This is a genomic window from Longimicrobium sp. (genome assembly GCA_036377595.1).
Taxonomy (GTDB): Bacteria; Gemmatimonadota; Gemmatimonadetes; order Longimicrobiales; family Longimicrobiaceae; genus Longimicrobium.
The window spans coordinates 1-55001 of record DASUYB010000113.1; the positions used below are offsets into that span (position 1 = coordinate 1).

Annotated in this window: 57 protein-coding genes, 1 tRNA gene and 2 riboswitches (1 of these 60 running past the window's edge); of the genes, 17 read left to right on the forward strand and 41 right to left on the reverse strand. The window is 71.3% G+C overall.

Annotation, left to right across the window (positions count from 1 at the left end; translation table 11 throughout):
- Positions 1–166: 166 nt before the first annotated feature.
- Positions 167–1009, reverse strand: coding sequence for a M48 family metalloprotease (locus VF092_20145; GenBank protein ID HEX6749614.1), 843 nt, complete (start codon positions 1007–1009; stop codon positions 167–169).
- The gene (locus tag VF092_20150; GenBank protein ID HEX6749615.1) at positions 1006–1842 is read right to left on the reverse strand and encodes a M48 family metallopeptidase; all 837 of its coding nucleotides are present in this window, start codon (positions 1840–1842) and stop codon (positions 1006–1008) included. Before VF092_20150 ends, VF092_20145 begins: the two co-directional genes overlap by 4 nt.
- 63 nt (positions 1843–1905) lie before the next feature.
- Here VF092_20150 and VF092_20155 point away from each other — a divergent pair, with 63 nt between their 5' ends.
- Together VF092_20155 and VF092_20160 are read left to right on the forward strand one after the other, a co-directional pair.
- Positions 1906–2685, forward strand: a complete 780-nt coding sequence (locus VF092_20155) for an RNA methyltransferase (protein HEX6749616.1) — start codon at positions 1906–1908, stop codon at positions 2683–2685.
- Positions 2686–2693: 8 nt separating this feature from the next.
- The gene (locus VF092_20160; GenBank protein HEX6749617.1) at positions 2694–3464 is read left to right on the forward strand and encodes a prepilin peptidase; all 771 of its coding nucleotides are present in this window, start codon (positions 2694–2696) and stop codon (positions 3462–3464) included.
- A gap of 108 nt (positions 3465–3572) precedes the next feature.
- Here VF092_20160 and VF092_20165 read toward each other — a convergent pair whose 3' ends face one another.
- The 4 genes from VF092_20165 to VF092_20180 all read right to left on the reverse strand — a co-directional run bounded on the left by VF092_20165 (position 3573) and on the right by VF092_20180 (position 8315).
- Positions 3573–4172, reverse strand: coding sequence for a hypothetical protein (locus tag VF092_20165; protein HEX6749618.1), 600 nt, complete (start codon positions 4170–4172; stop codon positions 3573–3575).
- Between the two features lie 357 nt (positions 4173–4529).
- Entirely contained in the window at positions 4530–6128 is a 1599-nt protein-coding gene (gene serA, locus VF092_20170) for a phosphoglycerate dehydrogenase (protein ID HEX6749619.1), read from the reverse strand.
- Complete coding sequence (locus tag VF092_20175; protein ID HEX6749620.1) at positions 6125–7222, reverse strand: aminotransferase class V-fold PLP-dependent enzyme; 1098 nt, start codon at positions 7220–7222, stop codon at positions 6125–6127. Before VF092_20175 ends, serA begins: the two co-directional genes overlap by 4 nt.
- A 352-nt stretch (positions 7223–7574) precedes the next feature.
- Positions 7575–8315 (reverse strand): HAD-IB family phosphatase, encoded by a 741-nt coding sequence (locus VF092_20180; protein HEX6749621.1) that lies wholly within the window; start codon positions 8313–8315, stop codon positions 7575–7577.
- 168 nt (positions 8316–8483) lie between these two features.
- On the opposite strand from VF092_20180, the gene VF092_20185 reads away from it, so the two are divergent.
- The gene (locus tag VF092_20185; GenBank protein ID HEX6749622.1) at positions 8484–8840 is read left to right on the forward strand and encodes a hypothetical protein; all 357 of its coding nucleotides are present in this window, start codon (positions 8484–8486) and stop codon (positions 8838–8840) included.
- Between the two features lie 84 nt (positions 8841–8924).
- On the opposite strand, the gene VF092_20190 is transcribed toward VF092_20185, so the two are convergent.
- Entirely contained in the window at positions 8925–10286 is a 1362-nt protein-coding gene (locus VF092_20190) for a GAF domain-containing sensor histidine kinase (protein ID HEX6749623.1), read from the reverse strand.
- 105 nt (positions 10287–10391) lie between these two features.
- Here VF092_20190 and VF092_20195 point away from each other — a divergent pair, with 105 nt between their 5' ends.
- The 6 genes from VF092_20195 to VF092_20220 all read left to right on the forward strand — a co-directional run bounded on the left by VF092_20195 (position 10392) and on the right by VF092_20220 (position 14957).
- The gene (locus tag VF092_20195) at positions 10392–10685 is read left to right on the forward strand and encodes an HU family DNA-binding protein (protein HEX6749624.1); all 294 of its coding nucleotides are present in this window, start codon (positions 10392–10394) and stop codon (positions 10683–10685) included.
- Between the two features lie 65 nt (positions 10686–10750).
- Positions 10751–11212, forward strand: a complete 462-nt coding sequence (locus tag VF092_20200; protein ID HEX6749625.1) for a Smr/MutS family protein — start codon at positions 10751–10753, stop codon at positions 11210–11212.
- 236 nt (positions 11213–11448) lie between these two features.
- Positions 11449–12288 (forward strand): pentapeptide repeat-containing protein, encoded by an 840-nt coding sequence (locus tag VF092_20205; protein ID HEX6749626.1) that lies wholly within the window; start codon positions 11449–11451, stop codon positions 12286–12288.
- 293 nt (positions 12289–12581) lie between these two features.
- Positions 12582–12980 (forward strand): BlaI/MecI/CopY family transcriptional regulator, encoded by a 399-nt coding sequence (locus VF092_20210; protein ID HEX6749627.1) that lies wholly within the window; start codon positions 12582–12584, stop codon positions 12978–12980.
- On the forward strand, positions 12973–14466 hold the full coding sequence (locus tag VF092_20215) for a M56 family metallopeptidase (protein ID HEX6749628.1): 1494 nt from the start codon (positions 12973–12975) through the stop codon (positions 14464–14466). The genes VF092_20210 and VF092_20215 overlap by 8 nt, the downstream gene beginning before the upstream one ends.
- Entirely contained in the window at positions 14463–14957 is a 495-nt protein-coding gene (locus tag VF092_20220; GenBank protein ID HEX6749629.1) for a hypothetical protein, read from the forward strand. Before VF092_20215 ends, VF092_20220 begins: the two co-directional genes overlap by 4 nt.
- A gap of 231 nt (positions 14958–15188) precedes the next feature.
- Here the strand turns inward: VF092_20220 and VF092_20225 are convergent, their stop codons facing one another.
- The 5 genes from VF092_20225 to VF092_20245 form a co-directional block, all read right to left on the reverse strand.
- Positions 15189–16901 carry a methyl-accepting chemotaxis protein gene (locus tag VF092_20225; GenBank protein HEX6749630.1) on the reverse strand — a complete coding sequence of 571 codons (1713 nt, stop codon included), beginning with the start codon at positions 16899–16901 and terminating at the stop codon, positions 15189–15191.
- On the reverse strand, positions 16898–17983 hold the full coding sequence (locus VF092_20230) for a branched-chain amino acid ABC transporter substrate-binding protein (protein ID HEX6749631.1): 1086 nt from the start codon (positions 17981–17983) through the stop codon (positions 16898–16900). The genes VF092_20225 and VF092_20230 overlap by 4 nt, the downstream gene beginning before the upstream one ends.
- A 748-nt stretch (positions 17984–18731) precedes the next feature.
- Positions 18732–18917, reverse strand: a complete 186-nt coding sequence (locus VF092_20235) for a hypothetical protein (protein HEX6749632.1) — start codon at positions 18915–18917, stop codon at positions 18732–18734.
- 44 nt (positions 18918–18961) lie between these two features.
- Entirely contained in the window at positions 18962–20575 is a 1614-nt protein-coding gene (locus tag VF092_20240; GenBank protein HEX6749633.1) for a hypothetical protein, read from the reverse strand.
- Positions 20576–20625: 50 nt separating this feature from the next.
- Positions 20626–20702: riboswitch (cyclic di-GMP riboswitch) on the reverse strand.
- A 348-nt stretch (positions 20703–21050) separates the two neighbouring features.
- A complete protein-coding gene (locus VF092_20245) occupies positions 21051–22328 on the reverse strand; it encodes a hypothetical protein (protein ID HEX6749634.1) in 1278 nt (425 codons plus the stop codon).
- A gap of 49 nt (positions 22329–22377) precedes the next feature.
- A riboswitch (cyclic di-GMP riboswitch) is annotated at positions 22378–22452 on the reverse strand.
- 631 nt (positions 22453–23083) lie between these two features.
- On the opposite strand from VF092_20245, the gene tilS reads away from it, so the two are divergent.
- From tilS to cdaA, 6 genes are all read left to right on the forward strand, one after another.
- A complete protein-coding gene (gene tilS / locus VF092_20250; protein ID HEX6749635.1) occupies positions 23084–24442 on the forward strand; it encodes a tRNA lysidine(34) synthetase TilS in 1359 nt (452 codons plus the stop codon).
- Positions 24435–24989, forward strand: coding sequence for a hypoxanthine phosphoribosyltransferase (gene hpt, locus VF092_20255; protein HEX6749636.1), 555 nt, complete (start codon positions 24435–24437; stop codon positions 24987–24989). Before tilS ends, hpt begins: the two co-directional genes overlap by 8 nt.
- Positions 24990–25052: 63 nt before the next feature.
- A complete protein-coding gene (gene ftsH / locus VF092_20260) occupies positions 25053–27041 on the forward strand; it encodes an ATP-dependent zinc metalloprotease FtsH (GenBank protein HEX6749637.1) in 1989 nt (662 codons plus the stop codon).
- 122 nt (positions 27042–27163) lie between these two features.
- Entirely contained in the window at positions 27164–29014 is a 1851-nt protein-coding gene (locus VF092_20265; GenBank protein HEX6749638.1) for a hypothetical protein, read from the forward strand.
- Positions 29015–29126: 112 nt separating this feature from the next.
- Positions 29127–30002: a dihydropteroate synthase gene (gene folP / locus VF092_20270; protein ID HEX6749639.1), complete on the forward strand. Its 876-nt coding sequence runs from the start codon at positions 29127–29129 to the stop codon at positions 30000–30002.
- Positions 29990–30814, forward strand: a complete 825-nt coding sequence (gene cdaA, locus VF092_20275; protein HEX6749640.1) for a diadenylate cyclase CdaA — start codon at positions 29990–29992, stop codon at positions 30812–30814. The genes folP and cdaA overlap by 13 nt, the downstream gene beginning before the upstream one ends.
- A gap of 103 nt (positions 30815–30917) precedes the next feature.
- On the opposite strand, the gene VF092_20280 is transcribed toward cdaA, so the two are convergent.
- From VF092_20280 to VF092_20315, 8 genes are all read right to left on the reverse strand, one after another.
- The gene (locus VF092_20280) at positions 30918–31118 is read right to left on the reverse strand and encodes a hypothetical protein (protein ID HEX6749641.1); all 201 of its coding nucleotides are present in this window, start codon (positions 31116–31118) and stop codon (positions 30918–30920) included.
- Between the two features lie 99 nt (positions 31119–31217).
- Positions 31218–31400, reverse strand: a complete 183-nt coding sequence (locus VF092_20285; GenBank protein HEX6749642.1) for a hypothetical protein — start codon at positions 31398–31400, stop codon at positions 31218–31220.
- Positions 31401–31932: 532 nt separating this feature from the next.
- Positions 31933–32160 carry an addiction module protein gene (locus VF092_20290; protein HEX6749643.1) on the reverse strand — a complete coding sequence of 76 codons (228 nt, stop codon included), beginning with the start codon at positions 32158–32160 and terminating at the stop codon, positions 31933–31935.
- Positions 32161–32292: 132 nt separating this feature from the next.
- Positions 32293–32367: transfer RNA gene (locus tag VF092_20295), tRNA-Val, on the reverse strand.
- Positions 32368–32372: 5 nt separating this feature from the next.
- A complete protein-coding gene (locus tag VF092_20300) occupies positions 32373–32597 on the reverse strand; it encodes a hypothetical protein (protein ID HEX6749644.1) in 225 nt (74 codons plus the stop codon).
- A gap of 102 nt (positions 32598–32699) precedes the next feature.
- Positions 32700–33128, reverse strand: a complete 429-nt coding sequence (locus tag VF092_20305; GenBank protein HEX6749645.1) for a globin family protein — start codon at positions 33126–33128, stop codon at positions 32700–32702.
- 148 nt (positions 33129–33276) lie between these two features.
- Positions 33277–33732: a hypothetical protein gene (locus tag VF092_20310; protein HEX6749646.1), complete on the reverse strand. Its 456-nt coding sequence runs from the start codon at positions 33730–33732 to the stop codon at positions 33277–33279.
- A gap of 454 nt (positions 33733–34186) precedes the next feature.
- Positions 34187–35020 (reverse strand): hypothetical protein, encoded by an 834-nt coding sequence (locus tag VF092_20315; GenBank protein HEX6749647.1) that lies wholly within the window; start codon positions 35018–35020, stop codon positions 34187–34189.
- 256 nt (positions 35021–35276) lie between these two features.
- On the opposite strand from VF092_20315, the gene VF092_20320 reads away from it, so the two are divergent.
- Positions 35277–35519: a ribbon-helix-helix domain-containing protein gene (locus tag VF092_20320; GenBank protein HEX6749648.1), complete on the forward strand. Its 243-nt coding sequence runs from the start codon at positions 35277–35279 to the stop codon at positions 35517–35519.
- A gap of 2 nt (positions 35520–35521) precedes the next feature.
- Positions 35522–35857, forward strand: coding sequence for a type II toxin-antitoxin system PemK/MazF family toxin (locus VF092_20325; GenBank protein ID HEX6749649.1), 336 nt, complete (start codon positions 35522–35524; stop codon positions 35855–35857).
- An 88-nt stretch (positions 35858–35945) separates the two neighbouring features.
- Here VF092_20325 and VF092_20330 read toward each other — a convergent pair whose 3' ends face one another.
- From VF092_20330 to VF092_20430, 21 genes are all read right to left on the reverse strand, one after another.
- Positions 35946–36815, reverse strand: a complete 870-nt coding sequence (locus VF092_20330; protein HEX6749650.1) for a tetratricopeptide repeat protein — start codon at positions 36813–36815, stop codon at positions 35946–35948.
- Entirely contained in the window at positions 36812–37360 is a 549-nt protein-coding gene (locus VF092_20335; GenBank protein ID HEX6749651.1) for a chemotaxis protein CheW, read from the reverse strand. The genes VF092_20330 and VF092_20335 overlap by 4 nt, the downstream gene beginning before the upstream one ends.
- A gap of 452 nt (positions 37361–37812) precedes the next feature.
- Positions 37813–38286: a chemotaxis protein CheW gene (locus tag VF092_20340; GenBank protein ID HEX6749652.1), complete on the reverse strand. Its 474-nt coding sequence runs from the start codon at positions 38284–38286 to the stop codon at positions 37813–37815.
- Entirely contained in the window at positions 38283–39494 is a 1212-nt protein-coding gene (locus tag VF092_20345) for a chemotaxis response regulator protein-glutamate methylesterase (GenBank protein ID HEX6749653.1), read from the reverse strand. Before VF092_20345 ends, VF092_20340 begins: the two co-directional genes overlap by 4 nt.
- Positions 39481–39969 (reverse strand): chemotaxis protein CheD, encoded by a 489-nt coding sequence (locus VF092_20350; GenBank protein HEX6749654.1) that lies wholly within the window; start codon positions 39967–39969, stop codon positions 39481–39483. The genes VF092_20345 and VF092_20350 overlap by 14 nt, the downstream gene beginning before the upstream one ends.
- On the reverse strand, positions 39966–40814 hold the full coding sequence (locus VF092_20355) for a protein-glutamate O-methyltransferase CheR (GenBank protein HEX6749655.1): 849 nt from the start codon (positions 40812–40814) through the stop codon (positions 39966–39968). Before VF092_20355 ends, VF092_20350 begins: the two co-directional genes overlap by 4 nt.
- Positions 40811–42427 (reverse strand): DUF4388 domain-containing protein, encoded by a 1617-nt coding sequence (locus VF092_20360; protein HEX6749656.1) that lies wholly within the window; start codon positions 42425–42427, stop codon positions 40811–40813. Before VF092_20360 ends, VF092_20355 begins: the two co-directional genes overlap by 4 nt.
- A 1-nt stretch (position 42428) precedes the next feature.
- Positions 42429–43604, reverse strand: coding sequence for a DnaA/Hda family protein (locus VF092_20365; GenBank protein HEX6749657.1), 1176 nt, complete (start codon positions 43602–43604; stop codon positions 42429–42431).
- 114 nt (positions 43605–43718) lie between these two features.
- Positions 43719–44360, reverse strand: a complete 642-nt coding sequence (locus VF092_20370; GenBank protein ID HEX6749658.1) for a hypothetical protein — start codon at positions 44358–44360, stop codon at positions 43719–43721.
- Entirely contained in the window at positions 44357–44536 is a 180-nt protein-coding gene (locus tag VF092_20375; protein HEX6749659.1) for a hypothetical protein, read from the reverse strand. The genes VF092_20370 and VF092_20375 overlap by 4 nt, the downstream gene beginning before the upstream one ends.
- Before the next feature lie 64 nt (positions 44537–44600).
- On the reverse strand, positions 44601–45503 hold the full coding sequence (locus tag VF092_20380; protein HEX6749660.1) for a hypothetical protein: 903 nt from the start codon (positions 45501–45503) through the stop codon (positions 44601–44603).
- Positions 45500–46420, reverse strand: coding sequence for a hypothetical protein (locus VF092_20385; protein HEX6749661.1), 921 nt, complete (start codon positions 46418–46420; stop codon positions 45500–45502). The genes VF092_20380 and VF092_20385 overlap by 4 nt, the downstream gene beginning before the upstream one ends.
- A gap of 346 nt (positions 46421–46766) precedes the next feature.
- Positions 46767–47318, reverse strand: coding sequence for a hypothetical protein (locus tag VF092_20390; protein HEX6749662.1), 552 nt, complete (start codon positions 47316–47318; stop codon positions 46767–46769).
- A gap of 53 nt (positions 47319–47371) precedes the next feature.
- Complete coding sequence (locus tag VF092_20395; protein HEX6749663.1) at positions 47372–47983, reverse strand: GTPase domain-containing protein; 612 nt, start codon at positions 47981–47983, stop codon at positions 47372–47374.
- A gap of 55 nt (positions 47984–48038) precedes the next feature.
- Positions 48039–48548 carry a roadblock/LC7 domain-containing protein gene (locus VF092_20400; protein HEX6749664.1) on the reverse strand — a complete coding sequence of 170 codons (510 nt, stop codon included), beginning with the start codon at positions 48546–48548 and terminating at the stop codon, positions 48039–48041.
- Complete coding sequence (locus tag VF092_20405; protein HEX6749665.1) at positions 48545–48898, reverse strand: roadblock/LC7 domain-containing protein; 354 nt, start codon at positions 48896–48898, stop codon at positions 48545–48547. Before VF092_20405 ends, VF092_20400 begins: the two co-directional genes overlap by 4 nt.
- On the reverse strand, positions 48895–49836 hold the full coding sequence (locus VF092_20410; protein ID HEX6749666.1) for a tetratricopeptide repeat protein: 942 nt from the start codon (positions 49834–49836) through the stop codon (positions 48895–48897). The genes VF092_20405 and VF092_20410 overlap by 4 nt, the downstream gene beginning before the upstream one ends.
- Complete coding sequence (locus VF092_20415; GenBank protein HEX6749667.1) at positions 49833–50972, reverse strand: DUF4388 domain-containing protein; 1140 nt, start codon at positions 50970–50972, stop codon at positions 49833–49835. The genes VF092_20410 and VF092_20415 overlap by 4 nt, the downstream gene beginning before the upstream one ends.
- Positions 50973–50984: 12 nt before the next feature.
- The gene (locus tag VF092_20420; GenBank protein ID HEX6749668.1) at positions 50985–53753 is read right to left on the reverse strand and encodes a tetratricopeptide repeat protein; all 2769 of its coding nucleotides are present in this window, start codon (positions 53751–53753) and stop codon (positions 50985–50987) included.
- A complete protein-coding gene (locus tag VF092_20425; protein HEX6749669.1) occupies positions 53746–54366 on the reverse strand; it encodes a chemotaxis protein CheC in 621 nt (206 codons plus the stop codon). Before VF092_20425 ends, VF092_20420 begins: the two co-directional genes overlap by 8 nt.
- A 317-nt stretch (positions 54367–54683) precedes the next feature.
- A protein-coding gene (locus VF092_20430) for a chemotaxis protein CheA (protein ID HEX6749670.1) crosses the window boundary here: on the reverse strand, positions 54684–55001 show its end. The gene runs 1632 nt beyond the window's last position; the window shows 318 of its 1950 coding nt (coding positions 1633–1950); its start codon lies off the right edge, out of view; its stop codon occupies positions 54684–54686.

The following is a 55001-nucleotide window of genomic DNA, read 5'->3' on the forward strand; positions in this document are numbered from 1 at the left end:
CCTGTGTAAGCACTTGCCTCGATTCAGACCCCGCCGGACGCGTTGTACACGCGTCCGACGGGGTCTTGTTGTATCTTGTTGCTGTTCAACCTCTTATGGCCAACGTGTAAAACGGTGCTGTCGAACGCCTGCTGCGTGAGATTTTCTTTTCTGCTGACGCCGCGCCTCAGTGCACGGGCTGCATCGGGATCATCGGCGGCGACGGGGGGAGCATGGCCATCCGCGCCAGGAAGAGCGGATACGACGCGTTGTTGATGGCCAGCCGCGGCGCCGGCCTGGGCATCATCCGCGCGATGACGGCCTCGGTGGCCACCAGCCGCCGCTGGGTGTTGGGATGCGTGTCGAACCACTCCACCGTTTCGATATGCGGGTCCTGCCGCTCCTCCACCATCAACCCCTGGAAGAGGGAGAGCATCCCCCGCGGGTCCACCCCGGCGGCCAGCATGTACCGCACCGCCTCGCTGTCGGCCGCGGCCTCGTCGGCACGCGAGTGCCCGGCGCTCCAGAGCTGGTTCCCCAGCTGCAGCGCCTGCTGGTCGAGCAGCGGGTCGCGCCCCAGGATCGTCCGGTACAGCACCGTCGACATCGAGCTGGTGCGCATTTGCCGCTGCAGGTTCTTGGCGCCGTGCCTGAGCGCCACGTGCGCGATCTCGTGCGACAGAACGCCGGCCAGCTCGCTGACGTTGCGCGTGCGCGCGATCAGCCCGCGGTCGACGTAGACGTAGCCGCCGGGAAGCGCGAACGCGTTCACCGCGTCGGTGTCGACGATGTAGAAGTGGTAGCGCAGGTTGGGCCGCTCGCTGTGGCGCGCCAGCAGCTGGCCCAGGTCGTTGACGTACAGGTTGAGCGGAACGTCCTGCACCAGCGGCACGCGGGCGTTGATGTTGGCCGCGATCTGCGCGCCCAGCTGCTGCTCGCGCTGCTCGTTCACGCATCCCGCCAGCGCGGGAAGGGAGAGCAGCGCGAGCGCCGCCAGGCGGGCCCGCGTGCCGCCGGCGCGGGCACTCACCGCCGGTCCTGCGGGGCCGGGGTCAGCGAGCGCACGCGGGCGCGGAAGTTCTGGAACTCGCGGGTGTCCGTCACCAGCCGCGGGTTGTTGGCGCCCGGCGTCTGCGCGATCTCGGCGCGCGTGGCCGTCACCCGCTCCTGGCTGCCGGGGTGCGTGGCGAACCAGCTCTCGATCTTGCTGGGCTGGCTGCGCTCCAGCGACATCAGCTTCTCGAAGAAGAGGGGAAGCTGGTTGGGATTGTACCCGGCGCGCGTCATGAAGATGATGGCGTCGTGGTCGGCCTCGCGCTCGGCGTCGCGGCTGTAGCCGGCGAACACCGCGCCGCCGCCCACCTGGATCCCCGCCTGCTCCACGCCGCTGGGGTTGCGCCGCAGCAGCACGCCGTAGAGCACCGACAGCAGCGTGTTGGCGTTCTGCGCGCGCTGCATCTGGGTGATGGAGTGGCGCTCCACCACGTGCGCGATCTCGTGTCCCAGCACCCCCGCCAGCTGCGACACGTTGTCGGCCCGCTCGATCAGCCCGCGGTTCACGTACACGTAGCCGCCGGGGATGGAAAAGGCGTTGACAACGTCGGAGTTCACCACGTAAAACGTGTACGGGATCCCCCGCGGGTCGGCCTGCGCGGCGATCTGGCGGCCGAGCTGGTTGATGTACTGGTTGGTGTACGAGTCGCGCAGCAGCGGCAGCTGCTGGTTGACCTGCTGCGAGTACTGCGCGCCGATCTGCTGCTCCTGCTGCGTCGTTACCGCCGGGGCGCATCCGCCGGCCGTCGCGGCGCCGCCCAGCGCCAGCGCGAACGCGCCGGCCCTGAGGCTTGTAAGTCGAAGACTCATAACGCTCTCCATGGGCTGGGGGTTGTCCGTTCGGGGGGAAGGGAAAGGCAAGTTGCGGACCAGATGCCGACCACGCTGAGCCGCCGCGAGGAACGCCTGCTGCGCTCGCTGGCGGAGCGCAGGCACCGCGACGCCGAGGGGCTCTTCGTGGCCGAGGGCGTCCGCGCGGTCGAGGACCTGGCCGCGTCGCCGCTGCCGGTCCGCTTCGCCGTGGCCTCGTCCTCGCTGGAGGACACCCCCCGCGGCGCCGCGCTGCGCCGCATGCTGGCGGCGCAGGGCGTCGCGCTACGCGACACCGGCGACCGCGAGCTGCGCGCCCTGGCCGGCACCGAGCACCCGCAGGGGATCGTGGCCGTCGCCGAGATCCCGCGCTTTGGACTGGACGCGCTGCGGATGGGTGCCGAGCCCGCCGTGGTGCTGATGATGGACGCCGTGCAGGATCCCGGCAACTTCGGCACCCTCGTCCGCACCGCCGAGGCGCTCGGCGCCGTGGGGGTCATCGCCCTGCCGGGGACGGTGGACGCGTGGAACCCCAAGTCCGTGCGCGCCGCGATGGGCTCGTCCTTCCGCCTTCCCGTCGTCCCCGCCGGGTGGGACGAAGCGGTGCCGTGGCTCGCCGCGAAAGGGGTGACCGTGATCGCCTCCGTCGTCGGCGCGCCCCCGCTCCCCTCTCCCCCGCCCGCGCGCGCGGCGCTGGTGCTGGGGAACGAGGGCGCAGGGGTCGGAGACGCGACCCTGGCGCACGCGGATCTCCAGGCGGGGATCCCGCTCCGCGGGCGCGCGGAGTCGCTGAACGTGGGTGCGGCGGGGGCCATCCTCCTCCACGAATTGCTCAGGACCTGACCCGATAGATGCCGGACATCCTGCTGTGGGCCTACGCGGCCTTGCTGGGGGCGTGCGTGGGCTCGTTCCTCAACGTGTGCGTGTACCGCTGGCCCGCCGGCGAGTCGGTCGTCCGTCCGCGCTCGCGCTGCCCGGCGTGCGGGACGCCCATCCGCTGGCACGACAACCTGCCGGTCGTCGGCTGGCTTCTCCTGCGGGGAAAGTGCCGCGCGTGCGGCGAGCGCATCTCCATCCAGTACCCGCTGATCGAGCTCACGACGGCGTCGCTCTGGGTGGCGGCCGTCCTCCGCCACGGCTTCACCTGGCAGGCGCTGTCGTCGGCGCTCTTCTTCACGCTGCTGCTGGGGATCGCGCTGACCGACGCGCGCACCTACATCATCCCCGACCAGTTCACGCTCGGTGGGCTGGCGATCGGGCTGGCGCTCTCCTTCGCGCCGGGGGGGATCGACCCGCTGCAGTCGTTCCTGGGCGCGCTGCTCGGCTTCGTGCTGCTGTGGATCGTTATGGTGCTTGGTGAAGCCATCTTTCGGCAACCCGCGATGGGCGGCGGAGACGTCAAAATGATGGCAATGGTAGGCGCTTTCCTGGGTCCGCCCGGCGTGTTGCTGACGATCTTTTTGGGTGCGTTGTCCGGCAGTATTGTCTTCGGCCCAATCAGCCTGAAGACGAAGAAGCGCGTACCGTTTGGAATCTTTCTAGCGATCGGAGCTGGGATCTGTGAGCCTTGGGGACGTGCAATCATTGACTGGTATCTAACACATTTCGTCTACGTAAGATGAGCATTGAGGATTGATCGACGCCGGGATGCCAGTCACGCCACCTATAAGAAATACGAAGCGCCCGCCGGGATCGTCACCGACGGGCGCTTTTCATCTCCTGGTACGATTCTACCCCAGCGCGGGGGTGATGGCCGGGTCGACGGTGACGACCGGCGCGGCCGCCGCCGTGGGGACGGGCACGCCCGGCGTCACCAGCTCGCCGAGCGACTCGCGGCGCAGGTCGTCGACGTCCTCGGGCGACCAAGCCTTCAGCCGCGACACCTCCGAGCGGATCTCGGGGAAGGGCGAGTGCTCCACCTCCCAGCGCCGCTCGCGCGCGGCGAAGGCCACGCCCTTGGCCTCGTCCCACCGCTTCTGCTCGACGAACGCCAGGATCAGCGCCTCGTAGGCCAGCGGGTGCGGGTATTTGCGCAGTAGGTACTGCAGCCGCGGGATGGCCGCGCGGCGCGCCTCCGGGCTGCCGATGCCGATGCGCATCAGCTCGGCGGCCACGTCCTGGCGCCGGCGCAGCACGTTGGCCAGCTGGCCCGGATACGTCTCGGCGGTGAACTCGCCCAGCGCGTGCGCCGCCTCCTCGTCCTTCCCCAGCACGGAGTACACGAGCGACGCGACGGGCGGCGAGTCGCCCTCGTCGTCCACCGTGTCGGCCATCCGCTTCCGGATCCACTCCCGGAGTCCCATGTCGCCCTCGCGTGACAGGCGTTTCAACAGATGTTCTGCGGGAGCGAGAGGTAGCAAGGAGCGGGCCGGACGGGAGTGCTGGGTTCTGAGTGCTGAGTGCTGAGTGTCGGCTTTGGGTGGCGGTTGAAACCGCGGCAACAACCACACGAAGTCCGCCTTCGCGGACTACCGGCGACGGCTCGGTCGAGGGCTCGGCGCGCGCGACGGGCTTCCAACGAACAACCCTCCCCCGAGTCGGTTTTGGGGGGAGGGTCGCGCGAAGCGCGGGGTGGGGGGCGCGATGCCGCGGCCGCACGCTAGCCAGTCCCGCGGCTCGACGTCTCGTCCGCGAACGCACTCACGCACTCACGCACTTTCGCACTTTCGCACTTTCGCACTCACGCACTATTCCATGTCCACCTGCCGCACGTCCAGGATCTCGGGGAGGGCGGACAGCTGGTCGCAGACATCCTTCGGCATCGGGCCGTCGACGGTGATGGCGGCCAGCGCCTCGCCACCCACCTGCAGGCGCGCCTGGTGGTACTCGGCGATGTTCACCCCCGCCTCGCCCAGCAGCGTGCCCACGCGCCCGATCACACCGGGGACGTCGCGGTTGCGCAGCACCACCATGTTCCCGCGCGGCGCCACGTCCACGCGGAAGGCGCCGATGCGCACGATGCGGCCCTGCACGTCGCCCAGCATCGCGCCGCCCACGCGGATGCTGCGGTCGCCGCCCTCCAGCCGCAGCTCCACCTCCTCACCCACCTCGCCGGGGCCGTCCACCCGCGTGAACGCCGTCTCGATCCCCCGCTCGCTCGCCACATGATGGACGTTGACCAGGTTCACGTTGCGGTCGACGACGTCGCGCATCGCCCCCATCAGCGCGGCCAGGAGGAGCGGGCGCGGCGCCTGGTCGCGCTTCCCCGCGTAGCGCAGCTCCAGGCTGCTGAGCGGGCCGGGGAGGAGCGCGCGTCCCAGTCTCCCCAGGCGGTCCGCGAGGTTGAGGAGCGGGCGGAGATCGGCCCAGGCGGCGCCGCCCACGCCGGCCGCGTTGATGGCCGCGGACAGGTCGCCCGTGACCAGCGCGTCGCGGACGGCGGCGCACGCCTCGATGGCCACGCTGCGCTGCGCGTCGGACGTCGACGCGCCCAGGTGCGGGGTGAGGACGACGTTCTCCAGCCTGCGCAGCGGGCTGTCCGCGGCCAGCGGCTCGCCGGCGTAAACGTCCAGCGCGGCGCCGCCGATGCGGCCGGACTGCAGCGCCTCGACCAGCGCGTCCTCGGCTACGATCCCCCCGCGCGCCAGGTTCAGCACGAACGCGCCGCGCGGCAGCCGGGCCAGCTCCGCCGCGCCGATCATCCCCTTCGTCTCGGGCGTCAGCGGGGTGTGGACGGTGAGCACGTCGGCGCGCTCCACCAGGTCGCCCAGCCGCTCGGCGCGCTCCACGCCCAGCTCCTCGAAGCGCGCGTTCCCCACGTACGGGTCGTACGCCACCAGGTTCATCCCGAACGCGCGGCCGCGGCGCGCCACCTCGCTGCCGATCCGCCCCAGCCCCACGATCCCCAGCGTGCGCCCGCGGATCTCGATCCCCCCCAGCTTCGAGCGGTCCCACCGCCCCTCGCGCATCGACCGGTCGGCGTTGGTGATGTGACGCGCCAGGGAGATGACCACGCCGTAGAAGAGCTCGGCCACGGAGACGGTGTTCCCCCCCGGCGCGTTGATCACCGCGATCCCCAGCTGCGTGGCGGTGGGGATGTCGATGTTGTCCACGCCCACGCCGGCGCGGCCGATCACCTTCAGCCGCGTGCCGCGGCGCAGCAGGTCGCCGGTGACGCGGGTGGCGCTGCGGCCGATGAAGCCGTCGTACTCGCCGATCTCCTCCAGCACCTCGGCCAGCGGGCGCGTCGGCCTTTCGACGACCTCGATGCGCGGATCGCCGCGGAGGACGGCCAGCCCCTCGGGGTCCACCTCGTCGGTGACGAGCACGCGGAAGCGGTCCGTCATCCCAGCACCTCCTCGATCGCGCGCAGCAGCGCGTCCAGCTCGTCCACCGTGTGGTCTCCCATGTGCCCGATGCGGATCGTCCGTTCCTTCAGCGGCCCGTAGCCGCCACCGATCGTCCATCCTCCAGCCTTCAGCCGCGCCACGATCTCCGGCGCCGGCACGGGCCCGTCCACGCCGATGCAGGTGACCGTCGGCGAGCGGCACCCCTCCGGCGCGAAGAGCGAGAGCCCCCACGCGGGGCCGCGCTCCGCCACCCATTCCCAGGTGCGGCGCGCCATCCGCCAGTGCCGCTCCGCGCGCGCGTCCACCCCCTCGTCGCGGATGCGGCGGCACTGCTCGGCCAGCGCGTAGATGAGGGAGATGGCGGGCGTGTTCGGCGTCTGGTGCTTCTTCCAGAACTCGTCGAACTCGATCAGGTCGAAGTACTGCCCGCGCCCCGTCAGCGTCGCCGCCCGCGCCATCATCCGCGCCGACGCGGTGCCGAACGCGAGCCCCGGCGGCAGCGCCATCGCCTTCTGGCTGCCGGTGAGGACGAAATCCAGCCCCCACGCCTCCGACTCGACCACCGCGCCGCCGACGCTGGTGACGCCGTCGGCCAGGACGAGGATCTCCTCGCCGGTCTCGCGCTCCGCCCGCCGCACCGCCTCGGCGATCTCGAAGAGCGGGTCGAGCACGCCGGTCGCGGTCTCGGAGTGGACGACGGTGACCGCGTCGAAGCCGCCGGCGCGGAGACGCTCGAACACCTGGTCGGGGTCGTGGCAGCGCCCCATCGGCACCTCGTACGTCTCCACCTGGCGCCCGCAGTCGGCCACGAGGTCGCGGTAGCGGCGGGAGAACGCGCCGTTGACCAGGGAGAGCGCCTTCGCGCGCACGCCGTTGCGCACCGAGCCCTCCATCAGCCCGGTGGCGGAGGAGGAGGCGACGTAGACCGGGCGCGAGGTACGGAAGAGGTCGCGCAGCACGGGGTCGCATTCGGCCAGGATGCGCGACATCTCGCTGCCGCGGTGCCCGATCACCGGCCGCGTCATGGCCTGCAGCACCTCGGGGCGGACCTCGGTGGGTCCCGGGAGGAAGAATCGGCCGAAGTCGGTCATTCGAGAATCAAAGTGCCCAGTGCCCAGTGCCGAGTGCCCAGTGCCCAGTGCCCAGTAAGCTGTTCGGCTGTTCGGCTTGTGGCCGACATCCGCTCCGCGTGCGACGTCATCCTGAGGCCGGCCAGACCGAACCCGCGTCCGCGCCGTAAGTCGCAGGCCGAAGGATCTATCGCCAGTCGCCGCACGAACATCGCCGTCCCGCACCGTCGCCCGAACAGCGGTGGGGGGACGAAGATGAAGCCGCGGACCCGACATTCTGGCGCGGCGGCGGGGCGCGCGAAACCCGTATGACGGGCAGTCCGCCCCTACCCGAATTTCCGGGCGGGGCGGACCGGGATGCGTGGCCGACAGTCTACCGCGTGGCGTCCGCCACGGCGAGGGCCGCGTCGCCGCGCGCGAGCAGGTCCGCCCACTCGCTCGCCGCCAGCCGCGCGCGATCGGCCGCCGTGGCCGCGAGCGACAGCACCGGCGCCAGGCTCTCGCCGCGCAGCACGAAGTCCGCGCCGTCGACCGCCGCGGGACGGTGCACGACGGCGGTGTAGGCGGCGAACGCGTCGACGGCGGGGCGCGCCTCGCGGTCCGTCACCCCGTCGCCCACCAGCAGCGAGGGGCGGGGGAGATGCCACCCGCGGATGACCTCCGTCTTCCCCCCGCTCCGCGCCAGCGGCGACGCGGTGTCGAACCCCGCGTACGTGCCGTCGTCCGCGAACTCCATCCCCACGGCGGTGACGGCCTCGGCGGGGAGGCCGAGGGCGCGCGCGGCCGCCTCCACCGCCGGGCGCAGGCCGCCGGAGAGGATGCGCACCGTCTTCCCCAGCCACATGAGCGCGGCCACCACCTCGCGCGCGTCGGGCATCAGCGCGTCCACGTACGCCCGGCCGACCGCCTCCACCTGCGCGCGCGTGGGCCGGATGATCTCCAGCCGCCGCCCGTAGACGTCCTCGAGCGGCACCGCGCCCTGCATGGCCGCGTCCGTCAGCGCGGCGATCCGGTCGCGGAACGGCCCGGCCAGCTGGTCGATCCCCTCGATCCGCGCCAGCGTCGAGTCGCAGTCGAAGACGACGGAGGCGAAGCCGTGAGAAGCGATGGTCACGGCCTATTCCCGTGCCCGGACGGCGCGGTGACGAAGCGCGTCCCCGCCCGCGGGCAGGGACGAGTCCGGCCCTCTACGTCTCCGTTGCGCGACGCTGGGCCGCGGACTATTGATGCGCGGGGATCCGCACGACTTCGATGGCGATCACTTTCGACCGGAGCAGACACAATGTACACCATGACGATGGCCCAATGGAGCAAGTACACGGACTATCTGAAGGATGCGGGGATGGCGTACGACGGCAACCCCCTGAAGAACGACGTCTTCATCTACAAGCGAGGGGCGGAAGGAGGACGGGAGAACTTTCACGTTCACGAATTCAGCGAGCTCAATGGTAACGACATGAGGTTCACCAGCCTGCTTCCCAAGAGCGGGTCCTTCCGGTCCGGCGAGCAGGTCAACCTGGCCAACCACACGCTCGATACCTGGGGCGCCAAGGTAGCGGACATGGACACGAAGACGAAGGAGGCCGTCGCGGCGATGGCAGCCTGCTTCCAACGCGTGGGGGCGACGTACTCCGCCTAGGGCGCGACGCGGGCGCGCGGGGGACCGGCGCCGATCCGATCCCCTGCGCGCGCGGCGCCCGGGCGGGGGTGTCCGCTCGGACCGTCACCCCTCTCCCTCGATCCTCCCGCGCCCCGCCGGCAGCGCCAGCACGAAGCGCGAGCCCTTCCCCGGCTCCGAGCGCACGGTGATGTCGCCCCCCAGGCGCCGCGCCAGCTGACGGCTGAGCGCGAGCCCGATCCCCACCCCGCCGAAGCGCCGCGTGGCCGAGCCGTCGGCCTGGCGGAACTCGTCGAAGATCCGCTCCATTTCCTCCTCGGCCATCCCGATCCCCGTATCCTCCACCTCCCAGACGACGAGATGCCGCGCGTCGCCCGTGCGGCGCGCCTCGTCGCTCCACGGCGAGCCGCTGGCCATCCGCACCCGCAGCGTCACCGTCCCCTCGCGCGTGAACTTGCAGGCGTTGGAGACGAGATGGCGGAGGATGCGCAGCACGTGGCTGGGGTCCGTGCGCACGGGGACCGTCGCGTCCGGCGCCACCACGCGCACCTCCAGGTGCGGCGGCGGGGTGATGCCCGAGGTCGCCGCGCGCAGCAGGGCGACGGCGTCGCAGGTCTCGGGCTGCGGCTCCATCCGCCCCAGCTGCAGCGAGTTGAGGTCGAGCAGGTCTTCGATCAGCCGCAGCAGCTGCGTTCCCGCCTCCTCGATCCGCCCCACCTGCGCCGCCTGGTCGGGCGTCAGCCCGCCGCCGTCGCGCAGGAGGAAGGCGTAGCCCAGGATGGCGGTGAGCGGGGTGCGCAGCTCGTGCGAGACGTTGGCCAGCAGCTCGCCGCGCAGCCGCTTCGCCTCTTCCGCCTCGCGGAAGCGCGCCTCCAGCTCCACGTTCTGCAGCCGCAGCAGCGCATTGGCCCGCTGCAGGTCCTCGATCAGGTGCGCCTTCTCCGCCGTCGCGCTGAGCTGGTCGGCGACCAGGCGGAGGAGATGGCGGTCGTGCGGACGCGGCGCGCCGGCGTCGCGGAAGTAGAAGGTGATCGCCCCTTCCGGCCGGCCGTCCAGCTCCAGGGGGAGGGAGACGGACGCGGCGAAGCCCAGCTCGCGCGCCACCTCCCACCAGTCCTCCAGCGCCGGATCGGCGAACACGTCGTGCACTTCCACCACGCGGTCCTCGGCGACGGCTACTCCGGTGGGCCCGGCGCCCAGGCGCACGCGCATGTCGCCGAGGAAGGCGGCGTACTCGGGCGGCCAGTTCCAGGCGGCCTCCAGGCGCAGCATCGACCCCTCCTCGCGCAGGTACACCGACCCGAACGCGGCGCCCACCAGCGGCGAAACGCGTTCCAGCGCAAGACGATACACTTCGGTCGGGGAGGCGGCGGTCAGGAAGGCGTGCGCGATCTCGCGCGCAGCCTGCACCTCGCGCAGCAGGGTGTCGGCCGCGGGAAGCGGCGCCGCGACTGAATTTTCGGCCACTGGGCGTCTCTTGACGGGAGGGGAGGCGGCTCCTACTGTAGGTGCGAACGGCGTAGCCGTTTGTGGGATTTCGCCGATTTCCACCCTCTCTACAGGAGCTCCGCGGTGAACAAGTCCGAACTAGTCCAGGCCCTGGCGAGCCGTGCCGACCTGAGCCGCGCCGAGGCGTCTCGCGCCATCGATGCGCTGTTCTCGGTCGACAACGGCATCATCGCCTCGGAACTGCGCGGCGGCAGCAAGGTGCAGATCACCGGGTTTGGCAGCTTCGAGGCCAAGAAGCGCGAGGCTCGCAAGGGGCGCAACCCCCGCACGGGCAAGGAGATCAACATCGCCGCGTCGACCAGCCCCGTGTTCCGCGGCGGCAAGAGCCTGAAGGACTCGTTCGGGAGCGGGAGCTGATCCCCTCTCTCCCGGCAGCCCGGAGAGCCACGGCCACGGCCGTGGCTCTCTTCGCATCCGCACCCATGGCGCGCCGCAAGCGACCTCGCGAGCCCCACGCACGGGGGACGATCCACCCCCTCCTCGACCTGCACGGCCACACCGGTGGCGAGGCGCGGGTGCGGGCCGAGTCGTGGCTGCGCGCCCGCGCCGCCGCCGGCGACCGCACCGTGATCCTGGTCACCGGCCGCGGCAACCGCTCGCCCGGCCTCCCCGTCGTCCGCGGCGAGGTGGAGGATCTCCTCGCGTCCCTCGTCGGCGGGATCGTCGCCCGCTGGGAAGGGGTGGACGGCGGCGGGGGATTCCGCGTCGAGCTCCGCCCCGCCCCCGCCGCCTCGTCGCCGTCCGCCGACGCGGCGCTCCTGCGCGGTATGGCGCCCGACCTCCGCCGCCGGGCCGAGGAGGCGCTGATCGAGCTGGGGATCACCCCCACGCCCGCGCTGGTCCGCGCCGAGGCCCGCCGCATCGAGGAGGCGGAAGAGGGCTGAGCGTTTCGTCTTCCGGAACCGGCCGCGAAGCTAGCCCGCCCGTCGCCTCCCGCGCAAGCCGAAAATCGCCCCCGCGCGCCGCCGTCGCGCGTTTCTTGCGGCAGGCTGGCGGCGTACCCGCATCCTTCCAAAAACCTTGTCAGGGGGATGCCGGTGCGTAGCTTGGATGCCGCGTCCCTTCACATCGTCGGCCGCCCGGAGCCGCGGGGCTTCCGCGCCCACAACGGAGGTTCGTCATGGGGATCCTCGATCGTGCGATCTCGGTGTTCCGCCCCGACCCCTCTCCTCCCATCGCCGCCCCGCGCGGGCTGGCGCGCGATGAGGTGGAGCGCCGTCTGGCGGGCGAAGACCGCTCGCTGGCCGGGCTGGACCTGACCGGCGCCGACCTGTCGGGGATGGACCTGGAGGGCGCCAACCTGAGCGGCGCCAAGCTCCGCGACGCGAACCTGACGAAGGCGAACCTGACCGGGGCGAACCTGACCGGGGCGCTCCTCTGCAACGCCGACCTCACCGGCGCCACGCTCGAGAACGCCACGCTGCGCGACGCCAACTGCGTGCGCACGGGCGCCTTCAGCCCGCCCACGCTGGCCGAGGCGAACCTGTCCGGCGCCGACCTCACCGGCGCCGAGTTGACGCGCGCGAACCTGCACCGCGCCACGCTCACGGGCGCCATCCTCGACGAGGCGGGGCTGAACCATGCCGACCTGCGCGGCGTGCACGCGGGCGGGGCGCGCTTCCGCGGCGCCAACCTGCGCCACGCGCAGCTCGACGAGGCCACGCTCTCCGGCGCCAACCTCGACGAGGCCGACCTGGTGCGCGCCGCCTGCCGCGGCGCCAACTTCAGCGGGGCGTCGCTGGTGCGCGCGAACCTGGCCGGGGCGGTGCTCGAAGGCGCCGACCTCTCCAGCGCCGTCCTCCGCGACGCGCAGCTGGACGGCGTGGTGGTGCGCGGCGCCTCCCTGCGCGGCGCCTCGTTCGCCGGCGCGGACCTGGACGGCATCTCGCTCGACGGCGCCGATGTCGAGGGCGCCGACTTCACCGGCAGCTACAACTACCGCGCGCCGGCCGTGACCTGACGCCGGGCTCCGCATCACTCCCCGACTTCCCCCGCCGGCGCTTGCCGACGGGGGATTTTTTCTCACGCAGAGTCAGCAGAGTCAGCAGAGAACTGCAGCTTCCTCACGGAGTCACCTGCGCCCGCGAGCCGTGGCCGATCACCGCGCCGCCCAGCCTCGCGCTGTTTGCGAGGCTTCCCATCTCCTGTAGCCGCGGCTTCAGCCGCCTGTCAGCGATCCCCAAAGGGGTTGACATCTTCTCTCTACACTCGTAGTACTACAGATGTAGATAAACACTTCACCGCGGGAGCCGCATGACCGACGCACCCGAGCTCACCGATCTCCAGCTAGCCGTCCTCCGCGTCCTGTGGGATCGCGGCGAGGCGACGGTGCAGGAGATCCATGCCGCGTTGCTCGACGAGCGTGGCTTGGCGCCGACGACTGTCGCGACGCTGCTGACGCGGCTGGAGCGGCGCGGCGTGGTGGCGCGGCGGGCGGACGGGCGCGTGCACCGCTACCGGGCGCGCGTCACCGAGCCCGAGGTGCGGCGCAGCATGGTCGGCGGCCTCGCGGCGCGGCTGTTCGGCGGCGACGTGACCGCGCTGGTGAGCCACCTGCTCGGCGGCGACGAGGTGGGCGCGGAGGACCTGGAGCGCATCAGGGCGCTCGTGGAACAGCGGGAACGCGAGCTCAAGGAGGGGCAGGATGGGTGAGCCCGGATCGGCGTACTCGACGTTCGTGGACGCGGCGGCCGCGTGGCTGCTGGCGTACGGCATCCACTCCACCGTGCTGCTCGGTGCGGCGTGGCTGGCCTCGCGCGGCCGCCGCGTGGGCGAGGGCGCGCGGGAGATGCTGTGGAAGCTCGCCCTCGCCGGCGCGCTGGCGACGACGACGATCGCGCAGCTGCGTCCCAGCATCGCCGCGCCGCACGTCTCGTCGTCGGCGGCGATGGTATCGCGATCGCCGGCGATCCCGATCTCCATCCCGCGAGCCGGGCGTCCTGTCGCCGATGCCATCATCCCCCGTCGATCGAGCGGTTTGGGGGGATGGAGATGGACGGAGATGGTGGTGCTGGCGTGGCTGGCGGGCGCGGGGATCGCGCTGGCGCGGTTCGGGGCGGGATGGCTGCGCTTCACGCGGCGGCTCGCGAGGACGTGGGTGGGTGACGGCGATCCGCTCGCGATCGCGCTGCGCGAGGTGTGCGCGGCGGCCGGGGTGCGCCGCCGCATCCGGCTGACCAGCTCGGCCGCGCTCGCGTCGCCCGTGGCCGTGCTGCGCGGCGAGATCTGCGTCCCGCGCGCGGCGGCCGCGCGGCTCGACGACGAGCAGCGGCGGGCGATGCTGGCGCACGAGGTCGCGCACCTGCTGCGCGGCGACCCGCTCTGGCTGTGGGCGGCGTCGGCGCTGGCGGGCGTGTTCTGGTTCCAGCCGCTGCTCCGCCTGTGCGTCCGCCGCCTCCGCGAGTCCGCCGAGTACCAGTGCGACGCGTGGGCGGCGCGGCACACCGGCGCGTTCGCGCTGGCGCGCTGCCTGGCCGAGGTCGCGTCGTGGCCCGCCGCCCGCGCGCCCCTGGCCGCCGCGGCGATCTCGGGCGGCGGCGCCAGCCTGGTGCGGCGCGTGGAGCGGCTGCTGGACCGCGCGCCCGAGCCGCGCGGCGTGCGCCGCTGGGCCGTCGCGGCGCTCCTGGGCGTGGCCGCGGTGGCGGCTTGGATGCCCGGCGTTTCCGCGGGTCCCGCCGTCGCCCAATCTCCCGCGCGGCAGGAGTCGTTCGCGGCGCGCTTCGGCATCTCCACCGCGCTGGCGGACGCGGTGCAGCGCGCGGCGCGGAGCGAGGGCGTGGACGCGGAGCTCGCGTTCCGGCTGGTGCACACGGAGAGCCGCTTCGACGAGCGGAAGGCGGGGCCGGGCGGGATCGGGCTGACGCAGATCATCCTGCCGACCGCGCGCTCGCTGCAGCCCGGCATCACCCGCGGCCAGCTGTTCGAGCGCGACACCAACCTGCGGCTGGGGCTGCGCTACCTGCACCGGATGCTCGTCCGCTACCCGGGCAACGTCACCCGTGCGGTGCAGGCCTACTACGAGGGTCCGCGCCAGATCGACCGCGACGGCCCCGAGGCGGACACCCGCGCCTACGCCGCCGCGCTGCTCGGCCCCGTCGCGGGTCTCCCGGCGTACCGCGGCCCGGGTGTGGGACGATGACCGCGCGGCGCATGCTGGCCGGCGCGATCCTGGCCGCGGCGACCACCGCCGCGGCCTGCGATCCGCCGATGGTCTCGCCGCCGTTCCGCGATCCGACGCCCGCGCGCGTCACGGTCGGCGACCTCGCGCGGCTGCGGTGGATCGTGGGCGATTGGCGGGGGACGGGGGCACACCAGGCGCCGTTCTACGAGCGCTACCGCTTCGAGGACGATTCGACGCTGGTGGTGGAGTCGTTCGCCGACTCGACCTTCGCGCGGGCGACGGAGGCGACGCGGTTCGCGCTGCGCGGCGGCCGCCTGGGCCCGGACGAGCGGACGGCTGCGTCGCGGATCGACGCGCGCTCGGTGACCTTCGCGCCGCAGCGGCCGGGCCCGAACTGGTACCAGTTCCGCTACGTGAACCGCGACGCGTGGACGGCGGTGCTCTGGTACCCCGCGACGCAGGCCCGCCCCGAGCGCACCGTCATCTACGACATGCGCCGGGTGCGGTGAGGAAGTGCTGAGTGCTGAGTGCTGAGTTGGGCTGACGCTCGTCGCGAGCACCGAACTCCCCGGCTGAGCCGAAGCCTGTAGTCCGCGAAGGCGGACTTCGTGTGGTTGTTGCTGCGAATTTATTCGCCCGGTTCCCCTCGCCGCGGCACCGGCTCCATCTCCCGAAAACCTGGAAGCCCGCCCGGCAGCGCGCCGGACGGGCTTCGTCGTCTTGCGGATGGAGATCGCGGTTCAGGTCTGGAAGCCGCTCACCAGCTCGCGCATGCGCTCGGCGCTGTGGAGGAGCTCCATGCTGCTGGCCGACATCTCCTGCGTGGCGGCGCTCTGCTCCTCGGCGGCGGCGCTGACCTCCTCGGCGCTGGCGGCGTGGCTCTCGCTGGTGCCGCTGACCTCCGCCACCGCCATCTCCACCCCCTCCATCGCCGCGCCGTTGCGCGTCACCGCGTCCTCCACCTGGTCGGCCGCCATCCGCACTCCGTCGACCGCGGCCAGGATCTGCTCCAGCGCGGCGTCGGCGCCCTTCGACACGTGCTCCACGTCGGCCACCTTCTCCTGCCCGCGCGACATGGTGCCCACCACGCCCTCGATGCGGCTGCGGATGGCGTGCACGTTCTGCGCGACCTCCTGCGCCGCGCGCGCCGAGCCTTCCGCCAGCTTCCGCACCTCCTCGGCGACCACCGCGAAGCCGCGCCCGTGCTCGCCGGCGCGCGCCGCCTCGATGGCCGCGTTCAGCGCCAGCAGGTTGGTCTGCCGCGCGATGCCGGTGATGGTCTCGACGAAGCGGTCGATCTGCAGCGAGGTCTGCTCCAGCTCGGTCACCTGGTTGGCGCTGGCCTGCACCACGTCGCGGATCTCCACCAGCCGCGCCAGCGCCGTCGACACCTCCTGCCGCGAGCGCGTGGCCGTCTCGAAGATCTGCTGCGTGAGCGAGCTCACCATCCGCGCCGCGTTCGACATCTCCTGCGTGCGGTGCTTCATCTCGTCCAGCGCCTCCTGCGTGGCCTGCAGGCCGTGGCTCTGGCTTTCCGCGCCGCTGGCGATTCCCACCATCGCCGTCGCCACCTCGCCCGACGACGCGGCGACCTCCTCGGAGATGGAGGAGAGGTCCGACGCGAAGGTGGAGATGCGCTCGGCCGTCGACACCGTTTCGCTCACGATGTTGCGCAGCTGCCCCGCCATCCCGCTGAACGCGCCCGCCAGCGAGGCGAACTCGCCGGTCATGTTGCCGTTCAGGCTCACCCGCAGGTCGCCCTCGCCCAGCCGTTCGGCCGCCGTCACCAGCTCGTTCAGCGGCCGGGTGATGCTGCGGATGGTGGTGAAGACGAGCCCGGCGGCGATCAGCGCGGCGATCACGCCGATGGCGACGAGGCCCAGCTCCGTGTTCCGCGCCCGCTCGCGCAGCTGGGCCGACGCCGTGGCCACCTTCTCGGCCTGCGCCGCGCTGATCTTGCGGATCTCCTGCTGCAGCTCCTGCGTCTGCGGGCGGATGGCCGCCACCCGGCCGAGCGCGCCTTCGGTGTCGCCGATGTCGCGCTGCGCGTGCGCCAGCGCGTACTCCACCTCGATGCGCGAGTGCAGCCCCTCGACCTTCACGATCTCCTGCTGCTCGGCGGGCGTCAGGTCCTGCAGGTCCTTGTACTGGCGCCGCTGCTCGTGCGCCTGCCGGCCCAGGCTGCTGAACTGCTCGGCGATCTGCGGGCTGGGCGTCACCAGGTAGCGCTCGCCGGCGGCGATCTGGTTCAGGATCAGCGACTCCAGCGAGCTGCCGATCTCCGTCGACCGCCGCAGGCTCTGCAGCCGCTCGTCCATGCGCCGGGTCAGCCCGCTCACCGTCAGCAGGCTCCCCAGGGCGCCAAGGGTGATCAGCAGCACCAGGAACGCGCCGCCCCAGATCAGGCGGTCCCGGATCGACCGGAAGAAGCCGGGCCGGGTAATCGTGCTCATCGAGAGACCTTGTTGAGCTGGATGGTTCCGTTCTGGATGACGCCCACGGCGAACGCCTTCTGCTCGGGGTCGCCGTTGCGGTCGAAGCGGATCTCGCCCGTGGCGCCCTGGAACGGCGGCGCGCCGCCCTGCTGCCCGAGCGTGTGGAGATAGCGCTGGATCCCTTCGCGCGTGGGGCCGTTGGCCGCGGCCGCCGCGGCCAGCAGCTTCACCGCGTCGTACGCCGCCGCCGCGAAGGGGTCGGGGTCGCTCCCGTACGCCTGCCGGTACGCCGCGGCGAAGGCCTGCGCGCGGTCGCTCGCGGCGGGGTGGTAGAGCAGGCCCACGAGCGTTCCCTCGTACGTCGCGCCCTGCGTGGCCAGCGGCACGAGCCCGTCGCCGCCGATGAAGCGCGCCGCGAGGCCCAGCTGCCGCGCCTGGGTGATGATGCGCGCGCCGGCCGCGTCGAGCCCGGCGATGAACACCACCTGCACCCCGCGGCCCTGCATCCGCTTCAGGTACGGGCCGAAGTCCGCCGTCGAGTCGCTGAACGGGTCGTACTCGGCCACGCGCCCGCCGCCCTTCTCCAGTGCGTCGCGGAAGCTTCCCGCCAGCCCGCGGCCGTAGTCGTCGTTGGTGTACATGATGGCCACCGTCGGCGCCAGCTGCCGCGCCGTGGCGGCCAGCGCCACGGCGTTGGCCGAGTCCGACGAGGCCACGCGGTAGGTCCAGTCGCCCAGCCGGCTGACGGCGGGGGACGTCGCCGTCGTCGCCAGCCCGGGGAGCGCGCCCTTCACGCTGTCGGACTGGCCGTTGTAGATCGGCGCCGCGGCGATCGTGGTCCCCGAGTTCACCGGCCCCGCCAGGGCGACGACGTTCGCGTCGCGCACCAGGTCGGCGGCAATGGAGATGGCGGTGTGCGCGTCGGCGTCGTCGTCCTTCTGCACCAGCACCAGCGTGCGCCCGCCGATGCCGCCCCGCGCGTTGATCTCCTTCACCGCCAGCTCGGCGCCCTGCCGCGTGGCGATGCCGTACGCCTGCTTCAGCGGCCCCGCCAGCGCGAACGTCACCTGCCCGCCGCCTCCGCCGCGGCACGAAGCCACGGCAAGGACCAGCAGGGGCGCCGCCAGCGCAGCGCGATGGCGTGCCGGGTGCCGCGGGCGTGCCGCGCGGCCAGAGGGCGGGTGGGGCATGTCGGGGCCGGGAAGCCGGGGAAGGTGAGAACGTCGCATACTACGGGCGCTGTCGGGGAGTTGTCAACGTCGCCGGGTGTTTCCAGCGGACGGATTTGTCACGCGCGCGGGCCGCTTCGCTCGTGCGCGGGGCACGGCACGCGAGCGGCATCGCCGTCCTGCGATTTCGGGGAGAGCGGGCACTGGAAGGAGTGACCGGTCGGGAATGCTACGGCGGCGAGGGGTGTCCTGTCAACGCCTTGCCGGAGCGCAGGTTGCGCGCGTCCGTCCGCCGCGCACGTTTCGGCCAAGACGTACGGATCGGTGCGCCACCGTGTCCCTCTGCCGAATCAAGTGTTTCTCGCAGAACGGCGCCGCCCGTGCTTCCACGCGCGAACTGCCGGCACGCTCTTCCCGCCGCGCTTCAATCTCCCATCCCCCTCGATACGGAATTGGGGAATCGGTCGATGCGGCGGGACCGATCCCACGCTGACGTCATCCTGAGGCCGGCCAGACCGTAACCAGCGTCTGCGCAAGCGCTTGCAGGCCGAAGGATCTATCATCTCGTCAGCACGAGAATGGGTTGGACGCACCAATACTTCCCCGGACGTGGTACAAACGGCGAAAGCCCCGCCGGGCTGGCAGAGCTTTCGTGTTTCGAGAGATGGAGATCGGCCGGTCAGGCGTACTTCCACAGCTCGTCGGGGTCGAGCGCGGCGGCCAGCACCAGCTTGTTCCACTGCTCGTCGTCGCCGGGGAGGGTGTCGCCGGCGGCCGGCGGGGAGCACCGGCTGTCGAGACTCCGACACAGGTTGCCCGCGGGCCCGTCCCGGCGGCCGGGGGGCTGCCGCCGGAACGGGGTCACGCCGCCCGCCGGCCACCGGTGTGGCGCCCGGCGGAGCGGAAAGGTCACGGGTTGATGGGACTGCCCTTCGCGTTCAGCGGGCACCCGGCGTTGTTGTACGCGTCGAGCTGCCCCGCCAGGGCGATCAGCGTGGCGCGGTCCTTCGTGGCCAGCGCCGCGTTCACCTGCGAGGTGACGTCGCCCACGCTCAGCGCGTAGCCGAACTTGCTGGCGTTCAGGTACGCCGCCGTCGCCGCGCGCAGCAGGATCTCCGCGCCGCCCTCCACCGTCGAGTTGCCCTGGAAGGCCAGGCCCTGCAGCAGCGTGTACTGGCCGAGCGTCTTCCCGTTCAGCAGGTACGGCGGGTTCAGCGTGGAGTTCGGGAAGGGCGAGCTCTCCAGCGTGCCCGTGGGCACCGGCCACCCCGCCGTGTTGTTCTTCCAGTACCCCGGTGTGCAGCCGCACACGTAGCTCACGTCCACGCCCCAGCTGTCCGACCCGTTCGCCTCGGTGCCGGAGAGCGACGCCGTGTTCGGGTAGTTGTACGTCTTCCCGCAGTCGCCGATGCGGCCGGGGCCGAAGGTGCGGCCGTAGGTGAAGGTCTTCGGCGAGTCGCCCACGCACACCTGCCCCAGCGCGCCCGCGAAGGTGTCCGACGCGTTGATGCACTTGTCCACTTCCGAGTTCGGCGCCGACGCGTCGAACGAGAAGCCGGCGGTGCCGGTGAACTCCAGGTCGCTGCCGCCCTGCGGGTCGGCGACGAAGGCCTTCGCCGTGTTGCCATACCCCGTGCCGAACGCCACCGGCGGCTGCGCCAGCGCCTGCGTGTAGGTGCAGGTCAGCGTGTCGCCCACGTGGTGCAGGGTCACGGGGAGCGCGCAGTCCACCTGGTCGGCCGGGCCGAAGTCGGTCACGTCCGTCACGCTGGTGATGGTGGCGTCGACCTCCTTCTGGTTGGTGATGGTGATGGTGCCGCTCACCGAGAAGTTGCGGTCCACGCTGCCGGTGTTCGTCACCACCACCGAGTAGTTCACCGTCTTCGACTGCCCCGGCGCGAGGGTGACGGTCGAGGCGTCGGCGCTCTTGTCGACGCTCCAGCGGTACGCGCGCTCGTACCAGCTGTCCGCCGTCTTGGTGACCGCCACCTCGGGGAGGTCGACGACCGCCGGCTTCACCTTGAAGTTGTCGGTCTTGGTGTTGCCGCCCGAGAAGTCGGACGCGCGGCTGACCCACACCTTGTACTCGCCGCCCGCGTTGTCGGTGTCGTCATACCCCGCGTCGCCGGGCGAGCTGGCCTTGTGGACCACCGCGGCCAGCTGGTAGCACACCTGGAACTCGCCGCCGACCACGTGGACCGGCTGCGGCGTGGCCGTTCCCACGCTGGTGCCCAGCAGGGTGCCGCTGGGCGTGGTCACCTGGATGTAGTAGTCGCCGTCCGGCAGCCCGGCGGCGCCGGGGTGCGCGGGGCCGCCGTCCACGTACACGTCGGCCTTGTTGGCGTAGATGTTCAGGTCCGTCCCGTCGCACGCGGCGCCGGTGGTGAAGATGGCGCCCGAGGTGCCGCCGCCCGCCGCGCGCGGCTGCTGCACGCTGGAGAGCGTGGGCGATCCGCCGGGGTCGGCGCACGCCGCGGCGATGGCCACCGCCAGGGCGGCCGGGAGGTAGAGCCGGTGCTTCATGGGTGTGTCTCCTTCGACAGGAACCGGCGCGGGGCCGGCGGTGAGGCTTCTTCGGCAGCCCGGCCGTCTCGGTGAGAGACCCGTGGCTTTGCGGACCGGCCTCGCGGCCGGGGTGCCCTTGTCGGAAGGAGGAGCGAGGAGGCTCGAATCGCGCCGGTGGGGACGGGAAGCTGCCTCGAGAGGCCGGCACGGTGGCGCCGGGTGAATCAGCGCCGAGAGGATTGCTGGTGGGTCAGCGTGCCGGTTCGGCCATTCGGGGGTGGCAACGGCCATGCCACGCCTGCTGCTACGGATACTCGAATAAATGCGTGGATTTACAACGATTTATCTGCTACACAACGATGGGTGCCAATGGGTTCGTTGCGTGCCACACGCAGGAGTGTTGCGTCCGTGCAACAGCGATTCGATGGAAAAGAACACCGGGGCCCCGCCGCGACGGGGTCCCGGTCGATCTATCTCTAGTCAGGATACTGGATCAGGCACCGAAGCTGAACGCGCAGGGGGTGGCCTGCACGAAGCTCAGGTTGTTGTTCGCCTTGTCGAGCGCGTTCTTCAGCGCCTCCTGGTACGCGCGGAACGGGCTCCCGTCCGTGGTGACGCCGTGCAGCCCGAGCTCCGTGTCCGCCTCGGCCATCACCGCGCTCACCGTGGCGAAGCCGAGCGAGTTGGCGCTGGTCGCCCCCGGCGCGTAGATCAGCGACGAGCCGGCCACCTTGCCGTTGAAGACGTTCAGCTCCATCGCCGCCAGCTGCGCGGAGAGCATGTACGCCATGTTGGTGGCGGTGGCGCCCAGGATCCAGGTGCGGAACGACGCGTACGTGCCCGGATCGAAGCCCGCGCCCGCGGCGTTGCGGAGATTGAGCGCGGAGAGCATGGCCAGGTCGGTGCCGTCCATCAGCGCCTGGCCGTTCTTGTTCGACCAGAAGCCCAGCGTCAGCCCGCCCCCGGCGCCCACGCACAGGTTGCCGAACGTCACCGTCCGGTCGTCACCCGCGGCCAGCGTCACCGCCACGGGGTTGGCCGTGGTGGCCAGCCAGTTCGTCTCGACGGGCGCCGATTCGGTCACCGTGTAGTCGTCCGGCGCCACCTGCATGTCCACCGGCGTGTAGTGGATCTCGTCGAACCCGTCGGCGATGCGCATCCGCCAGCCGATGATGGGCTGCCCGTCGTCGTCGATCCCGTTGGCGTTGGCGTCGTAGAACTTGCGCACGCGCAGCCAGGTCGGCAGCGGCTGCGGCTCATCCTCCTTCACCTTGAAGTTGTCCGTCTTCGTGGAGCTGTTGGTGAAGGTGTTGTCGGTGCTCACCCACACCTTGTACTCGCCGCCGGGGTTGTCGGTCGGGTCGAACCCCTGCGTGCTCGCGGGCGTGATCAGCGAGTTCCACAGGTTGATGCAGCTCACCACGCCGCCGGTCACCGTGAACGGCGTCTCGTCGGCCGCGCCCACGCTGGTGCCCAGCAGCAGGGCGCCGGACGGGTTGGTCACGCGCACGTAATAGGCGCCGTCGGGAAGCGTGGCGGCGCCCGGGTGCGTGGGGCCGCCGTCCAGCCACACGTCGTGGCGGTCGCCGTAGATGTTGAGGTCGGTGCCGTTGCACGCCACGTCGGTGGTGAAGATGGCGCCGCTGAGCGCCGAGCCGACGACGGCGGCGGGCGGCGCGGGCGCGTTCGCCGGCGCCGTGGGCGATCCGCCGTCGGAGCACGCCGCGGCCGCCGCCACGACGGCCAGGGGGATGATGTTGCCGAGTCTCATTGTGGGGCTCTCCTTCGACAGTGCCGGCAGGGTGCCGGCGGTGTGCTTCTTCGGTAGCCCGGCCGTCTGCGCGAGACCCGTGGCTTTGCGGACCGACCTCGCGGCCGGGGTGCTATTGTCGGAAGGAGGGGGCGGGCGGGGTGTCCGTCCCGATCTGTGGGCCCGTCCGTGACGTCGTCGGTGGGTTACGTGGCGGCCTTCGGTGCAGTCCGCCTCGCCAGGCGCTCGCGGGCGCCGTCGGGCGAGGATGCGCCTTTCCCTGGATTCACGCGCGGTCGTGAAGATGAAGATCGAGAGAGGGGAGCCGCGCCGAATGCGGTTCGATCGAAACCGTGGGAATCAGGGGGAGCGGAGCATGAATCGCTGCGCACGAAGGCCGCGCCGCCGCGGCGGGCGGACTGTAAAGGAGCAATCGCTGTTCCGGACGTGAAGCAGGGGTAGTAAAACCTAAATTGCCTAATCACAATGACTTAGCAGAATCTAAGCTTGTCCTGAAAAGTGGCGTGTGGGTATCGTGCCACGGGATTGGGGAATGGGTGTCCCACCCGCGCCACACGGTCTCCTCATCGGCAAGAGAAACAAATCACGCGTTCTCAGCGGGACAATTCAGAATAATTTGAGCGCGCTTCCGAGTCCGCCGCGCCCGGATGACGACGGAGTTATGCTGCCCCGGTGGGCGCCGGACGTTTTCTCCGTCCCCCTGCGCGCTTAACTTCGGCGTGATCCCGTCATTCTCACGCGACCACGGCGGCGGAATGGGCGAGCGGCCCTCGTTCACCCGGCGGTTCCTCGATCACCTCCCCTCGCTCGGCATCGGCGAGGGGGCGCACGTGCTCGTCGCGCTCTCGGGCGGCGCGGATTCCGTCGTCCTCCTGCATCTCCTCCGCTTTGCCGCGCGGGAGATGGGGATCGCCGTCTCCGCCGCGCACTTCGACCACGCCATGCGGCCGGAGAGCGAGCGCGACGCGCGCTGGGTGGCGGGCCTCTGCCGCGCGTGGGACGTCTCCCTCGTCACCGACCGCAGCCATCGCAGCCTGAGGACGGAGGAGGAGGCGCGGGACGCGCGCCACGCCTTCCTTCGCGACGCGCGCGAGCGGGCGGGCGCGGAGTGGATCGCCACCGCGCACCATGCGGACGACCAGGCGGAGACCGTGCTCTTCCGCGTGCTGCGGGGGACGGGGATCGCCGGGCTGGCGGGGATCGCGCCAGTGGATGAAGCGCGGAGACTCATCCGCCCGCTCCTTCCCTTCTGGCGCGCGGAGCTGCGGCGCTACGCCCGCGAGCACCGCCTGCGCTGGCGCGAAGACCCCACCAACGCCGTCGCCGATCCGGCGCGCAACCGCATTCGCCTGGAACTGCTGCCGGCCATCGAGCGCACGATCGCGCCCGGCGCGCGGCGCGGACTCGTGCGCCTGGCCGAGCTCGCGCGCGAAGACGAAGTGGCGTGGGAGGCGCTCCTCGCGGCCGAGGCGGAGGGGCTGGCGAGGGAGGAGGAAGGGGCCATCGTCCTTGTCCGGGAACGCTTTGCGGGTTATGATTCGGCCGTGGCCGCACGGCTGCTGCGCGGCCTGCTGCGCCGGCTGGGGACGGTCCCCGACAGGGACGGAACCCGGTCGGCGCTCCGGTTTATCCGAACCGCCCCGAGCGGACGGGAGCTGGTGCTCCCCGGCGGGGTGCGCATCACCACCGAGTTCGGCGCCGCCCGCATCGAGCGCACCGGCGCCGCCCCCCCTCCGGACCTCCCCCTGCTCATCGACGCACCGGGAGGGTCCGGCACCTGCCGCATCGGCGGGCGCGAGCGCCGGGTGGCCTGGTGGACGGGCGACGACGGGCAGGGCGCGGGGGGATGCGCGGTGACGCTGGCCGCCGGCGAGGTGGCGCTCCCGCTCCTGCTGCGCGGGCGCCTTCCCGGCGACCGGGTGCGGACCCCGGCCGGCGGGCGCACGCTCAAGCGGCTGCTGATCGACCGCCGCGTGCCGCGGAGCGCCCGCGCGCGCGTGCCCGTGCTGGCGGACGCCGAGGGACGGGTGGTGTGGGTGCCGGGGCTCGCGCAGTGCGTGCGCGCGCCCTCGCCCGGAGAGCCGGGACTGACCGTCGAGATCACGGATGCCTGATTCGGTTACTACGCTGCGACGCACGGGCGGGCGCGAGCTGGCCCGCATCGTCTACGACGAAGACACCATCGCGGCGCGCGTGGCCGAGATGGGGCACGACATCTCCGAGAGCTATCCCGACGACGAGCCGCTGCTGGTGCTGGGGCTGCTGAAGGGCTCGTTCATCTTCCTCAGCGACCTGGTGCGCCACATCCACCGGCTCATGCACGTGGACTTCATCGTGGCCAGCAGCTACGGGAGCGGCACCACCACCTCGGGCACCGTCAACCTCCTCTACGACCCCTCCATCTCGCTGGAAGGCAAGCACATCGTGCTGGTGGAGGACATCGTGGACAGCGGGACGACGCTGTCGCGGCTGGTGCCCATGCTCGAGGAGCGGGGACCCTTGTCGCTCGAGATCTGTACTCTTCTGCATAAGCACGTGGCCGCCAACCTCATCCGCGAGCCGAAGTGGGTGGGGTTCGACGCGCCCAACGAGTTCCTGATCGGCTACGGTCTGGACCACTCCGAAGATTTCCGCAACCTGCCGTTCATCGGGAGCCTCTAAGGCTCCCCTGAGGCAGGGCGCACGCGGCCGGGGCTCCCCGGCGCGGACCGAGGAAGCATACGAATGGCCGAAGCACCCACACCCCCCAAGGCGCCCCGGCTGGGCCGCATCACCCGCACGGTCAGCTTCTGGGCCCTGCTGGTGGTGATGTCGATCCTGCTGGTGGAGATGACCAGCGGGGGCCAGCGGCAGACCGCGCAGATCACCTACTCCGACCTGCAGCGGCAGATCGCCGAGCGCAACATCGCCTCGATCGAGATCATGGGCGGCCTGGAAGGCCAGACCGCCCAGGGCGAGCTACGCCGCGCCATCCAGGGCCCGCAGGGGCCGGTGCAGCGCTTCCGCACGCGCCTGCCCATGGCCAACTCCGAGAAGCTGCTGGAGCAGCTGGCGGCCAGCGGCGCGGTGATCAGCGGCAAGGACGCCGAGACCAACTGGTGGTCGCTGCTCAAGGCCATGTTCCCCTGGCTGCTGATCATCGGCTTCTGGGTGTTCATCTTCCGGCAGATGCAGGCCAGCGGGAACAAGGCCTTCCAGTTCGGCAAGAGCAAGGCGAAGCTCCTCTCGGGCGACACGCCCAAGGTCACCTTCGACGACGTGGCCGGGGCCGACGAGGCCAAGCAGGAGCTGCAGGAGATCGTGGAGTTCCTGAAGGACCCCAAGCGCTTCAGCCGCCTGGGCGGACGCATCCCCAAGGGCGCCCTGCTGGTCGGGCCGCCGGGGACGGGGAAGACGCTCCTGGCCCGCGCCGTGGCCGGAGAGGCGGGACGTCCCTTCTTCTCCATGTCGGGCAGCGACTTCGTGGAGATGTTCGTGGGCGTGGGCGCCAGCCGCGTGCGCGACCTGTTCGAGCAGGGGAAGGCACACGCGCCCTGCATCATCTTCATCGACGAGATCGACGCCGTGGGGCGGCACCGCGGCGCGGGCCTCGGCGGCGGGCACGACGAGCGCGAGCAGACGCTCAACCAGCTGCTGGTGGAGATGGACGGCTTCGAGGGGAACGACGGGGTGATCCTGATCGCCGCCACGAACCGCCCCGACGTGCTGGACCCCGCGCTCCTGCGCCCGGGTCGCTTCGACCGGCAGATCGTGGTCGACTCCCCCGACGTGAAGGGGCGCGAGGGGATCCTCAAGGTGCACCTGAAGAAGGTGCCCACCGCGAGCGACGTCTCCGTTCCCGTCCTGGCCCGCAGCACGCCGGGGATGAGCGGGGCGGACCTGGCCAACCTGGTGAACGAGGGCGCGCTGCTGGCCGCGCGGCGCAACAAGGACCTGGTCTACATGGCCGACCTCGAGGACGCCAAGGACAAGGTGATGCTGGGCGCCGAGCGGCGGTCGCTGGTGATGAAGGACGAGGAGCGCCGGCTCACCGCGTACCACGAGGCCGGCCACGCCATCTGCGCGGTGAAGGTGGCGGGGAACGACCCGCTGCACAAAGTGACCATCATCCCCCGCGGGCGGACGCTGGGCGTGGCGTTCACGCTCCCCGAGGACGACCGCGTGTCGATGACGCGCCAGCAGATCGAGGCGCGGCTGGTGATGGCGTACGGCGGCCGCGTGGCCGAGGAGCTGGTGTTCGGCCGCGAGCGGGTGACCACCGGCGCGCAGGGCGACATCCAGATGGCCACCAACATCGCGCGCAGCTACGTGACGCACTGGGGGCTGTCGGACGCCGTGGGGCCCATCCTCGTCGCGGAGAACGAGACCGAGGTCTTCCTCGGCCGCGACCTGGGGACCCGCCGCGGGATCAGCGAGAGCACCGCGCAGGTGGTGGACGCCGAGGTGGCGCGCGTGATCGGCGAGGCGTACGAGCGCGCGAAGCAGGTTCTCACCGAGAACATGGAGCTGCTGCACCAGGTAGCGGGCGCGCTGCTGGAGCGCGAGACGCTGGCGCGCGAGGACGTGGAACTGCTGGCCGACGGCAAGCCGCTGCCGCCCTTCCGCGTGAGCGAGCCGGTGCCCACGCCGCCCGACATCCCCGAGCCGATCCCCGCGGCGGCCAAGGACCGCGCGCCGGCGGGCACGGTGGAGCTGAAGCCCCGGCTCGCCTGAGCCTTCCCCGAGAGGCCGGACGATTCCCTCGACCGCCCCGGCCGGTGACCCACCGGCCGGGGCGGTCCGCATTCGGGACCCCATCCCCCGTTCCGTCCCGTCCTCACCCTCCGGAGGCGACGATGCGGAGATCCATCCCCCTGGCCCTCGCGCTGGCCGCGCTTCCCGCGGCGGCGCCCGCGCAGCACCCGTTCCGCCACCCGATGGACGCCATGGAGGTGCGCTACGCCCGGTCGCAGCCGGTCGTGTCGTACCTCCTGCGCGTCGACGGCGCCGACCTTTCCGGCTTCGACGTGGAGATGCGCATCCGCAACGCGCCGGACACCGTGCGCCTGGCCATGGCGGCGCACCCGGAGTACGACGACCGCTACTGGCGCTACGTCGAGAACCTGCGGGTCGAGGGCGCCCCGTCGGCGGCGATCGCGCGGGTGGACAGCGCGGTGTGGCGGCTGGTGGCGCCGGGCGGCGCGGCGGTGGTGCGCTACCGGCTGCGGCTTCCGCCGGGGGAGGGCGGGGTGCGCGCGGCGTGGCGCCCGTTCCTGGCCAGCGGCGGAGGGATGGTGGGCGGCCCGCACTCGTTCATGTACGTGCTGGGCGCCGAGCTGGCCCCATCGTACGTGCGGTTCGAGTTGCCTGCAGGGTGGGAGATGGCGACGGGTCTGGTGCCGACGTCCGACCCGCGGACCTTCTTCGCGCCGAGCGTGGACGTGCTGATGGAGTCGCCGCTGCTGGCGGGGCGGCTGCGCAGCTGGCGCTTCGCGGTGGACGGCGTTCCGCACCGCGTCGTCTACTGGCCCGCGGCAGGGGCGGCGCCCTTCGACACGGCGGCGTTCGCCGGGCAACTCGAGCGGGTGACGCGGCAGGCGGTGGCCCTCTTCGGCCGCGCACCCTACCGCGAGTTCACCTTTCTCTTGCAGGACAGCGCCTACGGCGGGCTCGAGCACCCGAACTCCGTCACCCTCGGCATACCCAGCGCCGAGCTGGCCGAGTCGCCCACGGCGGAGCTGGAGGAGACGGTACACGAGTTCTTCCACAGCTGGAACCTGATGCGGATCCGTCCCGAGGAGTACGGCGGCGTGGACTACCGCACGCAGCGGCCGGTCGCCGGCCTCTGGTTCAGCGAGGGGCTCACCCTCTTCTACGCCGACCTTCTCCTCCGCCGCGCGGGGCTGCCGGTGGAGGACTCCACCCGGGCGGCGCACCTGGAGGGCCTGATCGAGCGCTACCTGGCCGGCCCGGGGAACGCGCGCTTCTCGGCCGAGCAGGTGAGCCGCGTGGCCTACAACGCCCCGCCCGGCGCGCTGGGCGACTACACCGCCAGCGCGCACCTGCAGGGCGAGCTGATCGGCGCCATGCTGGACCTGGTGATCCGCGACGCCACGGCCGGGCGGCGCTCGATGGACGACGTGATGCGGCTGATGCTGGAGCGCTTCTCGGGCGAGCGCGGGTTCAACGGGCGGGACGTGGAGCGCGCGGTGGAGGACGTGTGCGGCTGCGACGTGACCCCGTTCTTCGACGCGCACGTGCGCGGCGCGGGGGCGATCGACTTCGACCGGTACCTGCGGCTGGCGGGGCTCCGCGCCCGGGTGGCGTGGTCGCCCGCGCTCGACCGCGAGGGGCGGCCGGCGGTGGACCTGCGTACCTGGGCGACGGAGAACCCGCCGGGCGGCGGCCTGCGCCTGATCGTCACCGACCCGGCGAGCGTCTGGGGGCGCGCGGGGCTGCACACGGGTGACCGCCTCGTCTCGGTGAACGGCGTTGCGTACGGCAGCTGGCGCGAATACCGGGCGATGCTCACGCGCGTCCGCATCGGCGACACGCTGCGCTACGAGGTGGCGCGCGCGTCGGGCCCGTTCCGCACGACCGTGGTGGCGGCGGGCTTCGACCGCCCGCAGGTGACGATCGAGCCGCTCGCGGATGCGACGGAGCGGCAGCGCGCGATTCGCGACCGCTGGGCCGCGGGCGCGCCGTAGCGGCACCGCATCCCCGTCGCACGCCGAGTGGCGGAACTACCGTGCGGACGGTAGTTTCGCCACTCGCGCTCTCTACTCTCGCACCTTCGCACTCTCGCACTTTCGCACCCACGTGCTGTCGGCCGCCGCGAACCTCGGGACCTGGCGCATCCGCGGGCGGGCGCTCTCGCTGGAGCGGCCCGTGATCGTCGGCGTGCTGAACGTGACGCCCGACAGCTTCAGCGACGGGGGCCGGTTCCAGGGCGTGGAGCCGGCCCTCGCGCGCGCCCGCCAGCTCGTGGCCGACGGCGCGCACGCCCTCGACGTCGGCGGCGAGTCCACGCGCCCCGGCTCCCTCGCCGTCTCCGCGGACGAGGAGCTGGCGCGCGTCCTTCCCGTGCTGCGCGCGATCAAGGCGGAGCTGGACGTCGTCGTCTCCGTCGACACACGCAAGGCGGCGGTCGCCCGGGTTGCGCTGGCGGAGGGCGCGGACGCCATCAACGACGTCTCCGCGCTGGAGGATGCGGAGATGGCGGCGGTGGTGGCCGACTCCGACGCCGGGCTGGTGCTGATGCACATGCGCGGGACGCCGGAGACGATGCAGACGCTGGCCGATTATCGCGACGTGGCGGAGGAGGTGGCCGACGAGCTGGAGCCGCGGGTGGCGCGCGCCGTGGCGGCGGGGATCGGCGAGGAGCGGATCGTGGTGGACCCGGGGATCGGCTTCGCCAAGTCGGTGGCGCAGAACCTGGAGCTGATCGCGCGGCTGGACGTGCTGGTCGAGCGCCTTGGACGGCCGGTGCTGCTGGGGCCCAGCCGCAAGGCGTTCATCGGCGCGCTGCTGGGCGGCGTCCCCGCGGGCGAGCGCGACGCGGGGACGGTGGGCGCGTGCGTGGCCGGGCTCATGCGCGGCGCCCGCCTCTTCCGCGTGCACGAGGTCCGCGCCGCGCGGCAGGCGCTGGACGTGGCCGACGCCATCTTCCGCGCGGGGGCGGCGTGGGCGCGCTGATCGACCGCATCGCCTTCCTGGCCCCCGGGTGGCGCGACGTGGTGGAGATCCTCCTCGTCGCGGCCGTCATCTACCGCATCCTGCTGGTGTTCGCGGGAACGCGGGCGTTCCAGATGCTGCTGGGCTTCTTCCTCCTGGTCGGCCTCTACGTCGTGTCGCGCATCCTGGCGCTCACGCTGGTCGAGTACCTGCTGACGCAGCTCTTCAACTTCGGGGTGATCGCGGCGCTCATCGTCTTCCAGCCCGAGCTGCGCAGCGGCTTGGCGTCGCTGGGGCAGAACCGCCTTTTCCGCGTGTTCACGGGGATGCAGGGCAGGGAGGTGAACCAGGAGATCGTCGAGGCGGTGGAGGAGCTTTCGCGCGACAAGGTGGGCGCCATCATCGCCATCGAGGAGGAGATCGGGCTCGGCGAGTACCTGGAGACGGGGACGCCGCTGCAGGCCCGCGTATCCGCGCCGCTGCTGCAGAACATCTTCACCCCCTATTCGCTGCTGCACGACGGCGCCGCGGTGGTGCGGGGGGACGAGATCGTCGCGGCGGGCGTGATCCTCCCGCTCACCCAGTTCCCGGTGACGGACCGCACGCTGGGGACGCGCCATCGTGCCGCGCTCGGGCTGTCGGAGGAGACGGACGCGCTGGTGATCGTGGTCAGCGAGGAGACGGGGATCGTCTCCGTCGCCCACCGCGGCCGCCTGCAGCGTGGGCTGACGCCCGACCGGCTGCAGGAGATCCTCACCGCCGGCGCGCTGCCGGGCGAGAACGGGGGCCGCGCCGTGGCCTCGCGCGCCTCCGACGCGTCCGCGCAGACGTGAGATCGCTCTGGTCTCACGCGGAGACGCGGAGGCGCGGAGAAAACGAAGAGGACCGCCGACGCAGGGCGGTCCTCATCGTTTGATAGCCAGCGATCCGCCGCGATCAGCAGAAGCAGCTGAGCATGCCGTTGGTGACCAGACAGGGGCAGGCGCCATGGGTCTGGCAGCTGTCCTGGCAGGTGTCGCAGGTGAACGGCTTGCCGCTGGGCTGGTGGGCATCCACGGTGCCCTTCTCCGCCGGCTCGGTGGCGACGGCGAACGACTCCACGGTCAGGGCGTCCAGGCTCAGCTTGACTTTCTTCATCTCGACCTCTCGATCATGGGTGGAGCGCTACCAGCCGGGATGCTGGTGCACGTAGCTGCATGCGGACCGATACGCGCAGAGGGATGCGCGCCGCAGCGATCAGCAGTGCCTGCCGGTAACCGGACAGGTGCAGTCCGTCAGGCAGGTGGCCCCGCAGGTGTCGCAGGTGAATGGCATGCCACTGGGACGATGGGCCAGCACGGTCCCCTTCTCCGCCGACTCGGCGACGACGGCGAACGACTCCACGGACAGGGTGTCCAGGCTCAGCTTGACCTTCTTCATCTCGGCCTCTCGATCAGGGTGCGGCGCTACCAGCCGGATGCCGGTGCACGCTCCAATTGTAATCAAATGGGCGGCAATCATCCAATCTGTAGGCTCTTACAGATCGCTCGCACCGCGGAAAGATCGCGGAGAACTCGGTCCAGGCGGTGATTGAGTCCTCGGCAATTCCCCTTTTCAATCAAAGAACCTCCGACGCAGATCCGCCAGAGGTTCGATCCAGGCTGCGAGGGACGGTGTGTGACTCTAAAGCCTGTCACGCCAGTAGTCCGGCTGACGACTCTGATGTGCCAACGCAATGATCTCGATTACATCATCACCGACGCGATAAACGAGAGCTACGGAAAGCGACGTAGCGGCTTCTTTCTCACACCATCCGAATCTGCCGCATAGCTCATCGGAAATGCGGCGATCTGGTCTAACGCTGTTCGGAAATCGTGCGCAAACTCCCGCCCGTGTTGCGGACTCTCCGCCTTGTGGCGCGCGGCGGCGCCTACATATTCCGCGCGCGCCTCTGGATCGAAAAAGATCCGCATCACCGAAGGAGTTCCTCGACCTCCTTCAACACTTCCTCGGCCGGGATGAGCGTGGTCTTCCCGGAATCGATATCCCGGATGCGGCGCCGGATCTCTTCCGTCCAGGCCGCTTCAACCACGGGATCAACGCGCAGGCTTGCGAGTAGCGCTTCGGCAACATGCTCGCGTTCGGGACGGGGCAGAGATAGCGCCTGGGCCGCAATTTCGTCGGCAGTCAACGTCTTCATCAGATCCCTCTGCGTTGAAATCTCCATCCATTTTACAAGGATGGACTGGCTTTGGGAAGCTCCCGGGCAGTGACTTCTATTGTGGTTTCCATGACAAAACCTCCGACGCAGATCCGCCGGAGGTTCGATCTATGGGCGCTGAGGGATTCGAACCCCCGACCCCCTGTGTGTAAGACAGGTGCTCTGGACCAGCTGAGCTAAGCGCCCGCGTGCTACAGGATGATCCCCAGCGGGATCAGCACCGCGTAGCCCAGCACCAGCAGCAGCGGGGCGAACACGGTGTCGGCCGCGCCCAGCAGGACGTAGCCGAGGATGATGGCCGCCAGCCCCGCGCCGAGGAACGCCAGGTTCTTCGGCGTGAAGCGGAGCGAGCCCGCGGCGTCGGCCGGAGGCGGGGCGGGTGCGTTGCGCGGACGCGCGGGAGTCGGTCTGGGCATGCGAAAAACCTAGCCGCGGCGCGGGAAAGCGTCAACCCCGCCCGCCGCGCGGAGATGCGGGGACGGGGCCGCGCCCTGCGTTTCCGCTCGCCGCGCCGTCCGTCACGCCGCGGCGGCCAGCTCCACCTCGGCGGCGGCGTTCTTCATCACCGTGGCCAGCAGCGTGTAGGCCTCGGTCCACGCGGCCTCCACCTGGGGGGTGAACGCCGGGCCCAGCCCCGTGCTCAGCGTCCACAGCAGGGCGGACGCCACGGTGTCGTAGTGCTCGTCCTCCACGCCGTACCCCGCGTGCCGCCGGCCGAGCGCCTCCACCGCGGGCACCAGCTGGTCCAGGCGGTCCAGCCCGCGTACCGCCACTGCCAGCATCTGCATCAGCTTCTTTCCCTGTTCCTTCAGGTCGCCGCGGAACATGGGCCGCAGCGACGGGTCGAGGTGGAACAGGCGGCCGTAGAACAGCTCCGCGGCGGCCTCGGAGATCGGCTCCACCAGCGCCCAGCTCGACTGCACGAGGGTCTTGCTCTCGGGGGTCATCTTCGGGTGCTCCGGATAGGATTGCGTCAGCGTCCGGACCTTCGTTCCCCCGCCGGACGTCGGGGTGGGCGGATGGTGCGCCGTGTATGCCGAGCCGCCGGGCGGATCCGGCCCGGCGGGGCACAAGGGGATCGGGGGGAGCTCGACCTCAGCTCCCGATCTGCACCAGCCGCCGCTGCCGTTCGTGCAGCGGCACCACGCGCGAGCCCGCGTCGCCCAGCGCGGCCTGGCGGATCTCCGCGGCGTGCGCGCTGAACACCTCCATCCACGCCGCCCGCAGTGCGGGGGTGAAGCCGGCGCCCAGCGCCCGCTCCAGCATGGTGAAGAGCGCGCCGCAGACCACCATCTCGTGCGCGCTCTCCCAGGGATCTGCCGCGGCCTCGACGCCGCCGGCGCGCCACTCCTCGCCCAGGTTGCGAACGAGCGCGGTGAGCGCCCGCATCAGCTCCCGCTCCCGCTCGCGCATCTCGGTGCCGCGGAAGTGGCGGCCGAGCTGCGGGTCGATGTCGATCAGGCGGTCGTAGAACGCCTGCGCGGCGGCCGGCGCGTGGTCGAGCACGGCGGCCCAGCTCTCCTGCACCCGGTCTCGGGTCTCGTACGTCATCGGCAAGGCGGCGACGGGTGGCGTCTGACACCTGGATGCCGCCCCCCAGAGCAACCGCCGCGCCCGTTCCGGCACGCGCCCCAGGTTGTGGTGATGCAATCACTTGGAAATCACCACCCGCACCACGCCCGGGCGGGATGGGGTGTGCGTGGGACAATCTGCTGCCGGTGTGGGACGTGTGCGCCCCATGAGGCTGCGGCGCCGGCGGTACATCGGCGTCTCAGGCGCGGAGGTTACATCCGTCGTGGGGATGTCGGGAGGAAGATCGCCGGAAAGGGTGAGGAAAGCGCGGAAAATCGGGAAGGGACTGGGGGATTTGGGGAAGATGAAGATGGTGGGCGGGGTTGGGAGGGGCGGTTGAAACCGCGGCACCGCGGCAACAACCACACGAAGTCCGCCTTCGCGGACTACCGGCTGCGGCTCGTACGCAGATCAGGCGCGCGCGACGGGCTTCTCACTCGCGTTCGTCGTCCGGCTCTGCGAGCGGGTAGTCGACGCCCGCCAGCTCCGGCCGCACGGGCGGCAGCATCCGCTCCTCGGCGTCCATCTGCGCGAGCTTGGCGCGGTTGCGGCGGCGGCGCGGGAGCCACGCGGCCAGCACCAGCGCCGTCGCGGCGAGCCAGATGAGCGCGGCGTTGCTGAGGATGGCGAGCCAGCCGTAGCGCGAGCGGACGTCGCGCCGCCACTCGTCCTCTAACTGGCCGAAGGTGATGCCGAAGGTGGTGCGCAGCGCGCCCTCGAAGCTTCCCTCGCGGCGCCAGTTGTCGAACAGCAGCTGCATCCCGCGGTCGCCGCCGCGCCGGCGCAGGTAGTCCACCGCCGTGGCGGAGAGCAGGTAGGCGAAGCGCGCCTCGCCCGCGCCGCGCGGCCAGTCGAGCGTGAGCGAATCCAGCGGCGGCGTGCTGCCGGTGAGGAACGAGAGCCGGAGCTGCCACCCGCTCTCCACGTCCCACCCGCCGCTGGCCACCTCCGCGTAACCCTCGTCGAACCAGCGCGGGACCAGGTCGCCCAGTCGGTCGTGCAGCACCAGGTGCGCGACCTCGTGGCGCAGGATGACGGCCGCGTCCTCGTCGCGGACGCGCGCGCCCGGGTACTCCGGCAGCACGATCCGCCGCAGGCCCGGGATCGCCACGCCGCCCGCCCACTCGGGGATGTCGCCGCCCGTCGCCGCGGCGAACTCGGCCGGCGTGGATGCCAGGACGATCGTCGTCGACTCCGGCACCGCCACCGCGCCCAGTCCGGGAAAGCGCACCGGCCGCCGCGCCGCCTCCATCACCCGCTTCGCCAACCCTCGCTGTCGCGGTGCGTAGACGACGCTGACGCTCCCCGCGCGGAGCGTCTCCACCGACTGGGCCTGGAGATCGGACGAGATCGGGAGGATGGAATTGAAGATGAGCGAGGCAATCGCGGCGATGAGCCGCAGAGATCGCCGAAGGATGAACGGACGCGTCATACCTGAACGATCAGCGAAACTCGAGGAATTGTGAAGCTGCCGGGGGGCAGGCAGACTTGATCAGGGGTAGGGTATGATATATTGTCCTACCATGGCAAAAACTAAGATCGCGGTCACGCTCGATGCGTCGCTGCTCAGCCAGGTCGACGCGCTCGTCCGCGAGCACCGCTATTCGAATCGAAGCCAGGCCATCGAGGCTGCGGTCGCGGAGCAACTCGCCCGCTTCCGCCGGACGCGACTGGCTGAAGCGTGTTTGCGCTTGGATGTCGCAGAGGAGCGCGCACTGGCGGAGGAAGGCTTGGCTGCGGATGTCGCGGCTTGGCCGGAGTACTAAGCGTGCGCATCCGCCGAGGTGAAATCAGGTGGGCAGACCTGGATCCGGTACGCGGACGCGAGCAGGCCGGACGGCGCCCTGTGTTAATCCTGAGCCACGATGTATTCAACGAGCGCTCGGGCACCGTCATCGCCGCTGCAATCACGAGTCAGCCTCAACGTGCTGGCTTTCCCCTGACGCTTGAATTACGAGCCACCGCGCTTCCGAAGCGCTCCTGGGTGAAGATCAGCCAAGTGCGAGTTCTTACAACCGAACGGATCGGTGATCTGCTTGCCGAAGCATCGCATGAAGAGCTGACACAGGTGGTCGAGGGGTTGAACGAGATCATCGGCGACTGACAATCATCCCCCAAAAGAGAAGCCTCGCGCGGTTTGCGAGGCTTTCCAATGTTCCAGCCGCGGCCTCAGCCGCCCGTCCGACCCTTGCTCACGCGTTGGCCGTCTCGCTCGCGTCGCTGGTGAAGGTCACCGGCTCGCCGGCGTCCACCTGCTTCAGCGCGATGCCGCAGCGCTCGCCCCACAGGCTGAAGCGGTTCGTCTCCACCCCCTGCCGCCACGCCTCGGCCGCGGCGCGGTGGTTCCCCTCCAGGTAGAACGCGCGCCCCATCTCCCACCACGCCTCGAGCATGTTGGGGCCCAGCTCCAGCGTGCGGCGGAAGAAGGCGCGCGCGTCGTCGAACATCTCCCGCTCCAGGTACACCAGCCCCATGTAGAAGTGGGCGTAGAGACTCGCCTTGCGGTCCTGCTCCTGGCGGATGGCCTTGGACAGGTGCTCGATGGCCTCGCCGAAGATCCCCTTCTTCAGGCAGATGTAGCCCAGATTGACGCGCGCCAGCGGGTTGTCGGGCGTCTTCGCCAGCACCTTGTAGTAGGTGAACAGCGCGTCGTCGTACTGCCCGCGAAGCATCTGCGCCCACCCCAGCAGCGTCTCGGCCTGGGGATCGTTGGGCGCCAGCTCCAGCGCGCGCTCCAGCTCCTTGATCGCGCGCTTCGGGTCGCCGCCGGCGATGGCGCTCCACCCGCGCTCGATGTAGGTGGAGCTGCCGATGTGGTCGGCCACGGCGGTGCGCCCGCGCGGCGCCGGCGACGGCTTCTCCCCCGCGAGCGACTTGTAGCGCTGCACCAGCTCGCGGAGGGTCTCCTTGAAGGCCGCCAGCTGCTCGACGGCGGCCTCGGTCTCCTTGAACAGCCCCACGATCTCGTTCTTCACCGCGTCGTCGGCGCCGCCCGCGTCCAGCCGGGCGACGATGGCGGCGCGGCGCTGCTCGTACGCGGCGATCAGCTCCTCCGCCGTCATCCCTTCGCGCCCTTCCGCTTCGTGCCCGGCGCCGACGCCTCGCCCGCGGTCTGCTCCTCGCCGCCGGCCAGGCCGGAGAAGAGCAGTTGCATCCGCTCCTGGCTGCTCAGGATGCGCTCCAGGTCGAGCAGCACCACGAGGCGCGATTCCAGCCGCACGATCCCGCGGATGAACTCGGCGGCGAGGCCCTTCACGAACTGCGGCGGCGGCTGCACGGCGGTCTCGGGGGCGCGCAGCACCTCGGTCACCTCGTCCACCACCAGCCCCAGGCGCTCGCCCTGGAAGTCGACCACCACGATGCGCGTGTCGTCGTCGTAGCGCAGGTCGTGCACCTCGAAGCGCTTCCGCAGGTCCACGATGGGCACGAGCGTGCCGCGCACGTCCATCACGCCCTCGACGAAGGCGGGCGCCTTGGGCATGGCGGTGGGCTCCTCGTAGCGCAGGATCTCGTGCACCTGGAACACGTCGAGCCCGAACTCCTCGCCGCCGATGCGGAAGGTCACGAGCTGCACCTGCGGCACGGCCGCCGCGCGAACGTTTCTCATGGGCGTGGTGTGGCGTGTGTGGAATCGCGGATCGTGGAACTTCAACTGCAACTGCTTGAACTGCAAGGGGATTCGGGCGTGTCCCCCGGGAGACCCTCCCCCCGCGGCTGGGGCCGCGTACCCCCTCCCGATAACGGGAGGGGGTAACTTCAAGTGCGTGGCGCAACCAACGGTTGTGCACCTCGACTTCGGTGCGACGCGTTGCCCTGGCTGGCTTGTGTGCCGCATCGAAAGCTCCACCACGCTGAGTTCTCCCCGCCCCTGCGCAGCGGGGGAGGGGCCGGGGGAGGGGGCCGCCTGCAGCCGCGCCGGCGCATCCCGTTCGCGGTGATGCCCGCCCGACTACCTCTCCCGGTACGGGAGAGGTGGCGAGCCTAGGCGAGCCGGAGAGGGCGCGACGCCGCGGTCGCTTCGATGCTCATCCTCCGTCCCGACTCACCCGGCGGCCGCTCTCACCCCGCCGTCGTCGCCACCTCGCGCAGCATCTCCGCCAGGTCGATCAGGCTGACCAGCTTCCCGCCCACGCGCGCGACGCCGACGACGAACTGGTCGCGCTCGCCGCCGGTGTGGGGCGGGGGGCGGTAGTCGGCGGGGGTGAGGGCCACCACGTCCTGCGCCCCGTCCACCGCCACGCCCAGCCGCGCGTCTCCCACGCCGACCACGAGGATCGCCGGCTGCTCCGCGGCGAGCGCCAGGTCCAGCAGCGGCGCCACGTCGAGCACGGGCACCAGCTCGCCGCGCAGGCGCAGCATCCCCAGCAGGTGCGGCGGCATGTCGGGAAGACGGTGGATGCGGCGCTTCGTCACCACCTCCTCCACCAGGTGGATGTCGCACGCGTGCAGCTCGCCGCCCAGCTGGAAGGCGATCACCTGCGCCTCGTCCTCCGCCACCCGCTCGCGGAAGGGGCGGAACGCGTCGCCGCTCACGCGTGTCCCTCCGCCATCACCGCCGCGCGCGCGTCCACCGCCTCCTCGATGGCGGCGGGGATGCGGTCCAGCGGCAGGATGGTGCGCACGTGCTCGGCCGCGGCGTGCGGCATCCCGTAGATCACGCTCGTCCCCCGGTCCTGCGCGATCCCCGCGCCGCCGGCGTCCACGATCTCGCGCACCCCCTCCGCGCCGTCGCGCCCCATCCCCGTCAGCACCACGCCGACCGCGCGCGCGCCGTACGCCTGCGCCACCGAGCGGAAGAGCACGTCCGCCGCGGGGCGCACGCCCCACAGCGACGGCCCCTGGTCCAGCGCCACCCGCGGCACCCCGGCCTCGTCGCGCACCACGCGCATGTGGTAGTCTCCCGGCGCCATGTAGACGTGGTTCTGCCGCACCGGCTCGCCCTCCACCGCCTCGGTCACCGGCAGCCCCTCCAGCGCGTCCAGCCGCTCGGCGAAGGTGCGGGTGAAGTGCGCCGGCATGTGCTGCACCACCAGCACCGCCGCGCCCAGCGGGACGCGCAGCCGCGGCAGCATCTCCGCCAGCGCGCGCGGCCCGCCGGTGGACGCCGCGATGCACACCGCGATCTCCGACGCGGCCGCGTCCAGCCCGGCCGGACGCCGCCGCTTCCGCCGCACCGGCGGCGCCGGCATCGCCGCCGCGGGCGACGGCGATGCGGCGGGCGGCTCCAGCACCGAGCGCTCGCGGCGGCGCGGCGACGGCCGCGCCTGCATGCGCACGGGGATCGCGGAGAGGTTCGCGGCGGCCGCGGCGCGGAGCGCCTCGAGCAGCCGGTCGGCCACCGTCTCCAGGTTCAGCGAGATCGTGCCGCTGGGCTTGCTGACGAAGTCCACCGCGCCGTAGTCCAGCGCGCGCATGGTCGCCTCGCCGCCCTCCGTGGTGTAGGCGGAGAGCATCACCACGGGGCGCGGGGTCTCGCTCATGATGTAGCCGAGCGCGGTCAGCCCGTCGACCCCGGGCATCTCCACGTCCATCGTCACCAGGTCGGGCTCGAGCTGGTGCACCTTCTTCAGCGCGTCGTTGCCGTCGCGCGCGGTGCCGATCACCCGGAACTCGTCGGTCTGCGACAGGATGTCGGTGATCACCCGGCGCATGAACGCGCTGTCGTCCACCACCAGCACGGTGTGCGTGCGGCGGGCCTTCCCGCGCGGGCGCGACCCCGACGGCGGCCTAGAGGACGACATCCGGCCGGCCCACCGAGGAGACCACGGTGCGCCCCTCGGCCACGGAGAAGCGCACCGACCGCCCGAAGTCGCCCCCCACCGCCTCGCCCAGCAGCGGGATCCCAGCCCGGCGCAGCGCCTCGCGCGCCGCGCGGATGTTGCGCTCGCCCATGTTCAGCGAGCCGGGCACCATCAGCGAGGTGAACATCGACGCGCCGCCCACCAGCCGCGCCTCGATCCGCCCGTTGCGCGCGCCCATCCCCCCCAGCTCATCGATCAGCATGGGCACGGCGGTGGTGGCGAACTTGGCCGAGTTGTGGCGGTCGCGCGCCAGCGCGGGTTCGGGGAGGAGGACGTGCGCCAGCCCGCCCACCTTCGCCATCCGGTCGTGCAGGAGGATGGCCACGCAGCTCCCCAGCCCCAGCGTCACCAGCACGTCGCCGGCGCCGCCGACGGCGTGGTGGGCCACCTTCACGAAGATCTGCCGGGGATTCATGCGGGCTTCTGAAAGATCCGTTCGCGGTTGTTCACCGAGCGGAAGAGCGTGCGGGCCACGCCCACCAGCGTCTCCACCTTTCCCATGACCAGGTATCCCCCCGGCACCAGCGCGTCGTAGAAGTCCTTGAACAGCCGCTCCTGGATCTCGCGGTCGAAGTAGATCACCACGTTGCGGCACAGGATCAGGTTCTGCCCCCCCTCCGCGCGCTCGGAGATCAGGTCGCGGCGCACGAAGCTCACGTTCTTCTGCGCCTCGGGGCGGATGCGGAAGGGCGGACCGGGGCTGAACCAGCGCTGCCGCAGGTGCGGCGGCGTCTCGCTCAGCGACAGGTCGGGATAGACGCCGCGCTGCGCGTTGTCCAGGCTCTTGCGGTCGATGTCCGTCCCCACGATGCGCACGCGGTCGACCTCGTGGCGGCGGTGGTGCTTCTCCGCCCACTCGTGCATCAGGATGGAGACGGTGTACGCCTCCTCGCCGCTGGCGCTTCCCGCGCTCCACACGCGGATGGGCCCCGGCGCGGCGAACAGCGGCGGCAGCAGCTGCTGCTCGATGGCGTGCCACGTCTCGATGTTCCGGAAAAACTTCGTGACGTTGATGGTCAGCGTGTCGAGCAGGTGGTCGTACTCGCCCGGCTCGCGGTCGAGCAGCGCCGCGTAGTCGGCGAACGACGTCTGCCCGCGCGCGCGCATCCGCACGGCGATCCGCCTTCTAAGGCATTTATCCTTATAAAACGTACAATTAAAACCCCGGTCGCGCTCGATCTTCCGCTTCAGGCGCTCCAGCTCCTCCTCGTCGCCTTCCAGCGGGAGGGTGAAGGGGACGTACGGCGGCGGCAGGTTCATCGCAGCACGTTCTCCACCAGCTCCAGGTTCGTCCGGACGACGCCGTTGCCGGGATTGATCTCCAGCGCGCGCTTCCACAGCCGCACCGCCTCGGGGCGCTCCATCCGCTTGTAGTGGATGTTGCCCAGGCGGAAGTAGACGTCGTCGCCCAGGTCGGGGCGCAGCTGGATGGCGCGGCGGTACGCGTCGGCCGCCTCGTCGTAGGCGCCGCGGCGGTAGAGCGCGTCGCCCAGCCCCTTGTGCGCCTGCGGGAGGTCGCCGTCCTCCTCCGTGGCCCTCCGATAGAGTTCCTCGGCCTGCTCCCACTCGCCCCGGCGCTCGCGGACGGCGCCGTAGTGGAGGTGCACCGGTGCGGAGTGGGGATGCGCGGCGACACCCTCCTCGCCCAGCTTCACCGCCTCGTCGGGCCGCCCCGCCGCGGCCTCGGCCAGCATGGCGAAGGCGAAGTAGGCGGCGGGCGCCTTTCCCGTCCCCAGGAGATCGCGGTACCTGGCGAACGCCTCGACGGCCGCGTGGGGGTCGCCCTGCTTGAGGACCAGGATGGCGCGGGAGAGGAGGACCTGCGGGCGCTTCGGCGCCATCCGCGCCGCCTCGTCCACCGCGAAGCGCGCGTCCTGCAGCCGGCCGATCCGCTCCAGCGCCAGCGCCATGTCGTGCAGCGCGCTGGCGCGGACGCCGCCGATCTCCACCACCTCCTTGAAGTACCGCAGCGCGAAGCGGTCGTCGCCCTTCCGCAGCCCGATCAGCGCGAGATGGAAGCGCGAGTCGGGGTTCGTCGGCTGCAGCTCGGCCACGCGCCTGAACTCGCGCGTGGACTCTTCGTACATCCCGGTCTTGTAGAAGGCGATGCCGAGGTTGCGGTGCTCGTCGATGCGGGCGCGGGGCACCTGCTGCACCTCGGGCGCGCGCCGGCCCACGGGGTGCGCGAAGCCGGCCTGGATCAGCCCGTACAGGGCCTTTCCCACGTCGAACTCCACCATCCCGCTGTCGTCGATGATGTCCTGCACGCTGCGCTTGCCGTCGATCAGCGGCAGGATCTTGCGCTGCTCGTCGGCCAGCTCGAAGCCCTCGATGGGCTTGGAGCGGTCCATGTCGAACACCAGGTCCAGCGAGGGGATCTTCTTCTCGATCAGGCTCCACTCGTCGATCCGCCGCGCGCCTTCCAGGAGCAGGTTCTCGGGGTTGATGGAGACGAGCATCGCCCCCTCCTCGGGGCGCTGGTCGGGCTCGAACTGGAAGGTCCCCTGGTTCCAGGTGAAGAGGAAGTAGACCGCCTCCTCGATCTGGATGCGGATGTAGTGCTGCAGCTGCTCGCGGGTGATGTGGCCGCGGCGGACCAGGATCTCGCCCAGGCGGTCGCCCGGCGTCCGCGCCTGCTCGTCGATGGCGGCGAAGAGGTCCTCCGCGCGCAGCAGCCCGTTCTTCACCAGCAGGTCGCCCAGCCGGTCGCGGCGGTTGACGATGCTGGCGTAGGTGATGCGCCCGCGGTCGAAGTAGATGTAGCCGAACGAGGCGCGGTCGGTCAGCGACAGGCACCCGGTCTTCTGCCCCATCGCCAGGAGCTGGAGGACGTCGGGAAGCCCGGCCTCGCGGAGGTTGCCCTTGATCGCCATCTCAGGCCAGCTCCTCGATCAGCCGGTCGTCCAGCGCCAGCCAGTCCCACGCCACCTTCTCGGGGTTGTTGAGATACCAGCGGTCCACCGGCGGCGGCGCCGGCCGCGAGCGCTCGGCCGCCGCGCGCGCGGACACCAGCAGCGCTTCCGCTTCGGCGACGCGGTCGGGGTCGCGGAGGACGGCGGAGGCGGCGGCCTCGGAGTCGAGCTCGGAAAGCTCCGTGGCGATCGCCTTCAGCTTCTGCAGGTCCGCCGCGTATCCGGCGAGGAGCGTGTCGACGTCGGGCGCGGAGTCCGCCTCGAGCGAGTGCTCCAGGCGGCGGGTGCGATAGCCCTCGCCCTCGTAGCGGAGGATGGCCTCGGCCAGCTTCTTCCGCCACGGGTCGGTCTCGACGATCTGTTCGACGGTGCTGGTGATGTCGAACAGGAAAGCGCTGAACTCGTCGGCGTGCTGGGGGCGGGGAAGGCCGACCAGCCCGGGAAGCTCGGAGACGCGCACCTGCCGCTGCTCCTCGGCCTGCACCTGGGCGATGCGGTCGACGCTCGCCTGCAGCTCGCGCGCGCCGTCCAGCGGCAGCTTGGCCAGCGCCTCGGTGACGCCGCCGGAGAGCTCGATGCCGTGCCGCGCCGCCGCGCGCCGGACGATCTCCTGCCGCGTCTCGGGTTCGGCCGGCGTCATGTCGACCACCAGGCCACCGGCGAGCTTGGCGCGGAACTCCTCGCTCACCCCGTCCAGATCCGCCGGGGCCAGCCGCGCGGCGAGGACGATCTGCGTTCCCGTCCAGACGATCTCGTCCCAGACGCGGAGGAGCTCCTGCTGCGTGCGGCTCTTTCCCGCCAGCAGGTGCGCGTCGTCGATGAGGATGACGTCGCTCTCCAGCAGCTCGTCGGCGAACGCCTCCAGCGTTCCCGCGCTGACGGCCGAGGAGATGTCGTCGACCAGCTCCTCGGCGGTGCGGAAGGTGACGTGCAGGTCCGGCCGCACGGTGAGCGCCAGCGCCCCCACCGCGCCGAGGAGATGCGACTTGCCGACCCCGGCGGAGCCGTAGACGTAGAGCGGGTTGTAGCTGGTCCCCGGGGCCTCGGCGGCACGGCGCGCGGCGGCCGCGGCCATCTGGGTGCCGGGGCCGGCCACGAACGTGTCGAAGGTGAAGCGGGGGTCCGGCTGGAACCTCATCGCGTCGGCGTGCGGGTCGGATTCAGGGCGGCGGCGGTGATGGATGATCGGAGGGAAAAGCTATCTTCCGACGCGCCTTGAGGCTAGGTGCGCGACGCATGAGGGAGGGCTGGTTCAGCCGATCAATGGATTGATCCGGACCCACGCTGCGACGAACCGCCGCATCTCGACGAACTGCAGTTCCGACCGCCTGACGAAAAGCAGCCTGCATACGGCGGGAAGGTCCCTGGTGAAGCGTGCGTAACGCTCGCGGATTTTTGCGGGACCCGGAATGGAGGCGACGCCGTCCAGCGCGGTGGCCAGCATTGCGCGCACGGCGGCGATCGCCTCGCCGGGATCGTTGCCATGAGCGCGGATGTCCTGGCCGGCGATGTCGGAGCAGAACTGCTGGTAGCGGTAGCGCTCCCGGTCCAGGATCAGCGTTCGCTTCAGCTTTTGCACGCCCGTGCCGTACTCCCGCGCGCCCAGGAAGAGGCCGAGTTCCAGGGGCATGTTGAACCGTGGCAGGTGGCTCCTGGGGTCAAGCTGCACGCGGGAGATGTCGTGGATGCCGTAGCGGCAGTCCCGGATGATTCGCTTGATCTTCCGGATCCGCTCCTCGCCGCCGTCGTCCGCCTCCAGTGCCGTCCGCGCCACGAATCCGCACTCGTAAATGGTGAATACAACGGCGCGAAAAATTGGATGGTACCGGGCATCGAACGGACAGTTGACGAAGACGTTGCGGTCGTAATCGCCCGCGCTCGTCATCCGGGTCACGCCTCCCGACTCCGGGGCGACTCAACTCCGTCGCCCGAGCTCCGATCCTTCATCCGGCACTCCCGGCGCTCGCGCCTTTCCATGACGGCACGAACCGCTTTCTCGATCTCCGCGTTCGTGAATCTGCCCTCTTCTGGCGGCATGATCACGGTTCTCCACGGAAGCTTCCTTGCCATGTCGCCTCCTCGTTCAGCGTCTGCAATCCAACCTCGCCACGAAGTGTGCAACGCGGAGAGATCGTCACTTCCCATCCGTTCCGCGCTCGAGGCGTTCCTGGAGCCGGGCTGCCCGCTCGCGGAGCATCTCCAGGCTTTCGTCGCGCTGCTCCGGCGAGCCCATGCACCCCAGCTCTGCGAAGATCGCGTGGACGAACTCGCCGAAGGTGATGGTGAGCCCGTCCTCGAGGATCGCGTTTCCGCCGAGCGGTCCTCCGTCGCGGAAGGCGATCCCGGGATCGTAGCGGAGGGGATAGTGCGCCAGCTCGTTCACGGGCGTGAGCTCGATGGCGATCCCTCCCTCGAAGGTCTCGGGATCGACCTCGGGGTGGGCGGCGAAGTAGCCGGGGTGCGGTTCCGTCCACCGGCCCCATCCCTGGAATCCGCGGTAGACGTGGTACGGCCCCACCCATCGCCCGTTCCGCCTGCCCGGAAGGATGCGGCGGCACACCGGCTGGCCGGTGATGGGGTCGTCGCCGGTGGCGTCCACGATCTTCGGCGGCGGCGTCTCGCCGATCAGCGCGTGCAGCGCATCGACGGCGGCGTCGTGCTCGCCGGCCTCGTCCTCGTCCACGAACCGCAGCGGCTCGTCGGGATTCTCCGGGTCGGCCTCGTACTCCGTCAGCCAGGCTTCGTTGTGCACCTCCAGATGGCGCATGCCGTCGTCGTCCTCGTCCTCGGGCTCGCGCTCCGCCTCGGCCAGGAACGCGGGCAGGTCGCAGGAGAGCATCCCCGACAGGTTCTCGATCCCCTCCACGCCGCGGAGGAGGGAGAACAGGTCGCCCATCGTGTAGTCGGGGTCGATCGCGTCGAGGAGGCAGTGCCAGAAGCACAGTAGCTCGAAGACGCCGGTGGGCACCACGAGATCCTGTCCGGCGTCGTGCCGCGCGACGATCCCGTCCTTCGTCAGCTCGATGGAGACGCTCATCCGCACCATCCCGCGTCCAGGTCGCCCAGCTTGCGCGCGATCTCCTCCATGATCTCGGCGGCGCGCTGCTCGACGGCTTCGCGGAACGCGTCGCGGGTACGCGGGTCGCCGGCCAGGCCCAGCACGCCGAAGACCGCGTGCACCAGCTCGCCGAAGGTGATGGTGATGCGCTCGCGGAAGACCGCGCCGTCGCGTCGCTCGTCGCCGAAGGCGATCTCCGGGTTGTAGCGCAGCGGGCGGTGGGCCAGCTCGTTCACCGGCACCAGCGCGAGCGCGAAGCCGTGGACGCACTTCGCGGGATCGAGCCGCGGATGCGCCGCGAGGTAGCCGGGGAACGGCTCGCGCCACCGCCCCACGCCGTGGAAGCCGCGGTGGATGTGGAACGGCCCGCACCACGTCCCGTTGCGCGAGCCCGGCACGAAGCGGCGCGTCAACGGCTTGCCGGGGAACGGATCGCCGGGGTCGAAGAACTCCTCCGTGGCGCGCAGCGGCCGCGGCTGCCCGCCGATCAGCTCGTGGAGCGCGCGCATCATCGCCTCGTGCTCCTCGGCCGCGGCGCCTTCCAGGTACCGCGATGGCTCGTCCGGGTTGCGCGGGTCTTCCTCGTACCCGGCGGGGATGGGCTCGTTGAAGACTTCGAGGTAGTCCGGGCCGTCGTCGTCGGCCGTGGGTGCGAGCTGGCCCTCGTCCAGGAACGACGGCACGTCGCAGCCGAGCAGCGCGGGGAGGAGCTCGGCGTTCCGCAGACGGCGCAGGAGCGCCAGCAGGTCACCCAGCGTGTATTCGGGATCGATGTCCCCGACGATCCAGTGCCAGAGCTGGAGGAGGTCGAGACCCGTCTCGGGAACGAGGTATCCCGTGCGGCCGTCCACCTCCGCCCGCAGTCCATGCTTCGTGAGCTCGATCGAGTTGAACATGCGCACTCCTTCGATCTCATGAATGGAGAGCAGGACCCGATCGGGACCTGCTCGATGTGTCGGTGAGGGGATGAAAGATGGACGAAACGCACCCGCTGGCAAGGACATTGAGAACACCCGCGTCACGCTTGGATCGAAGACGCTTCCTGGCTGAAAGAGAGCTTGTCGTGTGGGGCTCGAAAGGAACGGCTCAGCACGCCGCTGCCGTTGTGGCAGCCGCGCGGGGCGGGAGATCAGCGGAATGGTGATGGATCGAAAGGAAACCGGTGCCGCCGCTCGTGGCGAGCGTTACGGCCCGAATCGGCTGGAGACTGGTCGACGAAGCACCAGCGATGGGCTGGCGGGATCAGCCGTCGAGCTTCTCGGCGGAGAGCGCGATGGGGATCGCCGCGGGGAGGTAGTAGACGCGGTAGCGGGCGCCGCCGCGGAAGTAGCCCAGCGATTCGGCGTCCTGGAAGCGGAAGGTGAACTTCCGGAAGAGGCCGCGCCGCAGCTCGAGGTTGCGGACGGGGTGGGGACCTCCGTGCCAGACCTGCTTGTCGACGACGCGCGCCACGCCTTCCACCGAGCGGATGGCACCGCGGTGGTAGCGCCGCGTGCTCCAGAGGGCGGAGCCCGCCGCGATGGCGAACATCACCACGAGCAGCGCCGCCGCGATCCCCAGCCCCTGCCCACCGCTCGGCGTGAGCCGGGCCGGATCCCACCCCGCCCGGCCGAGCTCGACGACGGCGCCGGCCACCAGGATCAGGGCGAACCAGGCGCCGAACCAGCGCAGCGCCTGGAGCCCCTGCGTCCGCATCGTCGCCGCGTTGTGCTCGGCGAGCTGGCGCTGGGGCTCGCTCAGGTAGCCGCGCCGGTCGTGCGCGAGGTCGTTCTCGTCGAAGCGCAGGGTGTACATCGCCGCGTCCGCCCGTCGGGAGGGAAGCACGATGCCCGGGGAGAGACGGCCGGCTACGTGGCCGCGGTGACGCCGCGGCCGAAGCGCTGCGAGAGGCGGCGCAGCACCTGCTCGCTGATCCCCCGCAGCGTGTCGAACACGCCGGCGCCGGCCAGCGCGCGCGCCTCGTAGCGCGGCAGGTCGCGGTAGTTCAGCAGGTCGTCCATCTCCTCCACGCTCATCACGTCGGGGAGGTCGCGCTTGTTGTACTGCAGGACGATGGGAATCTGCCGCGGGTCGACGCCCTGCTCCAGCAGGTTCACCTGCAGGTTGCGGAAGCTCTCGATGTTCTCCTCGGCCTGCGCGCGCTGGCTGTCGGCCACGAAGACCACGCCGTCGGCGCCCTGCAGGACGAGCTTGCGGGTGGCGTCGTAGTAGACCTGGCCGGGAACGGTGTAGAGCTGGAACCGCGTCTGGAAGCCGGAGATGGTTCCCAGGTCCAGCGGCAGGAAATCGAAGAAGAGCGTGCGGTCGGTCTCGGTGGCGAGCGAAACCATCCGCCCGCGCCGGTCCTCGGGCACCTGGCCGTAGATGTACTGCAGGTTGGTGGTCTTCCCCGAGCGCCCCGGACCGTAGTACACGATCTTCGAGGTGATCTCGCGGGTGGAGTAGTTGACCAGGGACATTCGCTCTTCCGCTTCCCTTCAATATCCGCCGTGCGTTGCGATGCGCCGTACCAATCTACACGCCCGGCCCGGCGGCGGCGCCCTCCGCCTCACCGCCGAAGATGGTTTCCAGCCCCGCCTCGAGGTCGCGCTCGAACGAGCGGGCGTCGGCCGTGGGCCGCGTCTGGCTCCAACCGGGGAGCGCGGCCACCTCGCGCACGAACTCGTCGAAGAACACCTGCACCAGCCCGATGGACGAGTCGTCGCCGAACACGGCGATGGCGATCAGGTCCTCGGCCGGCGTTCGGAACGGGCCGATGAACACCTGCGCCTGGGCACCGCCCTGGTGCAGGTGGCGGAACCCGCCCTCACCCAGCATCACCGCCAGCGCGTGGGAGGAGGCGTGGATGCCGGCGCCCAGCGCGGCCACCCCCATCACGTCCAGCGCCCGCGCGAAGCCGCGCTGCGCCAGCACCTGGCCGCTCTCGTTGATCAGGAGCACCAGGCGCAGCGCCGCCTCGCGCGCGAAGCGCTCCACCGGCGGTGAGAGCGCGCCGACGAACTGCGCGAGGTCGGCGCGCCTCATCCCAGCGCCTCGACGACCTTCGCCGCCTCCAGGCGCACCATCCCCACGTTCACCCACCCCTCGGCGATGACCACGAGGAGGAGGTCGCCCAGCTGCGGCGGGGCGGCGGCGAAGAGGAGCCCCTCGTCGGCCTCCACCTGCACGAACTGCGCGTGGCCGAACTCGGCGCCCCGTACGGAGCGGGCGGCGCGGCGGAAGATGGAGGCCACGAGCGCGGCCACCGCCTGGCCGGGGACGCCCACCATCAGGTCTTCCTCCACGATCAGCCCGTCCTCGAGCGCCACCACCATGCTGCCGCGGACGCCGGAGACGCGGTTGACCCGGTCGAGCAGCTCGGCGTAGGCGCTCACCGGGCGCCTCCGCCCAGGAAGCGCGCCGCGGCCTCGCGCGCGCGGGCGGCCACGCGCAGCACCCATCCCATCGGCACCTCGCGGCGCCCGGCCACGGCCACCATCCCGCCGTCGGGGGTGGGGGAGAGGCGGACGACGACTTCGGCCGTCTCCACCAGGATCCCCTTCCATTCCCCCAGCTTGAGATGCCGCACGGCGCGCTGCGCCTCGTCGCTGGCGGGGGAGAGGATGGCGGCGATCTCGGGCCCGCGGTCGCGCCCGCCCACGTGCATCTCGCCGGCGACGACGAACCCCTGCGCGTCGAGCATCACCGCGCCCACGATCCCCCGCTCACCGCCGAGCGCATGGAGATCGCGCTGGAGGAGATCGAACTCGTGCGCCTCCCCGCTCGCCGCCGTCCCATCCGCCGACGGGGTCGCCGCGACCGTCTCCGGCGCCACGGGAGTCGGGGGAGACGGGGCGCCGCTTGCCGCCGCGCCCGCCGCAATCCTGCCGGGGGCCGGTCCTCCGCGCCGTCCTCGCAACCCGCGCCGCGCCTCGAGGATCCGCTCCAGCGCGTCGCGGACCTCGGCGTCGTCGAACTGGCTCTCCAGCGCACGCTCCAGGTGGCGCTCGGCTTCATCGAGCTCGCCCCGCTCGAGGCAGAGGAAGCCGATCTGGCGCCGCGCGTCGTGGTGCTCGGGGGCCAGCGCCAGCGCGATGTCCCACTCGTCGAAGGCGCGGACGGCGTCGCCGGCGTCCTGGTAGAGGAGGCCGAGGAGGTAGTGCGCCTCCACGTCGTGGGGATGGCGCTCCAGCCCGCGCAGCACCAGCCGCATCGCCGCGTCGGCCTTGCCCAGCGAGCGGTAGTGCTCCGCGAGCGGGAGGAAGGCCGGGCTGCCGGGGTCGGCGGCCACCTCGTCGCTCCACTGGCGCACCTGCTGGGGGGTGGCGCTCATCCCGCCTCCTCGCCCATGGTGGACAGCAGCGCGTCGGCGGCGGCGATGGCGGTCTGCGCCTTCTCGCGGCGCTCGGCGTCGCCGTCCTCCAGGCGCAGGTACGTGGCCCAGGCGTCGCGGGCGCGGTGCATGTCGCCGGTGTGCGCGGCCGCGAAGCCCAACTCGTAGTGCGTCAGCGCCGCCAGCGGGTCCAGCGCCGCCGCGCGGGCCAGCGAGGCGACGGCCTCTCCCCAGCGCCCCAGCTTGCGCTGCGCCTGCGCCAGGAGGAGCCAGATCTCCGGGTGGCCGGCGTGCGCGTGCGACAGCTCGTCGAGCAGGCGGCGGGCGCGGTCGGCGTGGCCGTCGCTCAGCGCCAGCTTGGCCTCGCCCAGCGCGTCGCGCAGCGGGCGCTCCATCGCCGGGCCGGCCGTCTCCTCCGCGCGCTCCTCCAGGATCTCCACGATCCCCGTGGTCACCAGCCCGTAGACGATCTTGGCGATCTCGAACTCCGCGCGGCCCAGCGACGCGGCGATCTCCTTGAGCGTGCGCTCGCCGTCGATCTCCGCCAGCACCTCCCACTCCGAGGGGTGGAGATCGAGGGTGGGGCCTTCGGGAGAGTCGGAGACGAGCGCGGGGATGACCTCCACGCTGGGGATCTTGCTCTCAAGCGTGCTCCACTCGTCCACCCGCCGCGCCGCCTCCATCAGCAGGCTCTCGGTCGGCACGCGCACGAAGATGGCGCCGTTCTGGCCGGCCGGGCCCTCCTCGAAGCGGAAGTAGCCGTCCTTCCACTGGATCAGGGCGTAGACGGCCTCCTCGATCTGGAAGCGCAGCTGGCGGCGGACGTCCTGCACGCCCAGCACGCCCATCTCCACCAGGATCTCGCCCAGGGGGCGGCCCGGCTGCCGCGACTGGATCTCGCGCGCGGCGTCGATGTGCCGCTCCGTCGCTTTACCCGCGCGGACGAGGAGATGGCCGATGCGCTCGTGCGGCTCGCCCAGCTCGGCGCCGGTCACGCCGCCGCGGTCGAAGCGCACCACGGCCGGGCGGCGGCGCCCCTCCTGGGTGATGGTGAGCACGCCGGTCTTGCGCGACAGGTCCAGCAGCTGGAACACGTCGCTCAGCGCGAGCTCGCGAAGCGGGCCTTCGATCGCCATCCGTTCCCCCGCTCAGTCGGCGCCGGCGGGCGCCGCCGCGGTGCGGAAGACGCTGGCGAAGTCCAGCGCCGTGTCGATGTTGTCGCGCGCGGGGCCTGCCCACGGGCCGTCGGGGTCCGCCTCCACCGCCTGCCGCCAGTGCTCGATGGCCTCGCGGAAGCGGCGCTCGGCGGCGGCCACCATCCCCAGGTGGAAGAGCGCGTCGGCGCGATCGGGATCGAAGCGGAGGATGCGGGTGAAGGCGGTGCGCGCGTCCGCCCGGCGGCCGTCGTCCAGCAGCACCTGGCCGAGGAGGAGGAGCGCGTCGAAGTGGTACGGATCGCCCGCCAGGAGGTCGACCAGCACGTCCACCGCCTCGCCCAGCCGCCCCCCGGCTCGATAGGAGGACGCGAGCAGGAGCGCGCCCTCGAAGTAGCTCGGCAGCACGTCGAGCGCGGCCTGCGCCTCGGCCACGGCGTCGTCCGTCCGCCCGCTGTCGAGGTACAGCCGCCCCAGCTCCAGCCGCGCGGCCACGAAGTCGGGGTCGAGCCTGATGGCCAGCTTGAGCGCGCGCTCCGCGTCGTCCGCCTTCCCCGCGGCGATGGCGGCGCGCCCCAGGTTGCGCAGCAGCCCCGCGTCCTTCGGCGCCAGCTCCACCGCGCGGGAGAAGACGCGCACCGCCTCCGTCCCCTCGCCCTCGCCCAGCAGCGCCTCGCCCAGGACCTGGAGATTTTCCACGCGGTCGGGGTCGTGCTCGCGGACCGTCTCCGCCGCCTCGCGCGCGTCGGCGAGTCTCCCCAGCCGAAGGAGCGCGCGGGCGCGGCCGCTCCAGGCGCGCGCGTGGTCGGGCCCCCATTCGTGCGCCTCGAGCCGGGCGATGGCGCTGTCGAAGCGCTCCAGCGCCTCGCCCTCCAGCCCCTGTCGGAGGAAGATCTGCGCGGTCAGCAGCGCCGCCTGCACCGGGTCCGCCCCGGCCACGGCCACGCGGCGGACCTCGCCCAGCGCGCGGTCGAGTAGCCCCTTCGACAGGTAGTCCTCCGCCAGCGCGAACGCGTCCGCCGCGGCGGGCGGGGTCGCCGGTGCCGCCGCCGCCGCGGGCTGGGGCGCCAGCTCGCTGAAGATCTGGTCGAGCGCCTGGTCGTCGAAGGTGAAACTCTCCACCCCCGCGTCGCCGCTGATGCGCTCGGCCGCGTCGAGCTCCGGCGCCAGCACCTCGGCGTACTCGAACTGGACGTCGATGGCCAGCTTGTAGCGCGGCGTGGTGTAGTACGGGTTCAGCTCCAGCGCGCGCTTGGTCTCGCGCAGCGCGCCCTCGAAGTCGCCCAGGTTGCTCAGGACGAAGGAGAGGTTGTAGCGCGCCTCGGCGTAGTTGGGGTCCGCCTCGACCGAGCGGACGAAGGCGTTGCGCGCCTCCTCGTAGCGCCGCGTCTCCATCAGCACCGCGCCGATGCCGTTCCACGCGGCCGCGGCGTCGGGGCTGGCGCGCAGCGCGGCGCGGTAGGCGTCGAGCGCGGCGCCGTGGCGGGCGCGGCGCAGGTACATCAATCCCCGGTTGCACCACGCGTCCACGAACTCGGGGCGCAGCGACACGGCCTGCGTGAACGCCTCGTCCGCGCCCGCGTCGTCGCCGCGGTGCAGGCGGACCACGCCCAGGTTGTTCCACGCCAGCGAGTAGCCGGGGTCGCTCTCCAGCGCGCGGCGGTAGCTCGTCTCGGCCGAATCGACGTCGCCCGTCTGGTGCAGGCAGACGCCGCGCTCGTTCCACAGCTTGGGGCTCCGCTCGTCCTCCGCCAGGAGACGGTCGTACAGGTCCAGCGCCTGCGACGCCTTCCCCTGGAGGAGGTAGACCTCGGCCATGGCCTGGCGGACCAGCGCGGGCTCCTCGGCCTGCTCCAGCGCGCGCGCGAACTCGCGCAGCGCCTCGTCGTAGAGCCCCTTCTGCCGGAAGGCGATCCCCAGGTTGTAGTGCGCCAGCTTCTCGCCCTGCGCCACCTCGGGGCGGCGGACGCGGCCGCCCACCAGCTCCTGGTAGCGCGCGGTGTTGTAGCGGTCGAGCGAGAGGTTGGCCTGCGCCTTGGCGAAGTGGGGATTGAGCTGCATCGCCGTCCGGCTCTCGGCGCGCGCCCGCTCCATGTCCTGCATGTCGCCGTAGACGAACGCCAGCACGTGGTGCGCGTCCGCGAGATCGGGATTCAGTTCCACGGCGCGCGTGAGCTCGCGCAGCGCCTCGTCGTTCAGCCCGCGGTTGTAGTAGAGCTCGCCGACGTAGAAGTGGAGGACGGCGCTGTCGGGGTCGTGGTCGAGCGCGCGCAGGAACCACGTCATGGCCGCCTCGAAGTTCCCCCCCGCCTTCTCCGCCTGGCCCAGCTGGATCAGGACCCCCAGGTCGTCGGGATCCTGCGCCAGGACGCGCTTGAGCTCGGCGACCGCGCCCGCGTGGTCGCCGGTGTTCAGGTACGCCGTCGCCAGGCGGGTGCGCGCCTCGGCGTCGGTGGGGTCTTCGCGGAGCCGCTCGCGCAGCTCCGAGATCATCCGGTCGTACCACCCCGTGGCGAAGTAGGCGATCTCCAGGTTGCGCTGCGCGACCACCATCTTCGGGTCGATGGCGAGGGCGCGCTGGAACTGCTGGATGGCCTCTTCGTAGAGGGCCTTGTTGAAGTAGAGGACGCCCAGGTTGTTGTGCGCGCCCGCGTCCGCGGCGTCGATGCGCTGCGCGAACCCGCGCAGGATGCGCAGGTCGCGCTCGGAGTGGGGCGGGCGCGGCTCGTGGGCGGCGGGGGAGAGGTCCTGCAGCTCAGGCAAGGCGGATGGCCTGGAGGATGATCTCGAGCGACTCCACGTCGGGGAGCAGCAGGAACTGTCCCTGCACCACCTCGTCGCCCTCCATCACGAACTCGGTCTGGATGCAGAACACGAAGTCGCGCTCGTGGCCGAAGTTGGTGTACGCCGTGGTCAGCACCGCGCCGCACAGGTCGATCACCAGCGACGGCACGGACGGGAGGAGCATCAGCCCCATGAAGTCCGACAGCGCGTTCATGTAGGCGGCGGAGAGGATGTTCCCCGCCTCCTTGATGGCGCTCTGCTCCAGCTCGCCGAACACGTGGGCGCTGCCGGGCTGGCGGTGCAGGAGGATCTCCGCCAGCCGCATCGCCGAGTTGCGCGGGAAGATCAGGAGCGTGCGCCCGGTCAGGTCGCCCAGCATGTGCATCAGCACCGCGGCCACGACCTCTTCCGGGTTGCCCATGATGTCGGGCACGTCCTCCAGCGCGGTGACCTGCAGGCGCGGAACGTTGATCATGATCCGCGTGTTGGTCATCTGCGACAGCGCCGTGGCGGCGTGCCCCGCCCCCATGTTGCTGACTTCGCGGAGGGCGTCGATCTGGATGGCCCCCAGGTCCCGCAGGTCGAGCGTCATACCGGCGTTCGCCTCGTGTGCGTGTGTCGGTCCCGCGTTGTGATCCTGCATTGTCGGCGATCAGGTACAGCTAACTGCTCAAGGACAAAACTGCAACGGCGTTATTGCCCTCTCCCTGGCGCTTCGCGCCTGTCCCTCCCCCCAAACCGACCGGGGGAGGGACGAAGGCTCGCTTTGCTCGCGGCGACTTCGATCGGGCGGCCACACCGATGTGTATCCTTCGCCCGGATGCCGCGCCCGCAGTCCGCGAAGCGGACTTCGTGCCCTTGTTGCCGTGAATTCATTCGCCCGGCCATCCCCGGCGCGACGTCTCGCTCCTACGCGTTCACCGCGGCGGCCAGCACGCTGCCGGCGTCGAGGATCAGCGCGGGGCGGCCATCGGAGAGGATGGTGGCGCCGGAGAACAGGCGCAGCGTGTCGGCGGTGGCGTCGAACTGCTTCACCACGATCTCCTGCTGCCCCATCAGCGCGTCCACCTCCAGCCCGATCCGCTGCTCGCCCACCTCCAGGATCACCGCGTGCCGCTTGGCGCCCTCGGGCGGCGTTCCGTTCGCGTGCAGGATCTGGCGCAGGCCCAGGAGCGGGATCACCTCGTCGCGCAGGAAGGCCACCTTCTTCCCCTTCACCGTGCCGAT

What these genes read in the sequence shown, in the direction of transcription:
- VF092_20150 (HEX6749615.1), bottom strand. Translation starts at nt 1,842, where the DNA reads ATGAGTCTTCGACTTACAAGCCTCAGGGCCGGCGCGTTCGCGCTGGCG.
- VF092_20155 (HEX6749616.1), top strand. Translation starts at nt 1,906, where the DNA reads ATGCCGACCACGCTGAGCCGCCGCGAGGAACGCCTGCTGCGCTCGCTG.
- VF092_20160 (HEX6749617.1), top strand. Translation starts at nt 2,694, where the DNA reads ATGCCGGACATCCTGCTGTGGGCCTACGCGGCCTTGCTGGGGGCGTGC.
- serA (HEX6749619.1), bottom strand. Translation starts at nt 6,128, where the DNA reads ATGACGGACCGCTTCCGCGTGCTCGTCACCGACGAGGTGGACCCCGAG.
- VF092_20175 (HEX6749620.1), bottom strand. Translation starts at nt 7,222, where the DNA reads ATGACCGACTTCGGCCGATTCTTCCTCCCGGGACCCACCGAGGTCCGC.
- VF092_20185 (HEX6749622.1), top strand. Translation starts at nt 8,484, where the DNA reads ATGTACACCATGACGATGGCCCAATGGAGCAAGTACACGGACTATCTG.
- VF092_20200 (HEX6749625.1), top strand. Translation starts at nt 10,751, where the DNA reads ATGGCGCGCCGCAAGCGACCTCGCGAGCCCCACGCACGGGGGACGATC.
- VF092_20205 (HEX6749626.1), top strand. Translation starts at nt 11,449, where the DNA reads ATGGGGATCCTCGATCGTGCGATCTCGGTGTTCCGCCCCGACCCCTCT.
- VF092_20210 (HEX6749627.1), top strand. Translation starts at nt 12,582, where the DNA reads ATGACCGACGCACCCGAGCTCACCGATCTCCAGCTAGCCGTCCTCCGC.
- VF092_20215 (HEX6749628.1), top strand. Translation starts at nt 12,973, where the DNA reads ATGGGTGAGCCCGGATCGGCGTACTCGACGTTCGTGGACGCGGCGGCC.
- VF092_20220 (HEX6749629.1), top strand. Translation starts at nt 14,463, where the DNA reads ATGACCGCGCGGCGCATGCTGGCCGGCGCGATCCTGGCCGCGGCGACC.
- VF092_20225 (HEX6749630.1), bottom strand. Translation starts at nt 16,901, where the DNA reads ATGAGCACGATTACCCGGCCCGGCTTCTTCCGGTCGATCCGGGACCGC.
- VF092_20240 (HEX6749633.1), bottom strand. Translation starts at nt 20,575, where the DNA reads ATGAAGCACCGGCTCTACCTCCCGGCCGCCCTGGCGGTGGCCATCGCC.
- VF092_20245 (HEX6749634.1), bottom strand. Translation starts at nt 22,328, where the DNA reads ATGAGACTCGGCAACATCATCCCCCTGGCCGTCGTGGCGGCGGCCGCG.
- tilS (HEX6749635.1), top strand. Translation starts at nt 23,084, where the DNA reads ATGGGCGAGCGGCCCTCGTTCACCCGGCGGTTCCTCGATCACCTCCCC.
- hpt (HEX6749636.1), top strand. Translation starts at nt 24,435, where the DNA reads ATGCCTGATTCGGTTACTACGCTGCGACGCACGGGCGGGCGCGAGCTG.
- ftsH (HEX6749637.1), top strand. Translation starts at nt 25,053, where the DNA reads ATGGCCGAAGCACCCACACCCCCCAAGGCGCCCCGGCTGGGCCGCATC.
- VF092_20265 (HEX6749638.1), top strand. Translation starts at nt 27,164, where the DNA reads ATGCGGAGATCCATCCCCCTGGCCCTCGCGCTGGCCGCGCTTCCCGCG.
- VF092_20280 (HEX6749641.1), bottom strand. Translation starts at nt 31,118, where the DNA reads ATGAAGAAAGTCAAGCTGAGCCTGGACGCCCTGACCGTGGAGTCGTTC.
- VF092_20285 (HEX6749642.1), bottom strand. Translation starts at nt 31,400, where the DNA reads ATGAAGAAGGTCAAGCTGAGCCTGGACACCCTGTCCGTGGAGTCGTTC.
- VF092_20290 (HEX6749643.1), bottom strand. Translation starts at nt 32,160, where the DNA reads ATGAAGACGTTGACTGCCGACGAAATTGCGGCCCAGGCGCTATCTCTG.
- VF092_20300 (HEX6749644.1), bottom strand. Translation starts at nt 32,597, where the DNA reads ATGCCCAGACCGACTCCCGCGCGTCCGCGCAACGCACCCGCCCCGCCT.
- VF092_20305 (HEX6749645.1), bottom strand. Translation starts at nt 33,128, where the DNA reads ATGACCCCCGAGAGCAAGACCCTCGTGCAGTCGAGCTGGGCGCTGGTG.
- VF092_20310 (HEX6749646.1), bottom strand. Translation starts at nt 33,732, where the DNA reads ATGACGTACGAGACCCGAGACCGGGTGCAGGAGAGCTGGGCCGCCGTG.
- VF092_20320 (HEX6749648.1), top strand. Translation starts at nt 35,277, where the DNA reads ATGGCAAAAACTAAGATCGCGGTCACGCTCGATGCGTCGCTGCTCAGC.
- VF092_20330 (HEX6749650.1), bottom strand. Translation starts at nt 36,815, where the DNA reads ATGACGGCGGAGGAGCTGATCGCCGCGTACGAGCAGCGCCGCGCCGCC.
- VF092_20335 (HEX6749651.1), bottom strand. Translation starts at nt 37,360, where the DNA reads ATGAGAAACGTTCGCGCGGCGGCCGTGCCGCAGGTGCAGCTCGTGACC.
- VF092_20345 (HEX6749653.1), bottom strand. Translation starts at nt 39,494, where the DNA reads ATGTCGTCCTCTAGGCCGCCGTCGGGGTCGCGCCCGCGCGGGAAGGCC.
- VF092_20350 (HEX6749654.1), bottom strand. Translation starts at nt 39,969, where the DNA reads ATGAATCCCCGGCAGATCTTCGTGAAGGTGGCCCACCACGCCGTCGGC.
- VF092_20355 (HEX6749655.1), bottom strand. Translation starts at nt 40,814, where the DNA reads ATGAACCTGCCGCCGCCGTACGTCCCCTTCACCCTCCCGCTGGAAGGC.
- VF092_20360 (HEX6749656.1), bottom strand. Translation starts at nt 42,427, where the DNA reads ATGGCGATCAAGGGCAACCTCCGCGAGGCCGGGCTTCCCGACGTCCTC.
- VF092_20365 (HEX6749657.1), bottom strand. Translation starts at nt 43,604, where the DNA reads ATGAGGTTCCAGCCGGACCCCCGCTTCACCTTCGACACGTTCGTGGCC.
- VF092_20375 (HEX6749659.1), bottom strand. Translation starts at nt 44,536, where the DNA reads ATGGCAAGGAAGCTTCCGTGGAGAACCGTGATCATGCCGCCAGAAGAG.
- VF092_20380 (HEX6749660.1), bottom strand. Translation starts at nt 45,503, where the DNA reads ATGAGCGTCTCCATCGAGCTGACGAAGGACGGGATCGTCGCGCGGCAC.
- VF092_20385 (HEX6749661.1), bottom strand. Translation starts at nt 46,420, where the DNA reads ATGTTCAACTCGATCGAGCTCACGAAGCATGGACTGCGGGCGGAGGTG.
- VF092_20390 (HEX6749662.1), bottom strand. Translation starts at nt 47,318, where the DNA reads ATGTACACCCTGCGCTTCGACGAGAACGACCTCGCGCACGACCGGCGC.
- VF092_20395 (HEX6749663.1), bottom strand. Translation starts at nt 47,983, where the DNA reads ATGTCCCTGGTCAACTACTCCACCCGCGAGATCACCTCGAAGATCGTG.
- VF092_20400 (HEX6749664.1), bottom strand. Translation starts at nt 48,548, where the DNA reads ATGAGGCGCGCCGACCTCGCGCAGTTCGTCGGCGCGCTCTCACCGCCG.
- VF092_20410 (HEX6749666.1), bottom strand. Translation starts at nt 49,836, where the DNA reads ATGAGCGCCACCCCCCAGCAGGTGCGCCAGTGGAGCGACGAGGTGGCC.
- VF092_20415 (HEX6749667.1), bottom strand. Translation starts at nt 50,972, where the DNA reads ATGGCGATCGAAGGCCCGCTTCGCGAGCTCGCGCTGAGCGACGTGTTC.
- VF092_20425 (HEX6749669.1), bottom strand. Translation starts at nt 54,366, where the DNA reads ATGACGCTCGACCTGCGGGACCTGGGGGCCATCCAGATCGACGCCCTC.